The 56143-nt window shown below is 67.7% G+C and carries 61 protein-coding genes and 1 pseudogene (2 of these 62 running past the window's edge); 44 read left to right on the top strand and 18 right to left on the bottom strand.

Going from position 1 to position 56143, the window contains the following annotated elements; genetic code table 11:
- Window positions 1-346: the start of a S1C family serine protease gene (locus tag QX204_RS29765; protein ID WP_301903789.1), read on the bottom strand. It extends 725 nt beyond the left edge of the window; the window shows 346 of its 1071 coding nt (coding positions 1-346); it begins with the start codon at window positions 344-346; its stop codon lies off the left edge, out of view.
- Between the two features lie 130 nt (window positions 347-476).
- Here QX204_RS29765 and QX204_RS29760 point away from each other — a divergent pair, with 130 nt between their 5' ends.
- From QX204_RS29760 to QX204_RS29730, 7 genes are all read left to right on the top strand, one after another.
- Window positions 477-1529: an NAD(P)-dependent alcohol dehydrogenase gene (locus QX204_RS29760; RefSeq protein ID WP_301903788.1), complete on the top strand. Its 1053-nt coding sequence runs from the start codon at window positions 477-479 to the stop codon at window positions 1527-1529.
- A gap of 114 nt (window positions 1530-1643) precedes the next feature.
- The gene (locus tag QX204_RS29755) at window positions 1644-2783 is read left to right on the top strand and encodes an AI-2E family transporter (RefSeq protein ID WP_301903787.1); all 1140 of its coding nucleotides are present in this window, start codon (window positions 1644-1646) and stop codon (window positions 2781-2783) included.
- A gap of 7 nt (window positions 2784-2790) precedes the next feature.
- Window positions 2791-3522, top strand: a complete 732-nt coding sequence (locus tag QX204_RS29750; RefSeq protein WP_301903786.1) for a ZIP family metal transporter — start codon at window positions 2791-2793, stop codon at window positions 3520-3522.
- Between the two features lie 57 nt (window positions 3523-3579).
- A complete protein-coding gene (locus QX204_RS29745) occupies window positions 3580-5037 on the top strand; it encodes an alanine/glycine:cation symporter family protein (protein ID WP_301903785.1) in 1458 nt (485 codons plus the stop codon).
- 15 nt (window positions 5038-5052) lie between these two features.
- Window positions 5053-5898: a PPK2 family polyphosphate kinase gene (locus tag QX204_RS29740; protein WP_301903784.1), complete on the top strand. Its 846-nt coding sequence runs from the start codon at window positions 5053-5055 to the stop codon at window positions 5896-5898.
- Between the two features lie 82 nt (window positions 5899-5980).
- Window positions 5981-6742, top strand: a complete 762-nt coding sequence (locus tag QX204_RS29735; RefSeq protein WP_301903783.1) for a DsbA family protein — start codon at window positions 5981-5983, stop codon at window positions 6740-6742.
- A complete protein-coding gene (locus QX204_RS29730; protein WP_301903782.1) occupies window positions 6739-7305 on the top strand; it encodes a vitamin K epoxide reductase family protein in 567 nt (188 codons plus the stop codon). The genes QX204_RS29735 and QX204_RS29730 overlap by 4 nt, the downstream gene beginning before the upstream one ends.
- Here the strand turns inward: QX204_RS29730 and QX204_RS29725 are convergent.
- The 4 genes from QX204_RS29725 to QX204_RS29710 form a co-directional block, all read right to left on the bottom strand.
- Complete coding sequence (locus QX204_RS29725; protein WP_301903781.1) at window positions 7291-7935, bottom strand: class I SAM-dependent methyltransferase; 645 nt, start codon at window positions 7933-7935, stop codon at window positions 7291-7293. The genes QX204_RS29730 and QX204_RS29725 overlap by 15 nt on opposite strands.
- Complete coding sequence (locus QX204_RS29720; protein WP_301903780.1) at window positions 7932-9176, bottom strand: saccharopine dehydrogenase family protein; 1245 nt, start codon at window positions 9174-9176, stop codon at window positions 7932-7934. Before QX204_RS29720 ends, QX204_RS29725 begins: the two co-directional genes overlap by 4 nt.
- A 22-nt stretch (window positions 9177-9198) precedes the next feature.
- The gene (locus tag QX204_RS29715) at window positions 9199-10629 is read right to left on the bottom strand and encodes an ABC1 kinase family protein (RefSeq protein WP_301908152.1); all 1431 of its coding nucleotides are present in this window, start codon (window positions 10627-10629) and stop codon (window positions 9199-9201) included.
- A gap of 158 nt (window positions 10630-10787) precedes the next feature.
- Window positions 10788-11474, bottom strand: coding sequence for a TetR/AcrR family transcriptional regulator (locus QX204_RS29710; RefSeq protein ID WP_301908151.1), 687 nt, complete (start codon window positions 11472-11474; stop codon window positions 10788-10790).
- Between the two features lie 339 nt (window positions 11475-11813).
- On the opposite strand from QX204_RS29710, the gene QX204_RS29705 reads away from it, so the two are divergent.
- The 6 genes from QX204_RS29705 (at window position 11814) to purU (ending at window position 16706) form a co-directional block, all read left to right on the top strand.
- A complete protein-coding gene (locus tag QX204_RS29705) occupies window positions 11814-13067 on the top strand; it encodes a DUF445 domain-containing protein (RefSeq protein ID WP_301908150.1) in 1254 nt (417 codons plus the stop codon).
- Window positions 13068-13180: 113 nt separating this feature from the next.
- The gene (locus QX204_RS29700; protein WP_056814574.1) at window positions 13181-13627 is read left to right on the top strand and encodes a helix-turn-helix domain-containing protein; all 447 of its coding nucleotides are present in this window, start codon (window positions 13181-13183) and stop codon (window positions 13625-13627) included.
- Window positions 13627-14292: a heparin-binding hemagglutinin gene (locus tag QX204_RS29695; RefSeq protein WP_301903779.1), complete on the top strand. Its 666-nt coding sequence runs from the start codon at window positions 13627-13629 to the stop codon at window positions 14290-14292. The genes QX204_RS29700 and QX204_RS29695 overlap by 1 nt, the downstream gene beginning before the upstream one ends.
- 81 nt (window positions 14293-14373) lie before the next feature.
- Window positions 14374-14664 (top strand): DUF2516 family protein, encoded by a 291-nt coding sequence (locus QX204_RS29690; protein ID WP_056814570.1) that lies wholly within the window; start codon window positions 14374-14376, stop codon window positions 14662-14664.
- A 78-nt stretch (window positions 14665-14742) separates the two neighbouring features.
- Complete coding sequence (locus QX204_RS29685) at window positions 14743-15795, top strand: alpha/beta fold hydrolase (RefSeq protein ID WP_301903778.1); 1053 nt, start codon at window positions 14743-14745, stop codon at window positions 15793-15795.
- A 20-nt stretch (window positions 15796-15815) separates the two neighbouring features.
- Window positions 15816-16706 (top strand): formyltetrahydrofolate deformylase, encoded by an 891-nt coding sequence (purU, locus tag QX204_RS29680; protein ID WP_301903777.1) that lies wholly within the window; start codon window positions 15816-15818, stop codon window positions 16704-16706.
- A gap of 1 nt (window position 16707) precedes the next feature.
- Here the strand turns inward: purU and QX204_RS29675 are convergent, their stop codons facing one another.
- Window positions 16708-17235, bottom strand: coding sequence for a GNAT family N-acetyltransferase (locus QX204_RS29675; RefSeq protein WP_301903776.1), 528 nt, complete (start codon window positions 17233-17235; stop codon window positions 16708-16710).
- Window positions 17236-17350: 115 nt separating this feature from the next.
- On the opposite strand from QX204_RS29675, the gene deoC reads away from it, so the two are divergent.
- Window positions 17351-18016, top strand: a complete 666-nt coding sequence (deoC, locus tag QX204_RS29670) for a deoxyribose-phosphate aldolase (RefSeq protein ID WP_301903775.1) — start codon at window positions 17351-17353, stop codon at window positions 18014-18016.
- Window positions 18017-18032: 16 nt separating this feature from the next.
- Here the strand turns inward: deoC and QX204_RS29665 are convergent, their stop codons facing one another.
- Entirely contained in the window at window positions 18033-18767 is a 735-nt protein-coding gene (locus tag QX204_RS29665) for an LmeA family phospholipid-binding protein (protein WP_301903774.1), read from the bottom strand.
- 105 nt (window positions 18768-18872) lie between these two features.
- Here QX204_RS29665 and QX204_RS29660 point away from each other — a divergent pair, with 105 nt between their 5' ends.
- Window positions 18873-19481, top strand: a complete 609-nt coding sequence (locus QX204_RS29660; protein WP_301903773.1) for a type IV toxin-antitoxin system AbiEi family antitoxin — start codon at window positions 18873-18875, stop codon at window positions 19479-19481.
- Here QX204_RS29660 and QX204_RS29655 read toward each other — a convergent pair.
- The 3 genes from QX204_RS29655 to QX204_RS29645 all read right to left on the bottom strand — a co-directional run bounded on the left by QX204_RS29655 (window position 19467) and on the right by QX204_RS29645 (window position 21958).
- Complete coding sequence (locus QX204_RS29655; protein ID WP_301903772.1) at window positions 19467-20264, bottom strand: class I SAM-dependent methyltransferase; 798 nt, start codon at window positions 20262-20264, stop codon at window positions 19467-19469. The genes QX204_RS29660 and QX204_RS29655 overlap by 15 nt on opposite strands.
- 7 nt (window positions 20265-20271) lie before the next feature.
- Window positions 20272-20799, bottom strand: coding sequence for a DUF2505 domain-containing protein (locus tag QX204_RS29650; RefSeq protein WP_301903771.1), 528 nt, complete (start codon window positions 20797-20799; stop codon window positions 20272-20274).
- Window positions 20800-20863: 64 nt separating this feature from the next.
- On the bottom strand, window positions 20864-21958 hold the full coding sequence (locus tag QX204_RS29645; RefSeq protein WP_301908149.1) for a UDP-N-acetylmuramate dehydrogenase: 1095 nt from the start codon (window positions 21956-21958) through the stop codon (window positions 20864-20866).
- Between the two features lie 40 nt (window positions 21959-21998).
- Between QX204_RS29645 and QX204_RS29640 the strand changes: the two genes are divergently transcribed.
- Both QX204_RS29640 and QX204_RS29635 read left to right on the top strand, forming a co-directional pair.
- The gene (locus QX204_RS29640) at window positions 21999-22487 is read left to right on the top strand and encodes a DUF2505 domain-containing protein (RefSeq protein ID WP_301903770.1); all 489 of its coding nucleotides are present in this window, start codon (window positions 21999-22001) and stop codon (window positions 22485-22487) included.
- Between the two features lie 162 nt (window positions 22488-22649).
- A complete protein-coding gene (locus tag QX204_RS29635) occupies window positions 22650-23795 on the top strand; it encodes a L,D-transpeptidase (RefSeq protein ID WP_301908148.1) in 1146 nt (381 codons plus the stop codon).
- A gap of 55 nt (window positions 23796-23850) precedes the next feature.
- Here the strand turns inward: QX204_RS29635 and QX204_RS29630 are convergent, their stop codons facing one another.
- Complete coding sequence (locus tag QX204_RS29630) at window positions 23851-25284, bottom strand: DHA2 family efflux MFS transporter permease subunit (RefSeq protein ID WP_301903769.1); 1434 nt, start codon at window positions 25282-25284, stop codon at window positions 23851-23853.
- Window positions 25285-25289: 5 nt separating this feature from the next.
- Window positions 25290-25892: an NADPH-dependent FMN reductase gene (locus tag QX204_RS29625; protein WP_301903768.1), complete on the bottom strand. Its 603-nt coding sequence runs from the start codon at window positions 25890-25892 to the stop codon at window positions 25290-25292.
- Between the two features lie 167 nt (window positions 25893-26059).
- Between QX204_RS29625 and QX204_RS29620 the strand changes: the two genes are divergently transcribed.
- Window positions 26060-27418, top strand: coding sequence for an MFS transporter (locus tag QX204_RS29620; protein WP_301903767.1), 1359 nt, complete (start codon window positions 26060-26062; stop codon window positions 27416-27418).
- 4 nt (window positions 27419-27422) lie between these two features.
- Here QX204_RS29620 and mscL read toward each other — a convergent pair whose 3' ends face one another.
- Both mscL and QX204_RS29610 read right to left on the bottom strand, forming a co-directional pair.
- Window positions 27423-27884 (bottom strand): large conductance mechanosensitive channel protein MscL, encoded by a 462-nt coding sequence (gene mscL / locus QX204_RS29615; RefSeq protein ID WP_301903766.1) that lies wholly within the window; start codon window positions 27882-27884, stop codon window positions 27423-27425.
- A 291-nt stretch (window positions 27885-28175) separates the two neighbouring features.
- Window positions 28176-28910 (bottom strand): SDR family NAD(P)-dependent oxidoreductase, encoded by a 735-nt coding sequence (locus tag QX204_RS29610; protein WP_301903765.1) that lies wholly within the window; start codon window positions 28908-28910, stop codon window positions 28176-28178.
- A 104-nt stretch (window positions 28911-29014) separates the two neighbouring features.
- Here QX204_RS29610 and QX204_RS29605 point away from each other — a divergent pair, with 104 nt between their 5' ends.
- The 5 genes from QX204_RS29605 (at window position 29015) to QX204_RS29585 (ending at window position 34359) form a co-directional block, all read left to right on the top strand.
- Complete coding sequence (locus QX204_RS29605; RefSeq protein ID WP_301903764.1) at window positions 29015-29833, top strand: alpha/beta fold hydrolase; 819 nt, start codon at window positions 29015-29017, stop codon at window positions 29831-29833.
- A gap of 119 nt (window positions 29834-29952) precedes the next feature.
- Window positions 29953-30966 (top strand): alpha/beta hydrolase, encoded by a 1014-nt coding sequence (locus tag QX204_RS29600; RefSeq protein ID WP_301903763.1) that lies wholly within the window; start codon window positions 29953-29955, stop codon window positions 30964-30966.
- A gap of 399 nt (window positions 30967-31365) precedes the next feature.
- A complete protein-coding gene (locus QX204_RS29595) occupies window positions 31366-32358 on the top strand; it encodes an alpha/beta hydrolase (RefSeq protein ID WP_301903762.1) in 993 nt (330 codons plus the stop codon).
- A 151-nt stretch (window positions 32359-32509) separates the two neighbouring features.
- Window positions 32510-33868, top strand: a complete 1359-nt coding sequence (mshA, locus tag QX204_RS29590) for a D-inositol-3-phosphate glycosyltransferase (RefSeq protein WP_301908147.1) — start codon at window positions 32510-32512, stop codon at window positions 33866-33868.
- Window positions 33865-34359: a type III secretion system chaperone family protein gene (locus tag QX204_RS29585; RefSeq protein WP_301903761.1), complete on the top strand. Its 495-nt coding sequence runs from the start codon at window positions 33865-33867 to the stop codon at window positions 34357-34359. The genes mshA and QX204_RS29585 overlap by 4 nt, the downstream gene beginning before the upstream one ends.
- Before the next feature lie 51 nt (window positions 34360-34410).
- Here the strand turns inward: QX204_RS29585 and QX204_RS29580 are convergent, their stop codons facing one another.
- A complete protein-coding gene (locus tag QX204_RS29580; RefSeq protein ID WP_301903760.1) occupies window positions 34411-35586 on the bottom strand; it encodes a lipase family protein in 1176 nt (391 codons plus the stop codon).
- 187 nt (window positions 35587-35773) lie between these two features.
- Here QX204_RS29580 and QX204_RS29575 point away from each other — a divergent pair, with 187 nt between their 5' ends.
- The 7 genes from QX204_RS29575 to QX204_RS29545 all read left to right on the top strand — a co-directional run bounded on the left by QX204_RS29575 (window position 35774) and on the right by QX204_RS29545 (window position 40554).
- Window positions 35774-36667 carry an ROK family protein gene (locus QX204_RS29575; RefSeq protein ID WP_301903759.1) on the top strand — a complete coding sequence of 298 codons (894 nt, stop codon included), beginning with the start codon at window positions 35774-35776 and terminating at the stop codon, window positions 36665-36667.
- 86 nt (window positions 36668-36753) lie between these two features.
- Window positions 36754-36930: a KOW domain-containing RNA-binding protein gene (locus tag QX204_RS29570; RefSeq protein WP_301903758.1), complete on the top strand. Its 177-nt coding sequence runs from the start codon at window positions 36754-36756 to the stop codon at window positions 36928-36930.
- 27 nt (window positions 36931-36957) lie between these two features.
- Window positions 36958-37695: a phosphoglyceromutase gene (locus tag QX204_RS29565; protein ID WP_301903757.1), complete on the top strand. Its 738-nt coding sequence runs from the start codon at window positions 36958-36960 to the stop codon at window positions 37693-37695.
- Between the two features lie 132 nt (window positions 37696-37827).
- The gene (locus QX204_RS29560) at window positions 37828-38175 is read left to right on the top strand and encodes a DoxX family protein (protein ID WP_301903756.1); all 348 of its coding nucleotides are present in this window, start codon (window positions 37828-37830) and stop codon (window positions 38173-38175) included.
- Between the two features lie 15 nt (window positions 38176-38190).
- Window positions 38191-38499: a winged helix-turn-helix transcriptional regulator gene (locus QX204_RS29555; protein ID WP_301903755.1), complete on the top strand. Its 309-nt coding sequence runs from the start codon at window positions 38191-38193 to the stop codon at window positions 38497-38499.
- Window positions 38500-38629: 130 nt separating this feature from the next.
- Complete coding sequence (locus QX204_RS29550) at window positions 38630-39868, top strand: sensor histidine kinase (protein ID WP_056816211.1); 1239 nt, start codon at window positions 38630-38632, stop codon at window positions 39866-39868.
- Window positions 39865-40554, top strand: a complete 690-nt coding sequence (locus QX204_RS29545) for a response regulator (RefSeq protein ID WP_101465521.1) — start codon at window positions 39865-39867, stop codon at window positions 40552-40554. The genes QX204_RS29550 and QX204_RS29545 overlap by 4 nt, the downstream gene beginning before the upstream one ends.
- Window positions 40555-40634: 80 nt before the next feature.
- Here the strand turns inward: QX204_RS29545 and QX204_RS29540 are convergent, their stop codons facing one another.
- Together QX204_RS29540 and QX204_RS29535 are read right to left on the bottom strand one after the other, a co-directional pair.
- A complete protein-coding gene (locus QX204_RS29540) occupies window positions 40635-40964 on the bottom strand; it encodes a hypothetical protein (RefSeq protein WP_301903754.1) in 330 nt (109 codons plus the stop codon).
- A gap of 70 nt (window positions 40965-41034) precedes the next feature.
- Window positions 41035-41859, bottom strand: coding sequence for a DUF3109 family protein (locus tag QX204_RS29535; protein WP_301908146.1), 825 nt, complete (start codon window positions 41857-41859; stop codon window positions 41035-41037).
- Between the two features lie 119 nt (window positions 41860-41978).
- Here QX204_RS29535 and QX204_RS29530 point away from each other — a divergent pair, with 119 nt between their 5' ends.
- The 9 genes and pseudogenes from QX204_RS29530 (at window position 41979) to QX204_RS29490 (ending at window position 50803) form a co-directional block, all read left to right on the top strand.
- Entirely contained in the window at window positions 41979-42965 is a 987-nt protein-coding gene (locus QX204_RS29530) for a Ppx/GppA family phosphatase (protein WP_301903753.1), read from the top strand.
- A 1787-nt stretch (window positions 42966-44752) separates the two neighbouring features.
- Window positions 44753-45019: pseudogene (locus tag QX204_RS29525) on the top strand (hypothetical protein); the annotation flags it as partial.
- A gap of 16 nt (window positions 45020-45035) precedes the next feature.
- Window positions 45036-45920 carry a sugar phosphate isomerase/epimerase family protein gene (locus QX204_RS29520; protein WP_301903752.1) on the top strand — a complete coding sequence of 295 codons (885 nt, stop codon included), beginning with the start codon at window positions 45036-45038 and terminating at the stop codon, window positions 45918-45920.
- A gap of 168 nt (window positions 45921-46088) precedes the next feature.
- Window positions 46089-46955: a thioesterase family protein gene (locus QX204_RS29515; protein WP_301903751.1), complete on the top strand. Its 867-nt coding sequence runs from the start codon at window positions 46089-46091 to the stop codon at window positions 46953-46955.
- A gap of 28 nt (window positions 46956-46983) precedes the next feature.
- The gene (proC, locus tag QX204_RS29510) at window positions 46984-47802 is read left to right on the top strand and encodes a pyrroline-5-carboxylate reductase (protein ID WP_301903750.1); all 819 of its coding nucleotides are present in this window, start codon (window positions 46984-46986) and stop codon (window positions 47800-47802) included.
- A gap of 144 nt (window positions 47803-47946) precedes the next feature.
- Window positions 47947-48228 carry a helix-turn-helix domain-containing protein gene (locus QX204_RS29505; RefSeq protein WP_228537168.1) on the top strand — a complete coding sequence of 94 codons (282 nt, stop codon included), beginning with the start codon at window positions 47947-47949 and terminating at the stop codon, window positions 48226-48228.
- 188 nt (window positions 48229-48416) lie between these two features.
- Window positions 48417-48518: a 30S ribosomal protein bS22 gene (locus tag QX204_RS29500; RefSeq protein ID WP_003402602.1), complete on the top strand. Its 102-nt coding sequence runs from the start codon at window positions 48417-48419 to the stop codon at window positions 48516-48518.
- A 237-nt stretch (window positions 48519-48755) separates the two neighbouring features.
- Window positions 48756-49790, top strand: a complete 1035-nt coding sequence (locus QX204_RS29495; RefSeq protein ID WP_301903749.1) for an NAD-dependent epimerase/dehydratase family protein — start codon at window positions 48756-48758, stop codon at window positions 49788-49790.
- Entirely contained in the window at window positions 49787-50803 is a 1017-nt protein-coding gene (locus tag QX204_RS29490; RefSeq protein ID WP_056814491.1) for a lysophospholipid acyltransferase family protein, read from the top strand. The genes QX204_RS29495 and QX204_RS29490 overlap by 4 nt, the downstream gene beginning before the upstream one ends.
- Here the strand turns inward: QX204_RS29490 and QX204_RS29485 are convergent.
- On the bottom strand, window positions 50800-51708 hold the full coding sequence (locus QX204_RS29485; RefSeq protein ID WP_301908145.1) for an HAD family hydrolase: 909 nt from the start codon (window positions 51706-51708) through the stop codon (window positions 50800-50802). The genes QX204_RS29490 and QX204_RS29485 overlap by 4 nt on opposite strands.
- Before the next feature lie 205 nt (window positions 51709-51913).
- Between QX204_RS29485 and QX204_RS29480 the strand changes: the two genes are divergently transcribed.
- The 5 genes from QX204_RS29480 to QX204_RS29460 all read left to right on the top strand — a co-directional run.
- Window positions 51914-52195 carry a glutaredoxin family protein gene (locus tag QX204_RS29480; protein WP_301903748.1) on the top strand — a complete coding sequence of 94 codons (282 nt, stop codon included), beginning with the start codon at window positions 51914-51916 and terminating at the stop codon, window positions 52193-52195.
- 207 nt (window positions 52196-52402) lie between these two features.
- A complete protein-coding gene (locus QX204_RS29475) occupies window positions 52403-53266 on the top strand; it encodes a redox-sensing transcriptional repressor Rex (RefSeq protein ID WP_301903747.1) in 864 nt (287 codons plus the stop codon).
- 76 nt (window positions 53267-53342) lie between these two features.
- Window positions 53343-54815, top strand: coding sequence for a glutamyl-tRNA reductase (locus tag QX204_RS29470; RefSeq protein WP_301903746.1), 1473 nt, complete (start codon window positions 53343-53345; stop codon window positions 54813-54815).
- Entirely contained in the window at window positions 54812-55843 is a 1032-nt protein-coding gene (gene hemC / locus QX204_RS29465) for a hydroxymethylbilane synthase (protein WP_301903745.1), read from the top strand. The genes QX204_RS29470 and hemC overlap by 4 nt, the downstream gene beginning before the upstream one ends.
- Window positions 55840-56143: the 5' portion of a bifunctional uroporphyrinogen-III C-methyltransferase/uroporphyrinogen-III synthase gene (locus tag QX204_RS29460; protein WP_301903744.1), read on the top strand. It continues 1271 nt past the right edge of the window; only the first 304 of its 1575 coding nucleotides appear in the window; the start codon lies at window positions 55840-55842; the stop codon falls past the right edge of the window. The genes hemC and QX204_RS29460 overlap by 4 nt, the downstream gene beginning before the upstream one ends.

Here is a 56143-nt window from a genome sequence, read left to right as displayed (position 1 = left end):
GCACGGTCGCCTCGTAGACGAGTCCGTTGGCGATATCGGTGACGCTCAGCGCCTCAGCGCCCTTGATCACATGATGACTGGTCAGAATCTGTCCGTCGGAGGTGAGCACGATCCCCGATCCGGCCGCCCCGATGCCGAAACCGGCCGCGTCGACATCGATATTGACCAGAACCGATTCCATCTGCCCCGCGACCAGCGCGGGGTCCAGCGGCACCAGTACGGGCGCCTGCGCCTGCGCCACGAACTCCGGCTCGACCAGGGCGAACTCTCCGCGATACCCGAGGAACGCGCACACCCCGACCAGCGCGACCAGCATGGTCGCCAGCACTCGTCCGACACGCTTCACAGCACATGTCCTCTCTCGCGAGCCGACCAATCCATTGTGACCGGTTTTCGGCGCCCGCCGGTCTCGATACGGACGCGGTCGGAGCGCGGCCTACTTGGCAAAGCACGCATGCGGCTGTAGGCATGTAGCCATGAGCACCGCTGCCGCCTACGCCAAGCCCTCTGCTGACGGGGCCTTCGAAAAGGTCACGATCGAACGTCGCGAGGTCGGTCCCGACGATGTGCTGATCGATATCAAGTACGCCGGTATCTGCCATTCCGATATCCACACCGCGCGCGACGAGTGGGGTGGCGCGCAGTACCCGTGCGTGCCGGGTCACGAGATCGCGGGCATCGTCGCCGCGGTCGGCTCGTCGGTGCGCAAGTACCAGGTCGGTGACCGGGTCGGCGTCGGCTGCCTGGTGAACTCGTGCGGGAAGTGTGTGCCGTGCCTGGCGGGCGAGGAGCAGTACTGCTCCAACGGTCCCACCTGGACCTATAACTCGCGCGTCCCCGAAACCGCGCAGCCGGGCGGGTACACGATGGGCGGCTACTCCACCCAGATCGTGGTGGACGAGAGCTTCGTCGTCGCGATCCCCGAGGGCATCGGCCTCGACGTCGCCGCGCCGCTGCTGTGCGCGGGCATCACGCTGTTCTCGCCGCTGAAGCACTGGAACGCGGGACCGGGCAAGAAGGTCGCGATCATCGGGATGGGCGGGCTCGGGCACGTCGGCGTGAAGATCGCGGCGGCGCTGGGCGCGGAGGTGACGGTGCTGAGCCAGTCGCTGCGCAAGCGCGACGACGGCCTGCGCATGGGGGCCCACCACTACTACGCCACCAGCGACAAGGAAACCTTCCGTCAGCTGCGCGGCCAGTTCGACCTGATCATCAACACCGTCTCGGCCGACCTGCCCATCGACAGCTACCTGCGCCTGCTCGCCCTCGACGGCACCCTGGTGATCCTCGGCCTGCCGGAGAACCCGATGAGCGTCACCGGGCGCAACCTCGCCGGTTTCCGCCGGTCACTGGCCGGTTCGATGATCGGTGGCGTCGCGCAGACCCAGGAGATGCTGAACTTCTGCGCCTCGCACGGGATCGGCGCGGAGATCGAACTGATCTCCGCCGACGAGATCGACTCCGCCTACGACCGCGTGGTCGCCAGCGATGTCCAGTACCGGTTCGTGATCGACACCGCCACGGTGTAGCTGTTCGAGTCGGCGGTACGCGCGCCGACGGGCTGGTGGGCGCTCGTCCTGGGTACCGTGACATTCGTGGTTGCCCAGGACGAATCAGCTGAACCTGCCGCACGGTCCGGCGACATGAGGACCCTGCCCGCCTTCTGGTCGGTGCGAACACCACCGCGCTGGCTGCCGAGGGCGCTGCTGTACATCGTGCTCGCGGTGGCCGGGTTGATCGCGGCGTTCTGGGTGCTCGGCAAGATGCAGGGCCTGCTGACCGTACTGCTGGTGTCGATCTTCCTCGCCTTCGCGATCGAACCGGCGGTGAATTGGCTTGCCGCGCGCGGTGTTCGGCGTGGGGCGGGCACCGGCGCGGTGTTCTTGGCCCTGCTGGTGGTGATCGTCGCGTTCGTGTGGACGCTGGGCGCGCTGCTGGTCAACCAGGTGACCATGCTGGTGGCGAACGCCCCCGACTACGTCCAGGATCTGGTGAACTGGGTCAATTCGACCTTCCACCAGGATATTTCGGGTGACGACCTGACCAAGTACGCCTCGGAGTGGAGTTCCACGATCGAGAAGTATCTGGTGGGTCTGGCCGGAAACGTCTGGGGCATCGGCACTGTCGCGATCGGCGCGCTGTTCCAGCTGCTCGGGGTGCTGCTGTTCACCTTCTACTTCGCCGCCGACGGCCCGCGTTTCCGCACCTGGGTGTGTTCGCTGCTGCCGCCGAGAAAGCAGAAGCATGTGCTGCGGGCCTGGGACATCGCGGTCGAGAAAACCGGCGGCTACATCTACTCGCGGGCCCTGCTCGCGCTGTGCTCGGCGATCGCGCACTATGTCGCGCTGCGGGTGCTCGATGTGCCGTCGGCGTTCGCCTTGGCGCTGTGGGTCGGCGTCGTCTCCCAGTTCATCCCGACCGTCGGCACGTATATGGCCGGTGCGCTCCCGGTGCTGGTCGCCCTGGTGCACGACCCGATCAGCGCCCTGTGGATCCTGCTGTTCATCGTCGCCTATCAGCAGTTCGAGAACTACGTTCTGCAGCCGCGCATCACCGCGACCACCCTGGACATGCACCCGGCGGTGGCCTTCGGGGCGGTGATCGCGGGTGCCGCGTTACTCGGGCCGACCGGCGCTCTGCTCGCGATTCCAGTCACCGCCACGCTGCAAGGTTTCGCGGGCGCGTATGTGCGCCGCTACGAGGTCACCGAAGAGGTCGACGCGCCGCCGTCGAAGAAGAAGCGCAAGAAGGCCGAGTCCGAAGCCGCATCCACCGACGAATAGGCAGCTCATGGCGATCCTGTTGTCCCTGGTGTCGATGTTGTCGACGCTGTTCGGCGGTTTCGTCGCCATGCGGATCGGGGACCGCAAGCACCTGGTTCTCGGCTTGGCCGCCGGGGTGATGTTCGGCGTGGTCGCGTTCGACCTGATTCCGGAGGCGCTCGAACAGACCGACGGCATGTTCCGCGGTATCCCGTATGTGTTGATCGCCGCGGTCCTCGGCTTCCTCAGCCTGCACGTGATCGAGCGGGCGGTCGCCATCCATCGTGGCCACGAGCAGGAATTCGGTACGCACAAGCACGGTTTCGAGTCCGTCGGTCTCCTGGCCGCGGGCGGCCTGATCTTTCACAGCACCCTGGACGGTTTCGGTATCGGCCTCGGGTACCAGGCGGGCGCGGCCGTCGGTATGTCCGTCGCGATCGCCGTGATCTGCCACGACTTCGCCGACGGCTTCAACACTTTCACCATTCCCACCGTCTACGGCAGTGCCCGCAAACGCGCCCTCACCCTGTTGGCTCTCGACGCCGTCGCCCCCGTAGTAGGCGCCGTTCTCGGCACCGTGATCCACGTGCCGGAGAACTGGATCGGCCTCTACATGGGCTACTTCGCCGGGTTCCTCCTCTACCTCGCCACCGCCGACATCCTCCCCGAAGCCCACGCGGGCCACCCCTCCCGACTGACCCTGTTGTGCACCCTGTTCGGCGTGGCCGCCATGTTCGTCGTCTCCGCCCTCAGCCACTGAGCAACATGAGGCGCGGCCTGACCGGTCACGGCGCGCGACGGCGGTAGCGTTCGCCGGATGGACACCCTGAACTCGGTGATCGTCGATGTCAACGATGTGTTCTGGAATTGGCTGCTGATTCCGCTGGTCATCGTGGCCGGGGTGTACTTCACGGTGCGCACCGGCGTGGTGCAGGTGCGGATGCTGCCCGAGATGTTCCGGGTGGTCACGGAGAAGGGGCCGACGGCCGCCGACGGGAAGAAATCGGTGTCGGCGTTCGGGGCCTTCAGCATCTCCGCGGCGGCGCGGGTGGGGACCGGCAACATCGCGGGGGTCGCGACCGCGATCAGCGTCGGCGGGCCGGGGGCGGTGTTCTGGATGTGGGCGATGGCCACGGTCGGCGCCGCGTCGGCGTTCGTGGAATCCACGCTCGCCCAGCTCTACAAACGTCGCGAGAACGAGCCGGGGACCTTTCGCGGCGGCCCCGCGTACTACATGGAATACGGACTGCGGCGTCGGTGGCAGGGCTTGGCGTTCGCGGTGATCATCACGGTGACCTTCGGGTTCGTGTTCAACGCGGTGCAGTCCAACACCATCGTGGCGACCGGGCGGGCGTCGCTGTCGGCGCTGGACGGTGACTGGTTCGCCCCGCTGGTGGGGCTGTGTCTGATCACGCTGCTCGGGCTGGTGATCTTCGGTGGCGTGCGCCGGATCAGCCACATCACCGAGGTGCTGGTTCCGGTGATGGCGATCGTGTACCTGCTGCTCGGTATCGCGGTGGTGGCACTCAATATCACCGACCTGCCGCGGGTATTGGCCGATATCGTCGGCGGGGCGTTCGGATTGCGTGAGGTGGTCGGCGGCGGGATCGGCACCGCGCTCGCGCAGGGAATTCGGCGCGGGATGTTCTCCAATGAGGCGGGGCTCGGTTCCTCGCCCAATGCGGCTGCGGCAGCGGATGTCTCGCATCCGGTGAAGCAGGGTCTCGTCCAATCGCTCGGCGTCTACTTCGACACCCTGCTGATCTGCTCGATCACCGCCTTCATCATTCTCACCACCGACCCCGACCTGTCCGAGCGGCGCAGCGCCGACCTCACCCAGAGCGCGCTGCAGGCGTCGCTGGGTGATTGGGCCGGGCACGTGCTCACCGCGGTGGTGTTCTTGCTCGCGTTCAGCTCGATGATCGGCAACTTCTACTACGGTCGCGCCAATATCGAATTCATCACCACGCGTCCACAGGTGCTCACCGCGTTCCGAATCCTGGTGCTGGTGGCCGTCTTCGGTGGCGCGCTCGGCTCGGTGAGCCTGATCTGGAACCTCGCCGATGTGTTCATGGGCGCGATGGCGCTGGTCAACCTGGCCGCGATCATTCCTCTCGGCGCCGTCGCTTTCCGTCTGCTCGCCGACTACCGCGCCCGGCGTGGCGCCGGCGAAGACCCCGTATACGTGCACAGCGCCGACATCGCCGACCCGGCGGGCGTGCAGTGCTGGCAGGCAACGATTGCGTCGAGCTTGCCCGGTAAACCCACCCAGTAGTGGTAGGCATGGGAAATGGCGAAAAACTGGACCGAACCGGCTGATATCGCGCTGCGCGCCGACGGTCAGCGCGTCGCTGATCTCGACACCGCGAGCACGCCGGGCTTCACCGGCGGCAAGCGGCTCGGCAAGGAACTGCTGGCCGAGCGGGCGACGGTGTTGTCGGTCTTGCAGGAGAAGCTGTTCGCGCACGGTCGTACCGGTGGACAGCACAGCGTGCTGCTGATCCTGCAGGGCATGGATACCGCCGGTAAGGGCGGCATCGTGCGCCACGTGATCGGTTCGGTCGACCCGCAGGGCGTCGATCACGCGTCTTTCGGCGTGCCGACCGAGGAGGAGTCCCAGCACGACTTCCTGTGGCGCATCCGCAACAAGCTGCCCGCGCACGGTCAGATCGGCGTCTTCGACCGCTCCCAGTACGAGGACGTCCTGGTGGTGCGGGTCCACGAGCTCGTGCCGCAGGCGGAGTGGGAGCAGCGCTACGACCAGATCAACACCTTCGAGAAGGCGGTCGCCGACGCGGGCACCACCATCGTGAAGGTGGCCATGTTCGTCTCCCTCGACGAACAGAAGCGTCGGCTGCGCGAACGGCTCGAGCGCCCGGACAAGTACTGGAAATTCAACCCCTCCGACATCACCGAGCGCGCCCACTGGCCCGAATACCAGAAGGCCTACCAGGCTGTTCTCGATCGCACCAACACCGATTACGCGCCCTGGTACGTGCTGCCCTCCGACAACAAGTGGTACGCGCGCCTCGCGGTCACCGAGTTGCTGATCGCCGCGCTGTCGCGGTTGGACCTCGATTGGCCGCCCGCCGACTTCGATATCGCCGAGCAGTTGCGCCGACTCGACGAATCCTGAAACGAGCTTTGCGGAAACTCTCAGGTTCGGCCCGCATGATGTTCCCGGTGGGGAGCCAACGAGCGAAAGGCGTGTGACGACGGTGAGCACGGGCAAGAGTCCCTCGGGCAGGAATCCGCTGGCGGCGGCCGAGGCGGCCGACAAGAAGCGCAAGATCGCGATCCAGGTCGGCGTCGCCGCGGTCCTGGTGGCGCTGGTGGCGGCCATCGGCATCGGTATCGCCGTGAACAAGTCCGATTCCGACACGGAATCGTCGACTACTTCGGCGGCGCAATTGCCCGCGACGGGCGGGGCGGTCACCGAGACCGGCACGGTCGTGATCGGCAATCCCGATGCCAAGGTCAAGGTGCGCGTGGTCGCCGACCTGCAGTGCCCGGCCTGCAAGCAGTTCGAGGCAGCCAACGGGGAGACACTCGCCAAGGCCGCCGCCGACGGTACCGCCTCCGTGGAATACCAGATCATCTCCTTCCTCGACAAGGCCTCGACCAACCAGTACTCCTCGCGGGCGGCCAACGCGTCGTTCTGCGTGGCGAAGTCCGATACCACCAAGTACCAGTCCTGGTTGCAGACGATGTTCGAGAAGCAGCCCGCCGAGGGCGGCGCGGGCCTGAGCAACGACGAGCTCATCCAGATCGCCACCGATGTCGGCTACACCGATCCCGCCGTGGCGACCTGCATCAATGACAAGCCGTACAACGACTACATCCAGCAGGTCACCCAGACCACGCTGCAGAGCGGCGTGAAGTCGACGCCGTCGGTGTACATCAACGGCCAGCTGAACCAGTCCGACGCGATCTTCACCGAGAACGGCTTGGCACCCGTGATCGCTGACGCGGCGAAGTGATCACCGCCCCCGCCCGCTCGGCCTGGTTGCTGCTGATCGCCGGGCTGGCGGGCTGGCTGGCGTCGTTCACGCTCACCGTCGAACGGTTCAAGCTGTTCGTCGACCCGAACTACGTCACCTCGTGCAGCATCAACTCGGTGCTGTCGTGCGGGTCGATCATGAAGACCGACCAGGCCGCGGTCTTCGGCTTCCCCAACCCGCTGATCGGCGTCGTCGGGTTCTCGGTGGTGGTGACCCTGGCGGTGCTGGCGGTGGTCGGTATCGGTTTCCCACGCTGGGTCTGGGGCGGGCTGTGGATCGGGACCGTCCTCGGCATCGCCGGACTGTGCTGGCTGATCTTCCAGAGCCTGTACCGGATCAACGCGCTGTGCCCGTACTGCATGGTGGTGTGGGTAGCCGTGCCGGTGTTGTTCGCGGTGACCACCCAGGAGCTGTGGGGTCGCTCGCGTGGGGCGATGGGGATCCTCGCCGAGTGGCGCTGGACCCTGGTGGTGGTGTTCTACGCGGTGGTGCTGCTGCTGGTGTTCCTGAAGTTCCAGGACTACTGGCTAAGCCTGGTCTGACAAGGGCTTGGTGGCGTCCACGTACTGCATGAAACGGTGGACGCGCTGGTCGATTTCGGTCAGGCCCGCCCTGGCGAACAGCTTCGGGAAGATGTCTCGGTCGAACAGGCGAAGGCCGCTCAGGCTCGCGGCCAGGCTGCTCGCCGACCCGAAGAGGTTGTCCTCGGCGTAGCTGGTGCTGATCGCGATGCGGCCGCCGGGGGCGAGGACGCGGATCATCTCGCGGGTAGCGACCAGCGGGTCGGGGATCAGGTACAGGGCGCCGAAACAGCAGACGGCGTCGAAGGTTCCGTCGGCGAACGGCAGCGTGCGGGCGTCGCCGCGAACGTAGCCGACGCGGGGGCTCGCGTTGTCGACGGCGGCCTTGGCCAGCATCGGCGCGGAGTAGTCGAGACCGGTGACGAAACCGTCGCGGGTGAGATATTCGCTCAGGTATTTCGTGAAATTGCCTGGGCCGCAGGCAAGGTCGAGCACCCTCATGGGACCGCTCAGGCGCAGCCGGTCGACCGCGTCGCGGCGGTCGGTACCGGTGGTCCGGCCGCTGGCGAGGTAGAACAGCGTGGGTCGCCACGCGTGCTCGTACACCGCCGCCAGCGCCGGGGCGTTCATCGTCTTGCGAGCGAGATTCACTGTCGTGCGACCTCGATGGTCATGCCCGCCTCGCGCAGGCGCGCGGAGAGCGCCTCGCCCATCGCGGACGCGGGGGTGAGCACGCCCGCGCGCTCGGGCAGGGTGTCGAAGGCCAGGCTCAGGCCGCTCTGGCCGAGCAGCACGGCGGTGGCCTGGTAGCCGGGATCGCCGGTGCCGGAGAAGGTGGCCTGGTACTTGGCGCCGGAGCTGGTGCGGGCAAAGGTCTTCATGGTGAACCAGCCACTGCGGCGGGCCTTTTCGTTGGGGCCGGTGCCGGGCTTGGGCAGGATCCGGTCGAGCAGCTTGCGGCCGACCGACACCCGCGACAGTGCCGCCTGCGATGCCATCACGGCCACCATGCCGCCCGCGATACCCGCGGCGATCAGCGGCGCGGCGGGCGAGGCGCCCGCGTTCATCACCTCGCGGTAGCGGAACTGCTTGCCGTAGACCCAGCCGAGCAGGCCGTTGGTGCGGCGCACGACCTTGGTGTTGTGCGAGGCCATCACGAACGTGGTGACCCAGCCGTTCAGGCTGGGGTCGATGCTGTCGGCACGGGCCAGCGCCTGGTCGGACTGGCGGCCGACATCGGGTTCCATGCTGCGGTCCGGGCTCAGCGAGTACGGGTGCGCCAGGATCTTGCCGCGCGCGGAATCGGCTGCGACATCCTCCATCATGGCGCGCCCGGAATCGATGGTGCCGCCACTCATGCCGCCCTTGAGATAGGCGACCAGGGTGGTGTCCTCGAGCTCGCCGGTGTTGTCGGCGAGGGTGGCGCGGTAGATCTCGTACACGCTCAGATCCGACGGAATCGAGTCGTAGCCACAGGAATTCACGATCTTGGCGCCCGAGTCGACCGCGGTCTGCTCGTACTTCTCGATGGCGTCGTGGATGAACAGCGGCTCACCGGTGAGGTCGGCGTAGTGGGTGCCCGCCGCGGCGCACGCGCCCACCAGCGGCATGCCGTAGCGCAGGTACGGGCCGACGGTGGTGACCACGACCTTGGTGCGCTCGGCCATCGCCGCCAGCGAGGCCGGATCGCTGGAATCGGCGACGACGAGTTCCCAGGTCGCGGCGGCCGGGCCGAGCTCGTCGCGGGTGGCGGCGAGCTTGGCCGTCGAGCGGCCCGCCAGGGCGATCTTGGCGTCGGCCGGGGCTGCGGTGAGCAGGTATTCGGCGGTGAGCTTGCCGACGAAACCCGTTGCGCCGAACAGGATCAGGTCGAACTCGCGGTGCTGCGGCATTGCGCGCCTTTCGAAAAGGTGATCAGGGCTTGGTGGCTGGTGCGCTCGCCTTGCGGGCGCGGGTCTTCTTCACCGGCTTCGGTGGATGGGTGGAGAGCCAATCGTGGTGGGCCAGACCGAGTTCGGTGATCGGCGGATCGCCGTAGAGCCATTCCCTGGCGATCAGATGCCAGTTGTTGGTGCTGTCGAGCTGGCCGAGCATGCCGAAGGTGAGGAAGTCGGCGCGGCGGGAGAACAGGTGCTCCGGCGGCAGATTCTGCTGCTTCATGCCGGTGAACTCGCTGGCCCTCGGATCGACGGCGAGCAGGAACGCGCCGCTGGCCAGTTCGGGGGTGATGGTGAGCTCCTCGTCGACCAGACACCATTCCGAGGCGGCGAGCACGTATTCGAGGCATTCCTCGGCGCCGATCTCCTCGGGCGAATCGATCACGCCGCGGTCGATCATCAACTGCCGCAGGTCTTCGGCGCGATCCTCGGCGGCCGCGCGCAGGCACTGGATCTCGAAGCCGACCAGCTTGGGATCCATCCGGTTGAACAGCCCGAAGTCGAGGAAGGCGACCCGGCCGTCGCGGGCGAGCAGCACATTGCCCGGATGCGGGTCGCCACAGAACTCGTTGAAGCTGAACAGCGAGCCGACGTAGAAGCGGTAGATGATCTCGCCGACCCGGTTACGTTGCGCTGCGGGCATTTTCCGGATCTCGTCGAATCCGTCGCCGTCGATGAACTCGCTGACCAGCACACGGGTGGTCGACAGCTCGGGCACCGAGGACGGAACCACGATGAACGGGTGGTCGCGGTACAGGTGCGCGATCTCGGCCTGGGTGGCGGCCTCGGCCTGGTAGTCGAGCTCGCTCTCCATGTTCAGTTTCAGCTCGTCGAGCACCGCGGGGGTGATCCACGGCATCGCCGAGGCCAGCACCCGGCGGAACATGGTGAGGTTCTTGAGGTCCGCGCGCACGGCGGCGTCGACCCCGGGGTACTGGACCTTCACCGCGACGGCGCGACCGTCGTGCAGGGTGGCCCGATACACCTGGCCGATCGAAGCGGCGGCGATCGGCTCCGCGTCGAATTCGGCGAAGATCTCCGCCAGCGGAGCACCGAAATCCTGCTCGATCACCGTGCGCATGGACTCGAACGAGACCGTCGGCGCCGCGTTGCGCAGCACGGCGAGGCGTTGCTGGAAACGCTCCCGATGGTTGTCCGGCACCAGATCCAGATCCAGCACCGACATCATCTGGCCGAGTTTCATGGCCACGCCCTTCATGGTGCCGAGCACCATGACCACCTGTTCGGTGGTGCGGATCATCGACTCCTCGGCCATCCGTGCGCGCACCGCCTCCGAGCGGCCACGCATCGAGAGCCTGGTCTTCTTCGAGCGGATGACCGAACCCGCCGCGACCGCCCCCAGTTTCGTCCCGCGGGCAAGCCGGGAAGTCGGCACGTTCTTCGCCATCGAGGTACCTCCGTTGGTGCCGACGTGCGCGGCGGTGTAGACGCGCAGCGTCACACGACCACCCGCGGTGACGCAAGCCACAGCGCCCCGCTCGGTTCAGCGTAGCCAACCGCGCCGCGTTGTCGAGCCCGGCTCCCTCGAAGGGAGGAAAAGCCTGGTCAGGGTGTCTGCGGCGGCATCTCGGGGAGCGGATGCGGCTGCGCGGTGAAGATCTCGGGCGAGCCGCCGGCACGGGCCATGCCCTCGATCGCGCTCCAGGCCATCATCGTGAGGTAGTCGATCACGTCCTGGCGAGGCATGGCCTTGTCGGTGGTGGTCCACCAGTGGGTGGCCAGCTGGATGCCGCCGACCAGCACGTACGACCACAGCATCGCGCCGTCGGTGCGAATGCCCTTGGCGCCCGCCCGGTCGACGAGCACGGTGGTGACCACCTCGGCGAAGAGCCGCTCGAACTCCGCCAGCGAGGACTTGTCGCCCGCGGCGTTGCTCATGATGAACCGGTAGACCTCGGGGTCGTCGTCGACGGTGCCCACGTATTCGGTCATCGCGGCCCGCACCAGCTGGTATTCGTCGGCGTCGAGGCTGATCGCGCCGTACACCCGGGGCAGCAGGGTGGTTTCGATGAAGCGCTGCATGGTGGCGTGGACCAGGTCGTTCTTGTCCGCGAAGTAGCGGTACAGCACGGTCTTGGACACGCCGATCTCGGTGGCGATCTCGTCCATGCCCGCCTGGCTGCCCCGCGCGCGGATGGCGTTGAGGGTGCCGTCGACCAGCTCCTCGCGGCGGTCGATCTTGTGCTGCCGCCACCGACGTTTGCGGCCGTCGGCTTGGCCGCCGCCGCGCACACCGGCTCGGCTCGACTGCTCGCCGATCTCGACAAGGTCTTCGGTGGACAGAACAGCCCCCTCGTGATCGATGTTGGCGTCTTTAGTCAACAGCTTAGGCGCGCCGGTGTGGGGTGGCGCTCCTTTGGGCCACGTTGGGGCATTTACCACACTCCGGTGCTTACGCGCGCGTACGAAAACCAGGCGGTTCGCCGTGTTGTGGGAGCCGCAACGCGGGGTTGGCGGCGGCGCACTCGCCGCGCGCACAGCAGAATGGGGGCTATGGAGAAATCTCCCGGCAACACGGCGGTTCTCACGCCGCGCACCGAACCCGCCGCGCAGCCCGCCGGCTTCGCGCTGATGACCGACGAGGCGGGCAAGAAACGCGACCTGTTCAAGATGAAGGCGCTGGCGACCGGTTTCCTGGTCGTGGCCAGCGTGATCTACCTGTTGTGCCGCTGGCTCGAATCGCGGGGCGGCGGTGGCGAGTGGGTGGGCTATGTCCGCGCGGCCTCGGAGGCGGGCATGGTCGGCGCACTGGCCGACTGGTTCGCGGTCACCGCGCTGTTCAAACACCCGCTGGGTCTGCCGATTCCGCACACCGCGATCATCCGCAAGAAGAAAGACCAGCTCGGCGAGAGCCTCGGCGCTTTCGTCGGTACCAACTTCCTCGCTCCCGACGTGGTCTCCGCCCGGCTGGACTCGGCGCAGATCTCGCTGCGCGTCGGTCGGTGGATGGCCGATCCGGCGCACGCGGTGAGGGTGGCGAAGGAGAGCGCGACGATCCTGACCGCGGTGGTCAACACGCTGCGCGACGAGGACGTCGAACAGATCATCGACAACACCATCGTCAAGCGGATCGCCGAACCGCTGTGGGGGCCGCCGCTGGGTCGGGTGCTCTCGGAGATGATCGCCGACAACCGGCAGCGGCCGCTGATCGATCTGCTGGCCGAGCGCGCACATCAGTGGGCACTGGGCTCACAGGACACGATCGACCGGATCGTGATGCGCGATGCGCCGCAGTGGGCGCCGAAATTTGTCAATACATTGTTGTCGGAGCGAATTTATCGGGAACTCGTCGAGTTCACCTGGAAGGTGCGCTCCGATCCCGATCATGAATTGCGCAAGGCCGCCGATCGCTTTCTCCAGGATTTCGCCGAGGATTTGCAACACGACGACGCGATGATCGCCAAGGCGGAGAAGGTCAAGGCCGAGATCATGGGCCGCGAGCAGATCACCGGAATGGCCGAGGCCACGTGGCGAGCGGCGAAGCGGTTGATCTTGGAGTCGGCCGACGATCCGGATTCCACACTTCGGCGCAAGGTGGCCGAAAATGTGCAGCAGCTCGGCGAGCGCTTCCGTGACGACCCGGAGATGCGTGGCAAAGTGGACGGGTGGATCGACCGCGGTGCTCGCTATCTGGTCGGCAACTACTCCGCGGAGATCACGACACTGGTGACCGATACGGTCGCACGCTGGGATGCCGACGAGGCGAGTAGGAAGATCGAATTGCAGGTCGGTCGGGATCTGCAATTCATCAGAATCAACGGCACGGTGGTCGGCTCACTCGCCGGCCTGACGATCTACACCGTCTCGCAGCTGCTGTTCCACTGATCGACCTGGTAGCCGGAGCTGCGTACGTGTCAGCCGACCGGGTGCTAACTGTAGTGCTTGCAATAGCTAGCACCCTGTTCTACTATTGGCCTTACAACGCCAGAAGGTGAGCGATGACAGACCAACCCGAGAGTCGTGTAGCGCACGCGGCTCAAGATATCGGAGGTTTCATCAGGGCACAGCGCGAAGGTGCGCAGGTGTCCCTGCGTCAGCTCGCCGCTCTGGCGGGGGTAAGTAATCCGTACCTGAGCCAAATCGAACGCGGATTACGTAATCCCTCCGCCGAAGTACTCGGGCAGATCGCCAAGGCGCTGCGAGTTTCCTCGGAGGTGTTGTATGTGCGGGCAGGATTTCTGGAACAGCGTCCGCACAGCCCGGTCCGTGACGCCCTGCTGGCCGACACTTCGGTGTCCGAGCGGCAGAAGCAGGTGTTGCTGGAAATCTATGAGTCGTTTCGCCGGGAAAACGGGGAAGAAACCGGCTCAGGGGGGAACGAACGAGACAGTGACGTTTCGTTCACGACAACTGACACTCCGCCACACCAGGAGAATGAAGACTGATGACCGAAAAGACCGCCACTGTCGCCAAGCCGCTGTTCGCCACCGTCGGCGCCGGTGACGCCATCTACGCCGCCGTGAACGACGTCGTCGCCGACGTCCGCGGCCGCGTCGGCGCCGCCGATGCCAAGGCCCGCGTCGAAGAGGCCCGCGAGCGCATCGCGAACGTGCCCGCCGACGTGCAGGCCCAGTTCGACACCCTGCGCGACCGCATCTCCGGCCTGCCGTCGGAGCTGCCGGAGGATCTCGCCGAGCTGCGCGAGAAGTTCACCCCCGAAGAGCTGCGCAAGCTGGCCGAGCAGTACTACCGCCAGGCGCTCGACATCTACGCCGATCTCGCCGTTCGCGGTGAGGAGACCGTCGACCGGTTGCGTGCCAACCAGGCCGTCGACGAGCAGATCGGTCGCGTCGAGACCCTCTACAAGGATGCGTCGGCTCGCGCCGAGGACGCCCTGACCAAGGTCAACGACCTGCTGGGCCGCACCAAGGCCGAGGCCGAGGCAGTGGCCGACAAGGTCGAGGCCGTCGTCGATGCCGAGGTCGTCGCCGTCACCACCGAGCCCGCTCCGGCCAAGCCCGCCGCTGCTCCGGCTCCGAAGAAGGCTCCGGCCGCCAAGAAGGCCGCTCCGGCCAAGAAGGCCGCCTCGCCCGCGCCGAAGAAGGTCTAGCCTTCGCGCATCACCGCTGACAGCGGCCCCGTACACACCAGGTGTGTGCGGGGCCGCTGTTCGTATGATGGGGGTGTGAACATGGTGAATGGGATGACCTCGCTGATTCTGCTGATCCTGTGGATCGGCGCCTTCGGCGCGACGGTGTTCGCGCTCATTCACGCTGTGCGCCAGCGTTCGGATGCCTTCACCGCCGTGGACAAGATGACCAAGCCCATCTGGCTGGCCATTCTCGGCGGTGCGCTGGTGTTTCTGCTGATCGGCATCGGCGGGCTGGGGATGCTGTCGTTCATCGCGATCATCGCGACCGGTGTGTACCTGGCCGACGTGCGTCCGAAGGTCGATGAGGTGCAGCGCGGCCCGCGCTGGTAGAAAAGTCGGCCCGAAGGGCTCGCGGGTGAGTGGTACGCGGTGTTACTGTATCTGGCAGTAACACAAAGGAGTGTGCCGATGCGCGCAAAGTTGCCGACGGCCTTGGTGAACCTGGTCGGCCGGGTATCCACCGTGGTCGAGACCACCCTCGCGGCCCATCGTGCCGACCTGCGGACGCGGAAGCACGGGCTCGCCGCCTTCGATCCGCCGCAGATGCCCTACGACGTGATTCCGGTGGTCACCGCGGACGGCGCCCGCCTGCGGGTGCACGCCTACGGACCGGTCGACGCGCCCGTGATCGTGTTCGCCCACGGCTGGACGTGCTCGCTCGAATACTGGAACGCCCAGATCAACGCCTTCGCCGGCGAATACCGCGTGGTCGCCTACGACCAGCGCGGCCACGGCGAGAGCACCAACGGGTACGCCCGCCCGAGCACGAACCTGCTCGCCGACGACCTGTGCGATGTGCTCGACGCGGTGTTGCTGCCGGGTCAGCGCGCGGTGCTGGCCGGGCACAGCATGGGCGGGATGACGCTCATCGCCTGGGCGGGCCGCTACCCCGAGCGCGTCGCCGAACAGGCCGCTGCGGTGATCCTCACCAATACCGGCGCGCACTCGCTGGTCGAGGTGTCGACCATGGTTCCCGGTCTCAACGTGCCGCTGCGGATTCTGCGCGGCCGGTCGATGCCGACGCCGGACTGGGTCGGCAGGCTGATCCTCGGCACCCCGGTGGTGTTCCCGCCGATCAAGCCGGTGCGCTGGATCTTCGCCCGTCAGGTGATGACCCTCGATGCCTCGCGCGAGACGCTGGACTACGCGCTGTCGGTGGTGCGCGGCTGTCCGATGATGACGCGTTCGCGCTACGGGTTCCTGCTCACCGCGCTGCACCTGGGCGACGACGCGAAGAACTTCTCGGTCCCGACCACCGTGCTTGCGGGCGATCGCGACGACATGACCCCCGCGATCCACGCCGAGCGCCTGGCCGCGCTGCTCGAGGAAGCAGGCACGCTCGCCGGGTTCAAGGTGTTGCCGACCGGGCATCTGGGTAATGTCGAACGCTTCGACCTGTTCAATGCCGAAGTGGCCCAGGTACTCTCCGCCGTCCGCGAGCCCGTGCGCGCCCTGGCCTGATCGCCTGCGAGAATCGGCGGATGAGTTCTACCGCTGTGACCTCGGACGACCGTCGGTTCGTGCTGACCCTCGGGTGCCCGGACCGGCCGGGCGTCATCGCCCGGATCTCCTCGTTCATCGCCGAGTTCGGCGGCTCGATCGTGGAGGCCGGGTACCACTCCGACGGTGACATCGGGTGGTTCTTCACCCGGCAGGCCGTGAAGGCCTCGACGGTGCCGTTCTCCATCGACGAGCTCCGGGAACGCTTCGCCGAGGTGGCCGCCGAGTTCGGTCCCGAGACCGATTGGCAGCTCCACGATTCCGGTGCGCCGCGGCGGGCGGTGCTGCTGGTGAGCAAGGACGGGCACTGCCTGCACGACCTGCTCGGGCGCGCGCAGGCCGGTGAGCTGCCCGCGACCGTCGAGGCCGTGATCGGCAACCATCCCGACCTCGCGGGGATGACCGAGGCGCACGGGGTGAAGTTCCACTACGTGCCGTTCCCGAAGGACCCGGCCGAGCGCGGTCCGGCCTTCGAGCAGGTGCGCGAACTCGTCGACTCCCACGATCCGCACGCGGTGGTGCTCGCCCGGTTCATGCAGGTGCTACCCGCCGAGCTGTGCGCGCACTGGGCCGGGCGGGCGCTCAATATCCACCACAGCTTCCTGCCCTCGTTCGTCGGCGCGCGGCCCTATCACCAGGCGTACGCGCGCGGGGTGAAGCTCATCGGGGCGACCTGCCACTACGTCACCGCCGAGCTGGACGCCGGGCCCATCATCGAGCAGGACGTGATCCGGGTCGATCACGCCGACGACGCGCGCGACATGGTGCGCCAGGGCCGTGACATCGAGCGGGTCGTGCTCGCGCGCGGGCTGCGCTGGCACCTCGAGGGCCGGGTGCTCGTGCACGGTCGGCGCACGGTGGTGTTCGAGTGATCTACAGGTCGTAGAACGGTGCGGCGTAACGGAATTCGCCGGTGACAGCGGAGTCGTAGGCGGTGAGCGGGCGGACCTGGAAGTGCGGCCCCCATTCGGCCTCGTCGGGCACGATGCCCAGGCGCGCGCCGGGGACGAAACCGAAGCGGGCGTAGTAGTCGGGATCGCCGACCAGGCCGACGACCGATTCGTCGAGGGCATCGGCGGCGCCGAGGGCGGCGTGGACCAGCGCCGAGCCGACGCCGGACTTCTGGTTCTCCGGATCGACGCCGAGCGGGCCGAGCGCGAGCACGGGGAACGGGCCGATACCGGCCCTGGTGAGACAGATATGTCCCACGACGGAGTCGTATTCGAGCGCGACCAGTGACAGCGTCGGCATCCACGACTCGTCGGTGCGTAGCGTTTCGACGAGGGCGGGTTCGGGTGGTTCGGTGACGGCCGGATCGCCCGCGTAATGCGGGGCGAAGGCGGCGCGGTGTATCGCGGCGATCGCCACCGCGTCCGCTGGGGTCTCGCGACGGATCAGCACAGGCTTAAGTCTCCAGGATTTGGGTAGGGGAGCGCAATGATGTGCGGTCGCCGATGTCCGGATACGTCGATGCCCTCTGCGCCGGCCGGTGCCGCGCGTATGCCATGCTCGGCAAATGACTTCCGCGCCGCTGACCCGGGCCGCTGTGGCCGACATGATCGACCACACCCTGCTCGCTCCGGAAGCCACGCCGGCCGAGGTCGACGCGTTGATCGCCGAAGCGCGCAAGCTCGGCGTGTACGCGATCTGTCTGTCGCCCTCGATGCTGCCGGTGCGCGCGCCGGGACTGGTGGTGGCCACCGTCGCGGGCTTCCCGTCCGGCAAACACCACTCGCTGGTGAAGGGCGCCGAGGCGCGGCTGGCCGTGGATCAGGGCGCCGCCGAGGTCGACATGGTGATCGACGTGGGCGCCGCGCTGGCCGGTGACTTCAACGCCGTCCTCGCCGACATCATCACCGTGCGCGAGGCGACCAGGGAACGGGCCGTGCTCAAGGTGATCATCGAATCGGCCGCACTCACCGACGAGGCGATCGTCGGCGCGTGCCGGGCGGCCGAGCAGGCGGGCGCCGATTTCGTGAAGACCTCCACCGGTTTTCATCCGGCGGGCGGTGCGAGCCTGCACGCGGTGCGGTTGATGGCAGAGACCGTCGGCGGGCGACTCGGGGTGAAGGCCAGCGGCGGAATCCGCACCGCCGAGGACGCCGCCGCGATGATCGAAGCCGGGGCTACGCGGCTCGGGTTGTCGAAATCGGCCGCCGTCCTCGCCGGATTTCCCGAGTAGCCACCGCCTCGGATGATCAGCAGGTGAACTCGGACTGCCGGCCGGACGGGGCGCTCTCGAGTGCGGTCTTGCCACCTGAAAGGTGCACGTTCACACCGTCATCGGTGACCTCGACCTCCTGCGCGCGCAGGCCGAGCGGATAGCTCTGCAAGCTCTCGGTGAAGGTCTCGATGATGCCCTGCACGAGGTCGGTGGGCAGGCCGATGCCGAGTAGCTGCGCCGACTTCGTCTCTACGACGATGTTGCCGTCGCGGACCAGCGGCTGCACCTCCAGTTGGGCGAGGCCGCCGAGCACATCGAGAGTCAGCACTCCGGTGCTCGCCGAAGAGCTCACGCCGCTGACCATGGTGCCGAGGGTCTGGCGGATGCCGTCGTTGTTCCAGGTCACATCGGCCGTGGAGCTGTCGATGGTGCCGCCGCCTCGGCCGCGGTCGACGAGTTCGATGTCGTTGAATTTCGCGTGGACGACCATCCCGACAGCGGGGCCGAACTGGTTGTCCTCGCTGTCGACGGTGATCGTGCCGACCTTGCCGTCGGCATACGACAGCAGGATCGGGCGCAGGCCGAAGCCCACGTCGATGCTCGAGCCCATCTGCTGCTCGAACGCGCCGCTGATGCAGCTCGATATCTTGTGCCGGGCATAGGCTTCGGTTCCGGCGATGGCCGCGACGAGTAGGGCTGCGACCACGGCCAACGCGATCACCAGAGAGCGCCGACCGATCCTGGGGCGTGGGGAGTTCTGTGTGGTCATGGCATCGGATTCTTCCCGATCTTTCTGTGTCCGCTCTGAGGACGTGGTGAAAGCCTTCACAGCAAAATGTGACCTGGCGCACTGGACCGGGCGTAACCTGGACCCATGACTGGCGAGGACGCGCGCCGGGTGGCGGGGACAGCGGATCATCGGTGGCGGGTGCTGCGGCGCCTCGCCGGGCGGCACGCGGGCTTCTTCACCACGCGTCAGGTGTTGCGTACCGGCTGCGAATCGCAGGTCAGGGCCGCTTTGGGGGACGGGTCGGTGACCAGGGCCGGGGTCGGGATGATGCGGTTGGGGCAGTGGCGGGAGGGGCCGCTGGACGAGTACGCGATGTGGGCGGCGTGGTTCGACGGCGCGGCGGCGGTGTCGTATCAGAGTGCGGCCGAACTCCACGGGCTCGGCAGGTTGCAACCGCGGTTTCTGCACCTGTCGGTGTCGGCGGGTCGCCCGCCCGTGACGCCGCGGCTGGTGCTGACCCGGCGCAAGCTCTGCGGGGCCGACGTGGAGTCGGCCGGGCCGTTCCTCGTGACGACGCCGGTGCGGACGGTACTCGATCTGGCCGAGACCGAGATCTCGCAGTCGGCGTTGGACGAGGTGGTGGCCGACGCGGTGGCGATACACCGGTGCGATACCGACGAGATCTGGTGGGGTGGGCAGCAATTGGCGCCGCGCGCGTCGACGCGGGTACGGCGGGCGTTAAGCCGGGTGTGACGGGGCGACGACGTCCCAGGGGACCGACAGCACGCAGTCGCGCATTCGCCGGTGATACGGGCGCAGTGGGAAACCGTTGGCGCGCAACATCTGTGCCGCTTCTCGCCAGCGGACCCGGGGGCCGTACGGCGCCATGGCCGCGGATCGCTCCCAGGCTTGGTCGGCCGCGGTGAGCAGGGTGTGGATGCGTTCACCGGCAATGTTGCGGTGGATCAACGCTTTCGGCAGGCGCTCGGCGATGTCGGAGGGTCGGTCGACGGTGAAGGGGTCCCAGGCCAGCGTCAGCGACAGCGGGCGGTGGCGGTCGAGCAGCACCCAGGCGCACCGGCGGCCGAGTTCATCGCAGGTGCCGTCGACGAGCAGGCCGTCGGGAGCCAGATTGGACTGGATTCGGGACCACGCGTCGGGGACCGCGTCCTCGGGGTATTGACGCAGGACGTTGAACGCGCGGACAAGGGTCGGTCGCAGACCGGCCAGTTCGAAGCCGCCACGGGCGAAGCGGACGCCGTCGCGGGGTTCGACGACGCGGGCCGGGTCGATTTCGAGACCGACCACCTCGAGGTCGGGGCGCACGGTGCGCAGGCGAGCGGCCAGCTCGAAGGTGGTCCAGGGGGCGGCGCCGTAGCCGAGGTCGACAACCAGGGGCGTGGTGGCCGCACGCAGTGTCGTGCCGACGAGTTCGTCGTTGACGAGCCAGCGATCGCTGCGGCGGAGGCGGTTGACGCCCGTGGTGCCGCGGGTGATGGTGCCGATCGGCGGGACGGCCTTGCGGCTCGGGGCCACGGGTGGGTCAGACGGTCTTCTCGGCGGATTCCCGATCCAGGTAGCGCAGGGTTTCCTCCTGCTCGGCGCGGAACAGGTCGACGAGATTCACCAGCATCAACTGCTCCAGGCGTGGGCCGACCATGGGAATGAAGACCTTGGCGGTGGGGGAGAAGCGCATGGTGGCGCCGGTGTCGGTGGGGAAGAGGCGGATGGTGCCGTTGAGGCTGCCGGGGCCGGCGGGGATCGAGGCGGAGAACTTGCCCTCGGTCTCGTCGTGGTCGAAGGGACCCCAGCTCTCCTTGCGGGTGATCACCATGTCCTTGCGCATGACGGTCTGGGCGATCTCGGGGAGCATCTCGCGGGGCAGGGTGTGGTGCAGGACCACGTCGATGCCGTCCTCGGAGACGTCGAGGCTGACCACTTCGTTGTTGGGCGCGTACTTGCGCATTTCGGCGACGCGGGCTTCCCAGTAGTCCCTGCTCTGGAGGGCTGCGTACAGCTCTTCGGTGGTGTGCAGGGGGTAGCGAGCGGAGTAGTCCAGTCTGCGTGCCATGGCAGGACACGTTACGTGGTTGGGGTGCGGGCGGCGGGAAGTGGTGGGTTGTCTGTGCTCGGTCCTATAAAACGAGGCCGACGGTTACCGGTTCCGGCTCCAGCGTCACGCCGAACCTTTCCTGAACGCCCGCGCGGACGGTGCGGGCCAGGGCGACGATGTCGGCGGCGGTCGCGGCGCCGCGATTGGTCAGGGCAAGGGTGTGCTTGGTCGACAGGCGCGCCGCGGCGGCGTCGCCGGGGAAGCCCTTCGCGAAACCGGCTCGTTCGATGAGCCAGCCCGCCGACAGCTTGGTGCCGTCGGGCGCGGGATAGGTGGGCACGGTGACGTCGTCGCCGACGTGCGCGGCGATCGCGGCCAGTACGCGCGGCAACCGCTCCTCGGTGACGACCGGGTTGGTGAAGAACGAACCGGCACTCCAGGTGTCGTGATCGGCCGGGTCGAGGACCATGCCCTTGCCTGCCCGCAGGCGCAGCACCTGCGCGCGCACCTGCTCGACGGGCCGGGTCTCGCCGTCGCCCGCGTCGAGCGCCTTGGCCAGTTCGCCGTAGCGCAGCGGCGCGCTCATCCCGCTCGGGTCCAACGCGAACTCGACCGCGAGGACCACGGCGTCGTCGCTGTGCTTGAGCACACTGGTCCGGTAGCCGAAGCCGAGTTCGGTGGGCTCGACCCAGCGCACGTCCCCGGTCTTGCGATCGAGCAGACGCACCCGGCGCAACAGCGACGCGACCTCGACGCCGTAGGCGCCCACGTTCTGCACCGGCGTCGCACCGGCCGAACCCGGAATCCCGGACAGGCACTCCAACCCGCCGAGCCCGGCCGCGACGGTCGCCGCGACGACCTCGTCCCAGTTCGCGCCCGCCTCGGCCACCACGCCGTCGGCGCCCAGCTCGACGCCGGTCGTGCCGACCCGGACGACCACGCCGTCGAAGCCCGCGTCGTCGATGAGCAGGTTCGACCCGCCCGCTACCAACAGGACCGCGATACCGGCCGCGTCCAGGGTCTTCACCGTGGCCACCAGGGCCTCGGTGGTCGCGCATTCGGCCAGCAGCGCCGGCCCGCCGACCCGCAGGGTCGTCAATTCGGACAAACGCACCGAATCGGTGACTTTCGCGCCGGTATCGGCAAGCAGGTCACGCAGCTGATCGGAGGACACCACCCGTGTTGTACGCACGTCCGCAGACGGTACCGTGTCGAGCATGGCTACACCTCTGGCGTTCACTGCCGGCTATACGCATTCCGTCGATGCGGTGCGCGCCGCGTACTCCGACGAGCAGTACTGGAAGGCCCGGATCGCCGAGGTCGGCGGCCCCGGTGCCCGGCTCGACGCCTTCGCCGTCGACGGCGACCAGGTCCGCGTCCAGATGGTGCAGTCCATCCCCGCCGACCAGCTCCCGCCCGCCATCACCGCCGTGCGCCCCGGTGACCTGATCATTCCGCGCACCGAGACCTACACCGGCACCGGCGGCATCTTCGAAGCCCACGTGGACGGCGCCCCCGCGGTGGTCCGCGGCACGGTCACCATGGCCCCCGACGACGGCACCGGCTCCACCACCGCCATCAACGGCACCATCGAGGTGAAGATCCCGCTGTTCGGCGGCAAGATCGAGGCGGCCATCTCGGAGCACCTGATCGAACTCCTCGCCAATGAGGCCACGTTCACGGAGGAATGGCTCAACCGCCGGTAGCGGTTGCGGTGAGACCGCGCTCACGGGGTGCGGGCCGATAGCTCGGCGTACATTCGATGCGTGAGCAAACATTCGGTAACCGGTCTGTTGCGCGCGCGGGAAAACGCGCGTCGTAGTTCGTCGGCACAGCGCCGTGACGGCGGCGTTCGTGGTGGTCGATCCGTGGTTGCGGTGATATTGCTGGCGGTGCTCGTCGTGCTCACCGGGTGCACGATCGACCGGCCCGGCAAGGACGCCGAGGCGGCCGCGCCGGTCGCGCAGGTGACCATCGCGCCGACGCCGGGAGCCACCGATGTCGATCCGGTCGCGCCCGTTTCGGTGACGGTCGCCCATGGCACGATCGACCAGATCGCCCTCACCAACGCCGCCGGCAAGCAGATCACCGGTCAGCTCAGCCCCGACCGCACGACCTACAAGGTCTCCGAACCGCTCGGCTACGGCGCGTCCTACACCTGGGCGGGAACGGCCATCGGGGTCGACGGCGAACCGGTCCGGATCGACGGCACCTTCACCACGATCAGCCCCCAGTCGACCATCCCGGCCACGATCAATATCGGCGACGGCCAGGAAGTCGGGATCGGGGCGCCGATCATCCTGAAGTTCGCGGGGCCGGTCACGAACAAAGCGGCCGTGGAGAAGGCGCTCACCGTCACCACCGACCGGGGCACCGAGGGGTCGTGGGCCTGGCTGCCCGACGACGACGGCTCGCGGGTGCACTGGCGTCCGAAGAACTACTGGACCCCCGGCACCACCGTGCACGTCGCCGCGAAGCTCTACGGCGTCGACCTCGGCGGCGGCGCCTACGGCGACTCCGATGTCACCTCCGACTTCACCATCGGCCGCAGCCAGATCGTCGTCGCCAACGCACCCAGCCACCGCATGCAGGTGGTGCGCGACGGCGCCACGATCTTCGACTTCGCGGTCTCCTACGGCGAAGGCAACGAGCCGCGCAATGTGACCCGCTCCGGCGTGCACGTCGTCACCGAGAAGTACGAGGACTTCATGATGTCGAATCCGCCGTACTACACCAACGTTCGCGAACGCTGGGCCGTGCGTATCTCCAACAACGGCGAATTCATCCACGCCAATCCCGAATCGCTCTCGGCCCAGGGTTCCTCGAACGTCACCAACGGCTGCATCAACCTCTCGCCCGGCGATGCTCAGGCCTACTTCCCGACCGCGCTCTACGGCGATCCGGTGGAGGTGACCGGCACCTCGATCGAGTTGTCCCAGGCCGACGGCGACATCTACGACTGGGCCATCGACTGGCCGACGTGGACGTCGATGTCCGCCTTGTCCGCCGGATAGATCCGACCCCTGCCGTCGTGCCGCGACGCGATGTCCACGGCACGACGGTTCGGCTCTAGCGGCGGGGCAGGAGCAGTGCCGGGACGAGCGCCAGCGCGATCATGACGGGCGCGATCAGATAGGTGTGCTGGAACGCGTCGGCCAGAGCGGGGGCGAGTTCGGCCCGCTGATCCGCCGTCATGGCGTGCAGCGCCTGGAGTCCACCCGCCACCGGGAGCAGCGCGCCCAGCGTCACCGAGGCCACCGCCGTGCCGATCGCCATCGACGTGGTGCTGATCATGTTCAGCACCGTCGACCCGGCAGGCTGCTGTTCGCGGCTCAGCGGCCGGGTGGCCGTGGTCATTACCGGCATCATGGTTCCGCCGCCGCCCGCGCCCATCAGCACCATCGTCAGGCACAGCGCCCAGTACGGCGCGTCCGCGTCGAGTTGGACCACGAACAGCACGAACCCGGTGAGCGCCACCGTGATCGACACGGGCAGGTACCGGCCGGGCGGGATCCGATCGATCAATCTGCCCGCCACCTGCATCGTCGCGCCCGATGCCAGGGCGAACGGAATCCCCAAAGCGCCTGCCACCAGCGCTGACTCGTCGCGCACCACCTGGAAGTACAACGGCAGCAGCAACATCGAACCGAAGTAGCCGCTCGCGAACACCGCGAGCAGCACCGCGGAGGTGCCGGTGATCCGGTTGCCGAGCACGCGCAGATCCAGCAGCGGCACCGAGACGGTCAGCGAACGACGCACGAACGCGGCGATCAGGCCGATCCCCACCAGCAGCGGCACGAGCACCGCGGGCGTGGCGAACCCGGCACTCTCGCCCGCGGCGGTGACGCCGTAGATGACCAGCGCCAACCCGGGCGACATCAACAGCAGACCGCGGATGTCGAGCGCTCGCGGCGGCTCCGGCGTGTCGTCGGGGACCACCCGCACCGCCAGCAGGAGCACCAGCGCGCCCAGCGGCAGATTGATGAAGAACATCCACCGCCACGACACCTCGTCGATCAGGTATCCGCCGATCACCGGGCCGAGCAGCGGGCCGACCAGAATGGCCAACCCGAGCGTGCTCATCAACTGCCCCAGCCGCTCGGGTCCGGCCGCGCGCAGCAGGATCGTCATGGCGACCGGCATCAACAGGCCGCCACTGGCACCCTGAACCAATCGAAAAGCGATGAGCGACTCGATGTTCCACGACAGTCCGGCCAGCACCGAGCCGACCACGAACGCGCTGATCGCCGTCAGATACAGCCGCTTGGCGCCGAATCGGCCGACCAGCCACGCCGAGGTCGGCACCACGGCGCCGAGGGCGAGCGAGTAGCCGGTGGCGACCCACTGGATCGTGCTCAGGCCCGCGTGGAATTCCATCGACAACTTGTTGATGGCGACATTCACGATGGTCTGATCGAGCGTCGCCATGATCATGCCGACCACCAGAACCAGGGCGACCCGCATCGGATCGCGGCTGGTGGTCGGTTCGACGGTGGTGATCACGGCGGTCACTTCCCGTACGGCTGGGCCAGGCGGGCGGCGCGCAGTGCTTCGCCCCACCAGGTCAGCTGATCGAGCATGGTCGCGGCAGCGGCGTCGGCGTCGTTCGGGGCGGTGAGCTCGCCCGCCTCGTCGAATCGGCCCCACGGATTCGGGAAGCAGACCGAGTCGCGGACGGTGACGGCGTGGAGTTCGGCGAAGACCGGGCGCAGGTGTTCCACGGCGCGCAGCCCGCCGGAGATGCCGCCGTAGGAGACGAAGCCCACCGGCTTGGCCTGCCATTCGGCGTGGTGGGTGTCGATCAGGTTCTTCAGCGAGCCCGGGTAGCTGTGGTTGTACTCGGGTGTCACCACCACGAACGCATCGGCGCGCGCGAGCTTCTCGGTGGCTTCCGCGACAGAGGGATGGTCGGTGGCGGCGCCGAACGCGTGCGGCAACTCGATGCTCGCGGTGTCGACGATGTCGACGGTGACGGCGTCGCGCAGCGCCGCCTGTCGGACGAACCAGTTCGCGATCGTCGGGCCGAAACGCCCCTGCCTGGTACTGCCGATGACGACCGCGAGCCGCAGTGGGGTGATATCGGTTCGGACGTGGTCAACCGTGGCGCTCATGACGTTCCTCTTCGTCGGTGACGACCCTCGGCCGCCGCTGCGCTCTACGGTCCTACCTCAACTGTCCTCGAGGTCAAGCGGAAGATTTCGGTGGACCGGGAATATTCGCGGTAATAAACTACTTATTGCATTCATACGCAGATAAGCAGTCTTGAAGGGTAGACGCCATGACCACCTCGCTGTTCGCGCACCGCGACTACCGACTGCTGTTCACCGCCCAGGTCGCGGCTCTGTTCGGCACCGGACTCACCACCGTCGCGCTCGGTCTGCTCGCCTACGAGCTGGCAGGCGGCAACGCGGCCATCGTGCTCGGTACCGCGTTGACGCTGAAGATGGTCGCCTATGTGACCGTCGCGCCGATCGCGGGCGCGTACGCGGGTCGACTGCCGCGCAGGCAGTTCCTGATGGCGCTCAACGTCATTCGTGGCGCGATCGTGCTGGCGCTGCCCTTCGTGGACCAGATCTGGCAGATCTACGTGCTCATCACGCTGCTACAGATCGCCTCGGCCGCCTACACGCCCACCTACCAGGCGGTGCTGCCCGACATCCTGCCCGACGAGCGCGACTACACGAAGGCGCTGTCGGCGGCCCAGCTCGCGGCGACCATGGAAACACTGCTCAGCCCGATGCTGGCGGCGCTGGCGCTGAGTCTGATCAGCTTCCACTGGTTGTTCGTCGGCACCGGTTTCGGCTTCGCGGTGTCGGTCGCGCTGGTGCTGGCCGCGCGCATCCCGAACGCGGTGGTCGGCGAGGGTGCGATCACCGAACGACTGGCCGCCGGGCTGCGACTGTTCGCGGCGACTCCGCGATTGCGTGGACTGCTCGGGTTGAACCTGGTGGTCGCCGCCGCGGGCTCGGTGGTGATGGTCAACACCGTGAACTACGCCCGGGACGTGCTGGGCGGCAATCAGTCCGGCGTCGCGCTGCTGCTGGCGGCGAACGGCCTCGGCACCATGGTCATCGCCCTCACCCTGCCCCGGATCCTGGACCGTCGCGGCGAGCGTCCGGTCATGCTCGCCGGCGCCGCTGTTCTGCTCGTCGGCCTCGCCGCCGCGCTAGCGCTGTCGACCCTGCCGATCGGCGAGTGGCACTGGCCCACGGCGCTCGCCACCTGGGCCACCATCGGTGCGGGCACCGCGCTGATCCTCACCCCCACCGGCCGTGTCCTGCGTCGTTCCGCTCGCGCGCAGGACCGCCCCGCCCTGTTCGCGGCCCAGTTCTCCCTGTCCCACCTCGCCTGGCTGATCACCTACCCGATCACCGGCTGGCTGGCCACCACCGCGGGTTTCACCGCCACCTGGGCGACCCTGGCGGTCATCGCCGGGCTCGGCGCCACCGCGGCGATCCGGCTGTGGCCACGGCACGACCCGGCCGAGATCACGCACGTCCACGAACTCGGTTCGGTCGACCCGGCGATCCTGGCCGACGCGATCCAGGTCGGGCCCCGGCACTTCCGGCACACCCACGCCTACGTCATCGACCCCGACCACCCGCGCTGGCCGAGCAGGACTCCGGCCTACGTCTGAACGGCTACGCCTCGACGGACTCGCTGGCGCGATCCTTGCTCAGCGCGACGGTCTCGTCGGTGGTCAGCCCCTGCTGCTTGGCCAGCAGATCGCGGATCTCGATGAGCAGTTCGGTCTCGGTGGGCTCGGCGTCCTTGGGGGTGCCGAACTTGTTCTTCAGCGACTTCATCGGCAGCATCAGCACGAAGTACAGGACCGCGGCGACCATGAAGAAGTCGATGAACGCGGTGATGATCGGGCCGAACGCGATGAAGGTCGCCGGCTTGTCGGCGATCAGCTGAACGCCGAGGCCCAGTTCATTGGTCGAACCGAACACCGCGAGCAGCGGATTGATGAGCCCCTTGCTGAACGAGGTGACCACCGCGGTGAACGCGGTACCCATCACGACCGCGACCGCGAGGTCGATGACGTTCCCGCGCATCAGGAAATCTTTGAACCCACCGAAAACGGACTTGATACCGAGCATCGAACATCTACTCCTCAGACTGGCTATCGACAAACGGCCATGTTAAAGATCAGTCGCCGGGCATGGCGAATTCGTAGCAACGCCCCAGTGATCCGCTCCCAGTATCAATTCCCGCCGTCCGCCCCGCTACCCGAACGGCCACCGATGCTGGATTCGCCTACCCCGCCCTGGAATTGAGGTACCCGATGGGATGGCGCGCGAAGCAGATCGACCGAGAAGCTCGGCGCCAAGGCGTGGCGAGCGTCACGTTTAACGGTCGAGGAGTGTGTCCAACGTGGGTATCCGCCGTTCTCAGGAGCGGCGGGCGAAGGAGCCGGGGCCTGCCTGATCGCGGGGTTTGACGACGATGGTGTCGAGGTTGACGTGCGGCGGGCGAGTGGCCACGAAGCCGACGATCTCGGCGATGTCCTTGGCGTAGAGGGGGTCGATGCCCTCGTAGACCTTGGCGGCGCGGTCGGCGTCGCCGTCGAAGCGGACCAGCGAGAACTCGGTTTCCACGGCGCCGGGAGCGATCTCGGTGAGGCGGACCGGCTGGCCGAGGAGTTCGCCGCGCAGGGTGCGGTGGGCGACCGCCTGGGCGTGCTTGGCGGAGGTGTAGCCGGAGCCGTTGTCGTAGGTCTGCAGGGCGGCGATGGAGGTGATGGTGACGATCAGGCCGTCGCCGGAGGCGATCAGTTTCGGCAGCAGGGCCTTGGTCACGCGCAGCGTGCCCACGACGTTGGTCTCCCACATCCAGCGCCAGTCGTCGAGGTCGGCGTCGAGGACCGTGGCCATGCCCTTCGCGCCGCCCGCGTTGTTGACCAGCACGTCGACGTGGTCGATCGCGTCGGTGAACGCGCGCACCGATTCCTCGGAGGTGACGTCGAGTTCGAGCGCGGTGCCGCCGATCTCGGCGGCGAGGCTTTTCACCCGGTCGAACCGACGGGCGCCCACATAGACGTGATAGCCCTGTTCGGCCAGTTCCCGGGCGGTGGCTTCACCGATTCCCGAGCTGGCTCCGGTGACGACGGCGGTGCGAATGCTCATGTTGGTCGATCTTATTCGCCCCGAATTAGCGGGCGCCATGGCTCCGATCACCGTGATGTCAGTCATGGGGGTCGCCGCGAGACTGCGCCGATTAGCCTGTCGGTATGGCTATTCGCGATGCTGTCAGTGCCGATGGAACGAGGATCGTCTACCAGGTGAGCGGTACCGGTAGACCGCTGGTGCTGTTGCACGGGTGGGCGGGCAATCTGCGCTGCTGGGGTGCTGCCGCGGCTGATCTGGCCGAGCGACACCGGGTGATCGCGGTCGACCTGCGCGGGCACGGGTACTCCGACGATCCCGGCGCCGGCTACGACGATCCGAAGGCGTGGGCAGGCGATGTGGCCGCGGTGCTGGCCGCCGAGGGCATCGACTCCGATGCGGTGCTGCTCGGCTGGTCCTACGGCGGGATCGTCGCCACCGACTACCTGGCCACCTATGGCACCTCGGCTGTCGCGGGTGTCGTCTACTGCGGTGCGCCCGCCCATATCGGCCGCGATGTGCCCGGTGCGGCTCCCGGGCCCGCGATGGAGAAGGCGATTCCGGGGGTGTTCGACGAGGCCGCCGGGCGTGCGGTGCGTGCGTTCTCGGTGTTCGGCAATGCCAATACCGGGCCGGGCGCGGACAAGGGCGTCGACGCGCAGCGATTGTTCGGCGGCAGTCTCGCGACCCCGCCCTCGGTTCGGAAGGCGCTGTTCTATCGCACGATCGACAACACCGAAACGCTACGCGCCCTGGATGTTCCGGTGCTGGTGCTGCATGGCACCGACGACCCGGTGGTCCCCGCGGCCAACGGCCAGTACATCCTCGACAATGCCCCTGACGCCCGTGGTTCCTTCTGGGAAGGGGCCCAGCACGGGCTCTTCATCGAGGACCGGCCGCGCTTCTTCGCCGAGGTCAGCGCGTTTATCGACGCGCTGGAGTGAGTTCGGCGCACCCCGCCCGCTGTGAATCGGAAATGTTTCAGAAACATGTCCGGGGCAGGTGAGGGCGACTTACTCTGAGCCCGACGGCCTTGTCCCGTGGCCGGGCATGGAGGTGGCGCATGAGCGTCTTGACGCGTTGTGTGCTGGTTCTCGCGGCGGCCTTGACGTGCGCCGCCCCGGTGGCCGGAGCGAGCCCGGCCGCCGACGCCACGCGGCTGATCTCCGTCGCGCCCGGTCCCGGCCGGGTCGTCGAGCTGGTGGTGCACTCCGCCGCCATGGCGAAATCGGTGACCGTGGCGGTGTTGCCCGCGCGCGACGGTACGGCGAAGGCGCCGGTGCTGTATCTGCTCAACGGCGTCGACGGCGGCGTCGGCCCCACCGGTGCTTGGCGCGACGGCGGCAACTGGCTCACCCGCACCGACGCCGAGGCCTTCTTCGCCGACAAACAGGTCACCGTCGTGATGCCGATCGGCGGCGCGGGCAGCTACTACGCCGACTGGCGGGCCGATGATCCCGTCCTCGGTCGTCAGCGCTGGACGACCTTCCTCACCAGCGAATTGCCCCGCGTCATCGACGCCGAGTTCCGCGGCGACGGCGTCAATGCCGTCGCGGGGGTGTCGATGGCGGGCACTGCGGCCTTCCAGCTGGCGCTCGCGGCGCCCCAGCTCTACCGGGCCGTCGGGTCCTACAGCGGCTGCGTCTCCACCAGCGGTCCGCAGGGCCACGCCATCGTCAATACCGTCGTCTCCGGTCAGAACGGCGACCCTGTGAACATGTGGGGACAACCCGGCGACCCTCTCTGGGCTGCCAACGATCCCTTTCTGCACGCCGAGCGCCTACGCGGCCTTGCCATCTACGTCTCGTCCGGGACCGGCCTTCCCGGCGGGCTCGACACCGTCGACGGACCTGGGCTACACGGTGATTCGATGAAGCTGGTTGACCAGTTGATCGTCGGCGGCGCCCTCGACGCGGTCACCGGCATGTGCACACAGCAGCTCGCCACCCGCTTTCACGACCTGGCCATCCCCGCCACAATCGACTTGCGCCCCAACGGAACTCACTCCTGGGGCTATTGGCGCGACGACCTCCGTCGCTCCTGGCCGCTGTTCGCCGCGGCCCTGCGGGTCGGCTGAACCTGCCTTCTGCTCGCAGGTCGCGTCGGCTGCTGATTCATGAGATGCGAATAACTTTGCATGCATGTTGTGTCATATTTCGCAATTCGCGAAATCGGTCGAATGGGTCCGACCGGTCTATTTCCGCCGAGGAAATCGGGCAACGGTCTGTGTGGAAGAGGCCACACCGCGACCTGCGGGTTGGCGTAACCGCGCAGGTCGGATCGATGATGTGATCGGTCTGCGGCGACGATGTGATCGGCCCGTGATTGTCGCGGGAAACCAAGAAGAACGAACGTACAGATTTCGGGTAAATCTTCTAGGAATCGTCACAGACTTCCGCTGAGATCGTGTGTAGCGTTCTGGAATGTCGTTGGATCGTATGTGGAGAAGAGGATTCGGCGTCGAGAACGGAGTTCGATGATGTTCGGTCGAGCAGTGGGCGCACGGGTCGTAGTGGCCGTGTCGGTCGTGTTGGCCGGTCTTGTGGTCGGGGCGCCCGCGGGCGCGGAGCCGACAGCGCGGATCGAGGATCAGCGGGTCGAGCCGGATCGCACCATCGATGTGGGCGTGTACTCACCGGCGATGGACATCGTCACCAGGGTGCGGGTGTTGCGGGCCGCGGATCCGAACGCGCCCGCGCCGACGCTGTATCTGCTCAACGGGGTCGGTGGTGGCAGCGACGGCAACTGGCTGGATCGAACCGATGTCGTCGAGTTCTTCAAGGACAAACAGGTCAATGTGGTGATCCCGTTCGGTGGGGCGGGTAGCTACTTCGCGGACTGGAAAACCGACGATCCGGTGCTGGGCAAGCAGCGGTGGACCACGTTCCTCACCAAGGAACTGCCGCCCGTGATCGACAAGGAGTTCGACGGTACCGGGGCCAATGCCATTGCCGGACTGTCGATGGCGGGGACTTCGGTGTTCCAGCTCGCCCTCTCCGAGCCGGGGCTGTACCGGGCGATCGGCTCCTACAGCGGGTGCGTGCGCACGAGTGATCCACGCGGACAAGCGATCGTGCGAACGGTGGTGGGCAGCAGGCTCGGCAACGCGGCCAATATGTGGGGCCCACCCACCGATCCCGAGTGGTCCGACAACGACCCCTACTTGCACGCGGAAGCGTTGCGCGGCACCGACGTCTACATCTCCTCCGGTACCGGCATCCCCGGTCCGTACGACAGCATCGCCACCACCCAGGGCGACCCGGTGCAGCTGACCATGCAGTTGCTGTTCGGCGCCGGGCTGGAGGCCGTCACGAATCTGTGCACCCAGCAGCTGCGCGATCGACTGCAAACGCTCGGCATCCCCGCCACGGTGGACATGCGCCCCAACGGCACCCACTCGTGGGGCTACTGGGAGCAGGACATGCACAAATCGTGGCCCGTGTTCGAGGCAGCGCTGCACCGGGCGTGACCGCCACCGCGCTGTCCGAAATCCGCTCGCGCTCCGGCGCCGGATCGGGCAGGCTCGACCGCGACAAGTCCGTGAACTCACTCACGAATACGCTGTGACAGCCGTCACCGAACCCGGTAGGGGTAACGGTGGTGGCGTCGCGGCGTGCACACTGGAAGGTGTGAGCCAGCGTCATCCCGAACTCTTGCCCCATCGCATCGCGGTGCTATCGGTGCATACCTCGCCGCTGGCGCAGCCCGGCACCGGGGACGCGGGCGGGATGAATGTCTACGTGCTGCAAACCGCGCTCGAGCTGGCCAAACGGGGCACCGAGGTGGAGATCTTCACCCGCGCGACCTCGTCTGAGCTGCCGCCGGTCGCCGAGGCCGGACCCGGCGTGATCGTGCGCCACGTGGTCGCGGGCCCGTTCGAGGGACTCGACAAGCACGAGCTGCCCACCCAGCTGTGTCCGTTCACCGCCGAGGTGCTGCGCCAAGAGGCGCGCCACCTGCCCGGCCACTACGACCTCGTGCACTCGCACTACTGGCTCTCCGGCCAGGTCGGGTGGCTCGCGCGCGATCGCTGGCGGGTGCCGCTGGTGCACACCGCCCACACACTCGCCGCGGTGAAGAACGCCGCGCTGGCCGAGGGCGATACCCCCGAACCCGAAACCAGGGTGATCGGCGAGAAGCAGGTGATCGCCGAGTCCGACCGGCTCGTCGCCAACACCGGTGACGAAGCCCGTCAGCTCGTCGACCTCTACGGCGCCGCACCCGACCGCATCGACGTGGTGCCGCCCGGCGCCGACCTGACCCGCTACCGCCCCGGCGACAAGCTCGCCGCGCGCACCGAACTCGGTCTGCGCGCCGACGAGCAGATCGTCGCGTTCGTCGGCCGGATCCAGCCGCTCAAGGCCCCCGATGTGCTCGTGCGGGCCGCGGCCGAGCTCCTGAGTCGGGATCCGAGCCGCAAGCTGCGTGTGTTGATCGTGGGCGGGCCGTCCGGGACCGGACTGGCCAAGCCGCACGCGCTGATCGAACTGGCCGCCGATCTCGGCATCGCCGATCGGGTCACGTTCCTGCCGCCGCAGCCCGCCGACAAGCTCGTGCAGGTATATCGCGCGGCCGACGTGGTCGCCGTGCCCAGCTACAACGAATCCTTCGGCCTGGTCGCCATCGAGGCACAGGCCAGCGGCACTCCGGTGCTCGCCGCCGACGTCGGCGGTCTCGGCACCGCGGTTCGCAACCACGAGTCCGGCCTGCTGGTGCCGGGGCATCGCACGCCCGACTGGGCCGACGCGCTGGCCGCCCTGCTCGACGATGCCGATCGGCTGACCCGCATGGGCGCGACCGCGGTCGAGCACGCGAGCCGGTTCTCCTGGGCGCACACCGCCGACGGGCTGCTCGACAGCTACGCTGCCGCGATGGCCGGATTCCGCGCCGAACGCGGACCGATCGCCCTGTACGCGGGCGAGACAGGTCAGGCCAGATCACGGGCGCTGTGGCGGCGCCGGACGGGAGCGCACAGGTGAGCGCCGTTGCACAGATCATCGACGACACGCTGCGCGATCGTGAGATCGAATACACCCGCCACGGTGACGACACCTTCATCGTCGTGCTGCCGGGTGAGCGCAAGCTGAAGACCACGGTGATGCTGACCGTCGGCAAGCACGGGGTCCGCATCGAATCCTTCGTCTGCCGCAAGCCCGACGAGAACTTCGAAGGCGTCTACAAATACCTGCTGCGGCGCAACCGCCGCCTCTACGGGGTGGCCTACACCCTCGACAACGTCGGCGACATCTACCTGGTCGGCCGGATGTCGGCCGAGTCGGTCACCGCCGACGAACTCGACCGCATCTTCGGTCAGATCCTCGAAGCCGTCGACAACGACTTCAACATCCTGCTCGAGCTCGGTTTCGCCGAATCCATTCGCAAGGAATGGAAGTGGCGGGTCTCGCGGGGTGAGTCGCTGAAGAATCTGCGCGCCTTCGAGCACATCATCGACGACGCCGACAAGGTCTGAGAACACGACGATGCCGGACAGGAGAGTTCCTGTCCGGCATCGTTTCTCAGCTCAGCAGTTGGTCGGGACCGGTTCGTTGCGGAAGCGGGCCTCGACGTAGTTCCAGGCGTCGGGGAAACCCGCCACGGCGGCGGTCATGTGCTCGGAGATCTCGACGGTGTTCAACTGCACCGGCGCACCCGCACCGCACCAACGGGCGATGGTGTCGGCCACCGGCGCGTACGGGGTGAGGATGTCGTACTTGCCTTGCCAGATGTAGGTGGGTGCGGTCGGCGCGCCCTGGAAGTGCACGAGGCTGTTCTCGCGCAGCACGCCACGGGCCACCTGGCTGCCCAACAGCTCCTTGGATGCCGCCATCTGGTCGGCGTTGCGCAGGGCGCCGTGGAACAGCAGGAAGCGGCGGCACGCGTCCTTGGTGAATTCCCGGAACCACAGGCCGTTCTCGTTGAGCTGGTCCGACACCGGCACCTGATCGGGGTACTCGCGCTCGATGCCCATCGCGGCGGCGAAGGCGAGGCCGAAGCCGGGGTGCGGCGCGAAACCGAGTGCGTCGGCCATCAATTCGAGGTCGGCGGGGATGCCGCCGGACACCACGGCCGCGAGCTTCAGCTCCGGCGCGTAGGTGGGCTGCAGTGCGCCCGCCCACGCGGTGGCCATGCCGCCGCCGGAGTAGCCGGCGATCGCGACCGGCGAGTTGCCGACACCCAGTTCGGCGACCTTCTGCACGGCGCGCACGCTGTCGAGGGTGACCATGCCGCTGAGCTTGGCCGCACCGTAGGCCACGGTCGGGCCGAGGTAGTCGGGCACCGAGATCGCCCAGCCGCGCGCCAACGGCAGCATGGCGCCGGGCGCGTCCTGCAGTTCGCCGTTGAACAGCGACTGCGAGGGGTTGCAGCGGGTGCCGATGGAGTTGATCAGCGCCTGGTAGGACACCAGCGGCGGGTTCTTCACCCCGACCGGCATGAGCACGGTGGTGACGCCCATGATCGCGTCGCCCGCCGAGTTGGTGGACCGGAAAGCGACCTGGTGGCCTTCGGTGCCCGGGTACATCCAGGTGTCGATGTGGCGGGTCCGCACGACATCGCCGGGTGCCAGCGCGCTGATGTCAGCCGGTGCGGTGAAGAACGGATCCGGATCCGGCGTCGGATAGAGCGGGTTCGCACCCGCGGGAGCGGCGAACAAGCCCACTGAGAGCAGACTCAACACCAATACAGCGATTTTCGACACAGCTTTCCTTCATCAACAGTAGTGCTGCCCAACGAAACGACCCGACCCGTGCAGAAGTATCTAACGAAAACCGGTGATCTGTACCGACCAGTAGTCAAAGTGTCGCGTGCCACACCTTGTGACGCTTCACATCAGCGAGGGGCAGAACCGGTGCTGGTCAGGCCCGATGCGGTAGGTAGGAGTGGTGATGGCGGTACTTGCGCTCGATATCGGGGCGACGAAATTTGCCGCGGGAGTTGTGGACCCGCACTACGGGCTGCACGGAGTGCGCCGGGCGGCCGCCGCGTCGGACGACCCGTGGGCGACATGTCGGCAGCTTCTGGTCGCTGTGGCAGGTGACAACGAAGTGCGCGCGGTAGGGATCGGGTCGGCCGGACCGGTCGACGTACCGGCCGGGGTGATCCGGCCGTTGAACCTCGCGGCGTGGCGGGACGGATTCGCGATCGTCGAGCAGGTGCGAGCGCTGTTCCCGAATGCGGTGGTGCGGTTGGCGATCGACGGCGCGTGTCTGGTGCTGGCCGAGCATCGAGTCGGTGGGTTGCGTGGGGTGGACAACGGGTTGGCCTTGACGGTGTCGTCAGGGGTCGGTGGGGGGATCATCGCCGACGGGCGAGTCGTGGTGGGGCGCACGGGCAATGCCGGTCACCTCGGGCACATCGTGGTGCCCGGCGACGACACCGCTTGTCCCTGTGGAGGAGTCGGGTGCGTGGAGGCGGTGGCGAGCGGGATGTCGTCGGTGCGATGGGCGCGTGCGCGCGGCTGGGCGGGCGAGAGCGGCGTCGAGCTCGCCGAGGCCGCGCATGGTGGTGACCCGATCGCGCTAGCCGCCCTGGCTCGTGCGGGAACCGCCTTGGGGCAGGCGATCTCGTCGGCGGCCGCGCTGCTGGATGTGGACCGGGTGGTGATCAGCGGTGGGTTCGCGCAGTCGGGGGAGCCGTTGTGGGGGCCGTTGCGGGCTGCCGTCGCCAGGCACTCGGGGCTCGAATTCATTCAGGATCTGTCGGTGCGACTGTCGACGCTGAGCGAGGGCGCCACGCTCGTCGGTGCCGGAGTGCTCGCGGTCGAGGCGGCCGCCGGCTGAGGCGGTGTGAGGACTCTTCGGTCCGACTGCGGATGCGCTCGGCGCGTTCGTTATGCCTGGTCGTCGGCGCGCGTAGCCTCGACGAGGTGGCTGCCGACTACGTGCCGGGCGATGTCGTCCATATTCCGGAGGGTCCGTTCCAGGGGGTGTGCGCCGTAGTGCGCGAGGTCGACCCGGTGGCGTCACGATTACAGGTCGACGCGCTGGTCAAAGGCGGACCCTACGAGCTGAGCATCGGCTTCGACGAGGTGGAGTGGGCCTGACATCGTCGAAATGTCAGAATGACCCCTATGACCTACACCCTCGTGCTGCTGCGCCACGGCGAGAGCGAATGGAACGCCCTCAACCTGTTCACCGGCTGGGTGGACGTGCAACTCACCGACAAGGGCATCGCCGAGGGTAAACGGGCCGGAGAGCTGCTCAAAGAGGCAGGCATCCTGCCCGACATCGTCTACACCTCGCTGCTGCGCCGCGCGATCAGCACCGCCGACAACGCCCTCGGCACCGCCGACCGGCTGTGGATCCCGGTCGTGCGCGACTGGCGCCTCAACGAGCGCCACTACGGCGACCTGCAGGGCAAGAACAAGGAGCAGGTCCGCGAGCAGTACGGCCAGGAGCAGTTCATGCTGTGGCGTCGCAGCTACGACACCCCGCCGCCGCCGATCCAGCCCGACAACGAGTACAGCCAGGAAGGCGACCCGCGCTACGCGGGCATCGAGGTCCCCGAGACCGAGTGCCTGCTCGATGTGGTCAAGCGGATGGTCCCGTACTGGGAGGACACCATCTCCGCGGAACTGCGCACCGGCAAGACCGTACTGGTCGCCGCGCACGGCAACTCGCTGCGCGCGCTGGTGAAACACCTCGACGGCATTTCGGACGAGGACATCTCCGGCCTGAACATCCCCACCGGTATCCCGCTGGTCTACGAACTGGACGAGAACATGCGTCCGGTGAAGGCCGCCGAGTACCTCGACCCGGCCGCCGCTGCCGCCGGTGCCGCCGCCGTCGCCAACCAGGGCGGCAAGTAACTCCAACGCCTCGGCCCCACATCGTTCGACGGTGTGGGGCCGTTGTGCTGTCCAGGCGATGTCACACTCTCGTCGGCTGCGTCGTCACCTCGGTAGATCCGCGAAACGCGCGGTTGCCGAAGGAGTTACGCCATGTTCACCGCCTACGTCATCGTCACCGTCGTCGCCGCACTGTGGGTGGGGTTCTCGGCGTTCTCCCTGCTGCGCCGGGCGCCGTTCGTGGTGGAGCCGCTGGTGGAATACGGCGTCCCGCAGACCTGGTGGACGCCGCTGGGAATCGCCAAGGCCCTCGGTGCGGCGGGTCTGCTGGTGGGGTTGTTCGTGCCGGTGATCGGGGTACTGGCCGCGATCGGGCTGATCCTGTATTTCGCCGGTGCGGTCGTGACGGTGCTGCGGGCGCGCTCGTACAAGACGGTGGCGTTCCCGGTGCTGTACCTGGCGCCGGTCGCGGTGGCTTTGGGTCTCGGGATCGCGGCGTAATCGACGACTCGGTCGGTGGATCAGTTCGCCGATGCGTGGCTGCCGGTAGTGGGGTACCCGCTGGGCGATGGTCCGCAACGTCACAGCCAACTCTCCGTGGGCGCTGGTGGGATCAGTCGGAAGGCGTTCACCCGAACGTTGCGGCGGATGGAGCGGATGACGCTCGTACGCAGGCGGCGGTATGCCGAAGCGCCGCCGCGAGTCGAATCCGAACTCACCGAAGCGGGCCACGAACTGCTCGTTCCGATATATGCGCTCGGCGCATGGATCGAAGGGCGCGGGCCCGCGATGGCCGCCGCGACGCAGGGCGAATCGCCGAACTGACACGCCCGGCGGAGCTTCAGGTGCCCGCCGGGTGAACGGCAAAAGAACGCCATACCAAGTGCCTGTGACCTGCGTGAAACTTCGCCGACCCGCCGACGTTATGTCGCTCCGCACTCGTACGATCAATCTTGTGAGTGTTCCGCAGGCAGTGCTGTTGGCAGTCCTCGCGGCTGTCGTCGGGCTGGCAGTCGGGGGCCTGCTGATCCCGTTCGTCAATGCCAGGCAAGCCGCCCGTACCCAGGAAGACACCGGGCTGACCATGTCGCAGGTGCTCGACCTGATCGTGCTCGCGTCCGAATCCGGCATCGCCGTCGTCGACGAATACCGCGATGTGGTGCTGGTGAATCCGCGCGCCGAGGAACTCGGGTTGGTCCGCAACCGGTTGCTCGACGAACGCGCGTGGGCGGCGGTGGAGAAGGTTCTGGCGACCGGTGAGTCCGCCGAATACGACCTCACCGCCAAGAACCCGCTACCCGGTCGCGGCCGGATCGCCGTGCGTGGCGTGGCCCGCAAGCTCTCCCGCGAGGAAACCAGCTTCGTCGTGCTGTTCGCCGACGACGATTCCGAGCAGGCCCGCATGGAGGCCACCCGCCGCGATTTCGTCGCCAATGTGAGCCATGAACTCAAGACCCCCGTCGGCGCGATGAGCCTGCTGGCCGAGGCCATGCTGGAATCGGCCGACGATCCCGAAGCCGTGCGCCACTTCGGTTCCCGTGTGCTCGGGGAATCGCGACGCCTCGGCAAGATGGTGACCGAGCTGATCGCGCTGTCGCGCTTGCAGGGCGCCGAGAAACTGCCCGATCTGGCCGTGGTCGACGTCGACACGGTGGTGCAGCAGGCGGTCGACCGCTCGCGCACCGCCGCCGAGGCCGCCGGAATCACCGTCAGCACCGACCGGCCGAGTGGGCTGGAAGTGCTCGGCGACGAGACGTTGCTGGTGACCGCGCTGTCGAATCTGGTGGAGAACGCGATCGCGTATTCGCCACAGGGTTCGCATGTGTCGGTGAGCCGGTCGCTGCGCGGCGATCATGTCGCGATGGCGGTCACCGATCGCGGTATCGGGATCGCCAAGGAAGACCAGGAACGGGTGTTCGAGCGGTTCTTCCGTTCCGACAAGGCCCGTTCCCGATCGACCGGCGGCACCGGGCTCGGCCTGGCCATCGTGAAGCACGTGGCGGCCAATCACAACGGTGAAATCACCCTGTGGAGCAAACTGGGCACCGGCTCGACGTTCACGCTGCGCATCCCCGCCCATCTGGAAACCGATGGTGACGAGGACGCGGAACAGACGCCGGAGTCCACCACGAGAGAAACCACCGTCCCGCGCACTCTCGCGGGACGAACGAACGGTGTGGAGGCACGCAGATGACGAGTGTGTTGATCGTCGAAGACGAGGATTCGCTGGCCGAGCCGCTGGCGTTTCTGCTTCGCAAGGAAGGCTTCGACGTCACCGTCGTCGGCGACGGTCCGTCCGCGCTGGCCGAATTCGACCGCTCCGGCGCCGATATCGTGCTGCTCGACCTGATGCTGCCGGGCATGAGCGGCACCGACGTGTGCAAGCAGTTGCGCACGCGCAGCGGCGTGCCGGTGATCATGGTGACCGCGCGCGACAGCGAGATCGACAAGGTCGTCGGACTGGAACTGGGCGCCGACGACTACGTCACCAAGCCGTACTCGGCGCGCGAGCTGATCGCGCGGATCCGGGCCGTGCTGCGCCGCGGCGCCGGTGACGAGCTGGACTCCGGCAGCGAGAACAGCGTGCTGGAGGCCGGACCGGTGCGGATGGATGTGGACCGGCACACCGTGCACGTCAACGGTGGTCAGGTCACGTTGCCGCTCAAGGAGTTCGACCTGCTCGAGTACCTGCTGCGCAACTCCGGTCGTGTGCTCACCCGTGGCCAGCTGATCGACCGGGTGTGGGGCGCCGACTACGTGGGCGACACCAAGACCCTCGACGTGCACGTCAAGCGCCTGCGCTCGAAGATCGAAGCAGACCCGGCCAAGCCGGAACACCTGGTGACTGTGCGAGGACTGGGTTACAAGCTCGAAGCTTGATCTCGACCCCCCAGCGAAAAGGTCCCGTCGGAAATCCGACGGGACCTTTTCGTTCATGGTCGAGATGCCACAGGGGGCGGTTACAGCACGCTCCAGGCGGTGCCGAGGGGGGTTTCGATCTTCTTCAGGGAGACCACCTCGACGCCGTCGAACTGCTTGCAGTCGTAGATCGGCACGTCGGCGCCGTTGCCACGGCAGCCGATGGGCGAGGACGTGCCCTGCGTGCTGATGATGATGTATTTGCCGTTCTTGGCGGCGTCGATCGCCGCGGGGTCGTTGTAGTTCACGAAGTCGGCCGTGAAGTCCGCGTACGCGGCCGGATCACCGTTCGGTTCGGCATGGGCCAGGCCGGTCATGGAGAGGGTCGCGCCGATCGCGAGGGTCGCTGCGTAGATCGCTTTCTTGGACATGAACAGCTATACAACCCGAGTTCGGTGACAGATGCACGACCTACAGATGAACCGAATGGTTACGAGGTTTTCACTCCGAGTGATTCGATCCGTGAGATTCGGGGTTCATCCGCTCGGCTTCCACCGTGGCCGGATGCACCGCGACCAGCCCGAGGCCCTCGCGTCGGCGGCAGTGCCGGGAGAGTTCGTCGTAGGCGGGCGCACCGAGCAACTCGCGCAGCTCCGGGCCGTAGGACTGCCAAACCGGCTTCGCGCCGACGTGGGCGTCGGGGGAGCCGGTGCAGTACCAATCCAGATCCAGGCCGCCTGCGCCCCAGCCGCGCCGGTCGTATTCGGTGACCACCGTGCGCAGGATCTGTACGCCATCGGGGCGTTCCACCCAATCCTGGGTCCGCCGGATCGGCAGCTGCCAGCACACGTCCGGCTTCACTTCCAGGGGTTCGATGCCCTTGCGCACCGCCATGATGTGCAGTGCGCAACCGGGGCCCGCGGCGAAACCGGGGCGATTGAGGAAGATGCAGGCGCCGTCGAAGCGGCGGGTGCGCAAGGCCGGCTCGTCCTCGAGTTCGTCGAGCTCGAGGTAACCCTTCTTGACGACTTTGCCGTGCTCGGTGGCCTCGCCCATCAGCTGCCAGTCCTCGGGTGTGAGCATCTTCACAGCACCGTTGAGGCGTTTGCGGTCGTCCTTGTCGGCGAGGAACGCGCCGTGCGAGCAGCAGCCGTCGTCGGGGCGTTCGGCGATGATGCCCTGGCAGGCGGGCGTGCCGAACACGCACGTCCAGCGCGACAGCAGCCACGTCAGATCTGCGACGATCTGGTGCTCGTCGTTTGCTGGGTCGGTGAACTCGATCCACTCCCGTGGGAAATCGAGCTCGACCTCCGGGGCAGGATCGATCTTTCGCCCAGGTCGGAGCCCGGTCTCCGCGGTGCCAGATGCGCCTTCGGTCACAGCTGCTGACGCTAACAGCTCAGTCGCCTGGCCTGTGGTACCGGATCACCAAGTACCGTATTCGTGTGCGGCTTGGTGTTCTCGATGTCGGAAGCAATACCGTCCACCTGCTCGTGGTGGACGCCCATCGTGGTGGCCACCCGATGCCGATGAGCTCGTCGAAGTCGGCTTTGCGCCTGTCGGAGAGCATGGATTCGATGGGCCGGATCACCGAGGAGGGCGAGGCCCGACTGGTCGCGACCATCCTCGAGTTCGCCGATCTGGCACGCAATTCCAGATGTGTCGAGCTGATGCCGTTCGCCACCTCCGCCCTACGTGAGGCGACCAATTCCGAGGAAGTGCTCGCTCGCGTGCGGTCCTTGACCGGGGTGGATCTGCAGGTGCTCACCGGTGAGGACGAGGCCCGCCTGACGTTCCTCGCGGTGCGCCGCTGGTTCGGCTGGAGCGCGGGCCGGATCATCAATCTCGACATCGGCGGCGGCTCGCTCGAGCTGTCCAACGGCGGCGACGAAGAACCCGATGTGGCGCTGTCGCTGCAACTCGGTGCGGGCAGGCTCACCAGGGAGTGGCTGCGCGACGACCCGCCGGGCAAGCGCAAGATCGCGGTCCTGCGCGACTGGCTCGACGCCGAACTGGTGGTTCCGTCCAAGACTCTTGTCGAGGCAGGCAAACCCGACCTGGCGGTCGGTACCTCGAAGACGTTCCGTTCGCTGGCCCGGTTGACCGGCGCGGCACCCTCGGCCGCGGGCCCCAGGGTGCGACGTACACTGACCAGCTCCGGTCTGCGCCAGCTGATCGCGTTCATCTCTCGGATGACCGCCTCGGACCGCGCGGAACTGGAGGGCGTGAGTTCGGACCGGTCCCAGCAATTGGTGGCCGGAGCATTGGTCGCGGAGGCGAGTATGCGGGCGTTATCGCTCGACAGCATCGAAATCTGCCCATGGGCGCTGCGCGAAGGCCTTATCTTGCGCAAACTGGACTCCGAGCCCAACGGAGGTGGACCGGCCGCGGTGCCGCCGGTCACCCCGGTCGCGGAAGTGGAGTCGGCATGAGCAGTGAGGATTCGAAGCAGCTATCGGTCGCCGAGCTGCTGGCTCGCAATGCCGCGCAGGGGGCAGCGCCCGCTGCCTCCGGCGGCGGTGGACGGCGGCGGCGCAGCGGTCGCGGGCTCTCGGTCAACGATCTGACCGGTGAGAACGCGGCGGTGAAGCCGAATTCGCACGCCGCGCCCGCGCCGCCCGCGCCGGAACCCCCGCCCGCCTATGTCCCCGCGCCGACCTACGCACCCGAACCCGCGGCCTACGAGCCGCCCGCGAGTTATCAGCCCGCGCCCTACCCGCCGCCCGGCCCGGCCGAACCGGCCTTCTCCCCGATGTCGGGCCCGATCGCCCGATTCGACCCCGACGCGGGGTACTCCGCCCCCGATCCACTCGGTCTCGGCGAACAGCGACCGTCGTCGGATCCGTTCGGTCCGTTCCGCGCCGAAGCCCGCGACACCGGCTCCCGTGCGAGCCGTGGTCCGGGTCGGCTCGGCGTGCCGGGCGTGCCCTCGCAGCCGGTCGATCCCGGTATCGCCGAATTGTTCGGCTCCGGTGCGCTGCCCGCTGTCGGTGGCGGCAGACGGCACCGGCCGGAGGAGCCCGACGCCGCCCCGTATCCCGAGCCGCCGAAGCCGCCTCCGGTGACCGGCGGGCGGGCAGCGCGCAGGCGAGCCGCCGAAGCCGCGGAGGAGGCCAACGAGCCGAGCCCGCCCCCCGGCCGCCCGTCGTTCGACGCGCCGCTGTACGAGGCCGGCATCGATGCGCCCCAGGCCTTCATGGGTCGTCCGGGGCAATCCCGCGGCTTGGACGATCTCGCCGATCTCGGCCCTGGTTTCGACAGCTTCTCCGGATCCGGCTTCGACGAGCGTCGGGGCGCCGGATCCTTCGACAGCCGACCCGCCTCGGGGTTCAACGGCCGACCGGGCGAGTCGTTCGACGGCCGACCCGCGTCGGGGTTCAACGCTGGACCGGGCGATGCTTTCGATCCGCAGCCGGGCGCCATCAGTCGGCCGGGCCCCGAGCCCGCCCGAGGTTTCCCCGGGCCGGGCCGCAACGACCCGACGCCAGGCTTCGCCGGACAGCCCCCGGCGCCGGGGTTCAACGGATATCCGCCGCCGAATGTCGAGGCCACGCAGGCCTTCAACCTGGCGCCGGGCGTCGAGGCCCCACCGGCCCGCGGTGCGGATCAGCGCCCGTCGCTGGATCGCAGGCGGGGGGAGCCGAAGTCCGGCGGGCTGCCGTCGTGGTCGGCGCGCAGGCATCGTCCGGACAAGGCGGCGCCCGCCCCCGAGAGCGGTGGTTTCCCGACGGCCGCGTGGTCGCCGGTCAGCCAGGAGCAGCCGCTGGTATCCGGGCAGTCGGTGGCCGGTGACCTGCTGCGACAGCGGGCCGATCGCGGCGGCGTCGACGCGCACACCGAGATCGTGTATCGCGTCGGCGCGGACCAGGCCGACGACGAGGACACCGACGACTACGCCGAGTCCGATTACGTCGATCGCGATTACGTCGACAACGACTACTCCGAATCCGATTACGACGACGCCGCTTTCGACGATGACGACGACTACGACGACGACTACGAACCGAAGCCGACCAGGGCGAGCAGGCGCGCCGCGACCAAAGCGGCCGCGGCGAAGGTGGCGGACCGCGCCAGGTCGAAGGTGGCGAGCCGCGCCAAGTCGAAGACGTCGGGCCGTTCCGACTCGCGGGCTGCGGGCCGGACGGCGGGCAATCGCGCCGGCGGTGCGGTAGCCAGCCGAGCCGCCCGCGTCTCGGCGATGGCGCGCGGCAACGGCGACGACACCAACCGTCGCCAGTGGATGATCCTCGGCGCGCAGAGCGCGGGCGCGGCGGTCGCCGGAATGTTGCTGTTCAAGGGTTTCGAGACGATGTGGGAAACGCTGCCGTGGGTGGCGCTGGCCCTGGCGATGGTGGTGATCCTGGGTCTCGTGGCGCTGGTTCGCGTTCTGCGCCGTACCGACGACATCTTCAGCACGGTGATCGCCGTCGTCGTTGGCGTCTTCGTGACGCTGGGACCGCTAGCCTTTCTCCTCAGTACCAGCTGAATACAGGGAGTGGGCTGTGGGGAACGCACGAGCGGACATCGCGATCGGCCTGTCGACGGCCTCGGTGTATCCGGAGAACACGCAGGCGGCGTTCCGGTACGCCGCCGAATTGGGTTACGACGGTGTGGAATTGATGGTGTGGGCCGAGCCGGCCAGCCAGGACATCGCCACCGTGCAGTCCTACGCCAAGCGCTACGGCGTTCCGGTGCTCGCCGTGCACGCACCGTGTCTGCTGATCTCCCAACGGGTGTGGGGCGCCGACCCGGTAGCCAAGCTGGAACGCAGCGTGCGCACCGCGGAAGCGCTCGGTGCCGACACCGTGGTGGTGCATCCGCCGTTTCGCTGGCAGCGTCGCTACGCCAAGGGATTCGCCGATCAGGTCGGTGAGCTGGAGGCGCATCACCCGGTCAAGGTCGCGGTGGAGAACATGTTCCCGATGCGGGCCGACACCCTGTTCCGCGAGGGCGCGGTGCGCAGGCTGGAACGGCGCGCGGGCCCCGGACGCGCGGTGAGCGCGTTCAGCCCCTCCTACGATCCGACCGACACCGGCTTCGACCACTACACCCTCGACCTCTCGCACACCGCGACCGCGGGCACCGACGCGCTCGAGTTGGCGCGCCGGATGGGCGAGGGCCTGATCCACCTGCACCTGGCCGACGGGCGCGGCGCCGCGCACGACGAACACCTGGTGCCCGGCGACGGCACCCAACCGTGCGCGCAACTGTGTGAACACCTGATACACACCGGTTTCCGTGGCCACGCGGTCGCCGAGATCAACACCCAGAACGCGCGAACCACCGCCGAGCGCTCCGTGCAACTGGCGCGCACTCTCGAATTCGCACGCCGCCATCTCACCGGCGCGACGCCGGACCCTCAGCCGCGCCACGCCGACTTGCCGTGACCGTGCTGCGGCGGGGACATCGTCTCACCGCCGGGGCGCGGCCGTGACCGCGCGGAGCGGCCCGCCTGTGCTGACCTGGCCGTGCCCGCGTATGCAGCGCGGAATACTCGCGGCCCCAGTGTGCTTGTACGCTGTACGAATTGTAGTGCCCCCCGACCAGGAGTGACGATGACGCGAGAACTCGCGACCGACGCGCCGTTCAGCCAGGTTCTCGACCTGACCGAGCTCACCACCACCGATGCCGAGACCGGCCGCTACGCCGGCGTCATCGCGCCCACCTGGACCATCGGCCCCAAGGTGCACGGTGGCACCATGGTCGCGGCCACCGCCGCCGCGGCGACCCGCTGGCTCACCGAGGCCGACGAATCGCTCGCCCGGATGGCTCCGATCGCGGCCAGCACCGACTTCCTCGGCGCGCCCGATCCCGGCGAGGTCGAATACGCGGTACACATCCGGAAGAAGGGTCGCCAGATCTGCCTGGCCGACGTCGACCTGATCCAGAACGGTCGCACCCTCGTCCGAACCGCGTTCACCTTCGGCCATCTCGACTCCGCGCAGACTCGCTGGACCGGCCCCGACACCGACATGCCCGCCGAGCCGGGCGAACAAGCCTTCCAGTACACCCCCGATTCGCCGATGGGCAAGATCGTGCACGTCAGCCGGGGCGCCCACATGGTGATCGATCCGACCTGGGGCGAATTCCTGCGCGGCGAGACCGGCCCGCCCCGGTTGCGGCTGTGGATCCGCCCGTTCGACGGCGACGAAGCCGATCCGCGGGCGCGCGCCGCCTTCGCGATGATGGCCGCCGACATCAGCCCGCCCGTCCCGATGAACCTGGGCCACTTCGGTTGGTCGCCGACCGTCCAGATGACCACCTATCTGCGCCGCGTCCCCGCGCCCGGTTGGCTGCGCGTCGTCGCGACCGCCCGTGAGGTCGGTGAGCGGATGTTCGACGAGGACCACCTGGTCATCGACTCCACCGGTGCCGTTGTCGCCCAGAGTCGTCAGCTGGCCCTGATCCCGGCGGCACGCTGAGGCCACCGGGCCAACTAACCTTGTTCTCATGACGAGAATTGCGGTGGTCGGTGGCGGTCGGATCGGTGAGGCGCTGGTGGCCGGATTGTTGGAATCCGGCCGGGCGATCAAGGATTTGGTCGTTGTCGAGCCGGTCGCCGCGCGGGCCGCGCAGCTGGCCGAGCGGTTCAAGGTGCGGGTGAGCGGTTCGGTCGCCGACGCTGTCGAGGGCGCCGACATCGTGGTCATCGCGGTGAAGCCCGGTGTGGTCGACTCGGTGCTCACCGACCTGTCCAAGGCCGATCTGGAAAACGGTCGCGATCAGGTGCTCGTCTCGCTGGCCGCCGGTATCTCCACCGCCCGGCTCGAGTCGAAACTGCCCGCCGGTTTCCCGGTGGTGCGGGTGATGTCGAACACCCCGATGCTGGTCGGGCAGGGGATGAGTGTGCAATCGCCCGGTCGCTACGCCAAGCCCGAACAGCTGGAGCAGGTCGGCGAGATGCTCGAAGCCGTCGGCAAAGTGGTGACGGTGCCCGAGGCGCAGATGGACGCGGTCACCGCGGTATCGGGTTCGGGACCGGCGTATTTCTTCCTTGTCGTCGAGGCGATGATCGATGCCGGTGTCGGCCTGGGTCTCACCCGCGAGGTGGCCAGCGAACTGGTCGTGCAGACCATGATCGGCGCGGCGGCGTTGCTGGACGAAACCGGGCAGAGCGCGGCCGAACTGCGCGCCGCGGTCACCTCGCCCGGCGGCACCACCGCCGCGGCGCTGCGCGAGCTGGAGCGTGGTGCGCTGCGCTCGACCTTCACCGAAGCACTACACGCGGCGAAGCGGCGGTCGGCAGAACAGGGCGCAACGAACGAGTGACGATCGGGTACCCGGTTCGAGAACCGATTTCTCACACCCGTCGCAGTAATCCCACTGGTCCCGCTAAGCTCGTAGAAGCACGTGCGTGTCTGTTCCGCTGGTGGGGAAGCCGGCGGCGCGGGCGTGCCGGAGGTCAATGGTGCCATGATGTCTGCGAACAGAATGTCAAGTAATCCATCGGCGTCGGGCGGTGGTTCGGGTTCGCCCGCTCCACGGGTCGGCGCCACCCCGCAAACGGTGATCGGCGGTGGCACTCAGTTTCTCACCGTCGCCGAAGTCGCCGATCTCATGCGGGTGTCGAAAATGACGGTGTATCGGCTCGTGCACTCGGGTGAACTGCCCGCGGTGCGTGTCGGACGCTCGTTCCGAGTGCACGCGAAGGCGGTGCACGACTACCTGGAGACGTCGTACTTCGACGCCGGATGACGTAGTTAGGCCAGGTACAAGGGCGGTTTCGTTGCTGCTCGGGTGCCCCGGTAGCATGGACAACTGGTTCGTGTCCGCCTGCCGGTGGCACCGTTCGTGGTGTCCGGTTGCCCCGGCGGCGCGGACGCCAAACGACGCACGTGAACACCGCGTGTGTATGCCGAGTAGAGAGAACGCGAGGAAACCCTATGGGTTCTGTGATCAAGAAGCGCCGCAAGCGTATGTCGAAGAAGAAGCACCGCAAGCTGCTTCGCCGCACGCGTGTTCAGCGGCGCAAACTCGGCAAGTAAGCCTGCGTGCCCGCGACGAGCCCGTCACCCTTCGAAGGTGGCGGGCTCTCGCTGTGAAAAGCCCGGGTTTGTGAATCTCGCTATGCGGGGACGGGTCGTCCTCGTTAAATGCTTGTAGATCGTGACGGCGAGTGGCGCGAATGCGGCTACTCTGGTACGCGAAACACGATGAGCAGGGGGCTTTGAGTGGGGTCAGGTACGAGTTCCGATACACGGGAACGACACGCGCCGAAGGTTGTGCTGGTCACTGGTGCCAGCCGCTTCTTCGGTGGCAATGTCGCGGCACGCATAGCTGCCGAACCCGGCGTCGAACGTGTCATCGCCGTGGATACCGTCACTCCCAGCCGTGAGCTTCGTCGAAAAATGGGTAGTGCCGAGTTCGTGCGCGCCGATATCAGGAATCCGCTTATTCGCAAGGTCGTCGAGGGCAACGACGTCGACACTGTCGTGCACGCGGCCGTGCTCACTCGTCCGCCCGCCGGTGGCGGTCGTGCGGTGATGAAGGATCTCAATGTCCTCGGCGCGATGCAATTGCTCGCGGTGTGTCAGAAAGCGCCGTCGGTGCGGCGCGTGGTCGTGCGATCGTCCTCGGCGGTATACGGATCCAGTGCCAGGGATCCGGCGAAATTCACCGAGGAAATGGGCGCGCGCACTCCACCTGCGGGGTGGTTCGCACGCGATATGATCGATATCGAGGCGCTGGTGCGTGGAATGGCGCGGCGCAGGCCCGATATTTCCGCATCGATTCTGCGTTTCGCGCCGATCGTCGGGCCGCGCCTGGCCGATCGAGGCGTGCAATATCTGCGTTCGCCGATCACGCCGACCGTTCTCGGTCGTGAAGCCCGACTGCAATTGCTGCACGAGGAAGACGCGGTCGCGGTGCTCGTGCACGCGGCGCAGCGTGCACACGGTGGCACGGTCAATATCGCCGGTGACGGCGCGTTGGCCATGTCGCAGGCGATCCGACGGGCTGGGCGCATTGTCGCGCCCGTGCCGTTCTTCGTCTTCCGCACGGTCGGTCGCTCGCTGATGGGACCGATCATGCGCGGATTCAGTGGCGAACAACCCGACTATTTCTATTTCGGTTGCGGGCTCGACACCACCCGTATGCGAACCGAGCTCGGCTTCACCCCACGCTGGACCACGGTCCAGGCGTTCGATGACTTCATCGCGGGCGCAGCGTTGCGGCCCGTCTTCGATCCGGCATGGATCGACGCCGCGGAACACAAACTGCTCGGCCTCATCGGGGCCGGTTCAGGAGCGCATACATGAACGAGGGAGCAAAAGTCATTCGTCTCGACGTGAATGTCGAGGCCCGACAGCGACCGCAGACCCGGCGATGGCCGGATCAGCCGATGCAGGCGATGCCGGTCACCTCTCTCAGCGAGCGTCGGCCGGGAATGCCCGCGCTGCCGCCGAAGTCACTCACCGACATCGTGCGCGATGCCGTCGGCGAGCAGATCGAGCGGACCGCGGAATTCGCGCGCCGCAGGCTCACCGGGGACTACCAGGTCGACGAGTTCGGCTACGACCGGCACCTGCTCGAATCGGTCATCCTGCCCACCCTGCGACCGTTGTCGGAGTACTGGTTCCGCGCCGAGGTCACGGGCATCGAGAACGTTCCCGCCGTCGGTGGCGCGCTGCTGGTCGCCAATCACGCGGGCACCGTGCCGCTCGACGGTCTGATGCTGCAGCTGGCCGTGCACGACAAGCACCCGAATCAGCGGGCCCTGCGGCTGCTGGCCGCCGACCTCATCTTCGAGATGCCGCTGCTGGGTGCGCTCGCGCGCAAGGCCGGGCACACGATGGCCTGCCACCCCGATGCCGAGCGGCTGCTGCGCTCCGGGCACATCGCCGGGGTGTTCCCCGAAGGATTCAAGGGCGTCGGCAAGAACTACGCCGACCGGTACAAGCTGCAGCGGTTCGGGCGCGGTGGTTTCGTGTCGGCGGCGGTGCGGGCCGGGGTGCCGATCATCCCCGTATCGATCGTCGGCTCCGAGGAGATCTACCCGAAGCTCGCCGATATCAAGCCGCTGGCCCGTCTGCTCGGGCTGCCGTACTTCCCGGTGACGCCGCTGTTCCCGCACCTGGGGCTGCTCGGCGCGGTGCCGATGCCGTCGAAGTGGTACATCGAGTTCGGGGAGCCGATCGCGACCACGGCGTTCGAGCCGGAAGAGGCCGATGACCCGATGACGATGTTCGAGGTCACCGACCAGGTCCGCGAGACCATCCAGCAGACCCTCTACAAGCTGCTGGCCAAGCGTCGGAACGTGGTGCTGGGTTAGTTGTCGCGGTGGCGGGCTACGACAGCCGCTACCGCTCCGCCCGCCGCGCCGAGCGCCAGCGCGGTGGGCACACCGATCTTCGCCGCCTTGCGACCGGTGCGGAAGTCGCGGATTTCCCAGCCCCGGTTCTTCGCGACCTCGCGCAGGTCGGAGTCGGGGTTGATGGCCACCGCGGTGCCGACCAACGACAGCATGGGGACGTCGTTGTGGCTGTCGGAATAGGCGGTGCAGCGCTTGAGATTGAGACCTTCGCGAATGGCGAGGGTGCGCACCGCGTGAGCCTTGCCGAGGCCGTGCAGGATGTCGCCCACCAGGCGGCCGGTGAATTTGCCGTCGACGCTCTCGGCGACCGTGCCGAGGGCGCCGGTCAGGCCGAGACGTTTGGCGATCACATTCGCCAGCTCGACCGGAGTGGCCGTGACCAGCCAGACCTGCTGGCCCGCGTCGAGGTGCATCTGGGCGAGGGCGCGGGTGCCGGGCCAGATCTTGTCGGCGATGATCTCGTCGTAGATCTCCTCGCCGAGCGCCGCGAGTTCGGCGGTGGGGCGGCCCGCGATGAAGCTGAGCGCCTTCTCCCGGCCCGAGACCATGTCGGAGGAGTTCTCCTTGCCGGTGACCCGGAACTTCACCTGTTTCCAGGCGACGTCGACCAGGTCGGAGGTCTTGAAGTACTTGCGCGCGGCCAACCCTCGGGCGAAATGGACGATCGAGGCACCCTGGACCAGAGTGTTGTCGACGTCGAAGAACGCCGCGGCGGTGAGGTCGCGAGGGACCTCGGGGCCCGCGTCGGCGCCCTGTTCGGCGAGATCGGCAACGTGCAGCTCGATCGCCGCGTCGGCGCTTGCCTCACCGGCGAGGTTGGCGCGTAGCTCTTCCTCGCTCGGCCCGAACGGGCTGCGAGGCAGCCGTGCGAACTGTTCCTGTAGTTCCTGACCGAGGCGGCTGGGCTGCCACCGCGCAGGGAACTCCCCGAATCGCCCTGCGACGAATCCGGCCCTAGTCACCTTCGAACGTTCCGGCACCAGTACCCTCCGCTAGTCGCGCGAACCATGTCCACAGTAACCGGCTGCACCGACAACTCGCTGAGGGCTCGAGGATTAAATAGGGCTCATGACTAATCCCACACCGACGGTGACCCTGTTGACCCGCGCCGGCTGCGGCTTGTGCGGCACCGCGCTGGCGCAATTGCAGAAGATCTGTGGTGATTTCGGTCTCCCGGTAGTGACCCTGGACGTCGACGAAGCCGCGGTCGAGGACCCCGAGCTGCGTGCGGAATACGGAGATCGCCTGCCAGTGGTCCTGTTGAACGGCCGTGAACACAGCTATTTCGACGTCGACGAGCCCCGTTTGCGGGCCGACCTGAGCCGGATCGCTGGTCGCGACGGAAAATGAGGCCGAATTCACCGACTTTGTGAACGCCTGCACAAGCGGTTACGGTGGTGACACGCAATCCGCACCGCCCCTGGCACGCAGCGGCGGTGGCCGGGTTTGTACCGCCCCTATGGCACCGGTCGCGCTCTCGTAATCGCAGCGACCCACACCGGTGAACGAAACAGAGGAACCGGACCGCGATCAGGCCCGGAACGAGGAGCCGACGACGTGACAGAGCAGCACGAGACGCCGAGTGGCGTCTCCGGCAAGGCTCTTGTGCGGGACATTCCGCAAGCCACGGTGACTCGTCTCGCTACCTATCTCCGGGTTCTCGCCGGGTTGGCCGACGAGGGTGTAGTCATCGTATCGAGTGAGGAACTCGCTGTCGCGGCGGGTGTCAATTCGGCGAAGCTGCGCAAGGATCTTTCCTTCCTCGGACCCAACGGTGTGCGGGGTGTCGGCTATGACGTAGCCAAGTTGCGCACCAGGATCGAAGATGTGCTCGGACTGTCACAGGGACATCGGGTAGTGCTGATCGGCGCGGGCAATCTGGGCCGCGCGCTGGTCGGTTACGGCGGATTCGGGGTACGAGGCTTCACCGTGGTCGGGATCTTCGACAACGACCCTTCGGTGATCGGCCAGTCGTACGCCGGTCTCGTCGTGCGCGATGTCGAGCAGCTGACCGCCCAGATTCCGGCACTGACGCCGACGATCGCCGTGGTGGCCGTGCCCGACGAGGCCGCCCAGGACGTGTGTGACCGGCTCGTCGCCGCCGGACTGCCGTCGATACTGAGTTTCGCGCCGCTGGAACTGCGCGCGCCCGCCCATGTGCAGGTCCGCCGCGTCGACCTGGCGATGGAACTACAGATGCTGTCCTTCGATGCCGCGCGCAACGACGCGCCCGCGCTGCCCGAGATCGCCGAGGTCGGCTCCAGCCGCGTCGCGCGCCGGGTAGCGCCGCCGAACCACCTCACACATGCCGCGCCGGTCGAACCGGCTCGCGGCAGGCCGTCGCGTCGCACCGCGCCGCGTTCGGTCACGCCCCACTCGGCAACGGAGCCAAGCACCAAGGGATCGGTGATCACGCCATGAGCGAGCGCCAGCGAGCTAAACAGCGACACGGCGTGGGGACGCGCATGACACGCCACAGCGTCGGCGAGGTGTGGTCATGAGTGTTCTGCTGGTCGGGATTTCGCATCGGAGCGCCCCGGTATCGGTGCTGGAGAAAGTCGCCATCAGTGAGTCCGAACGGCCGAAACTGGTGGATCGGCTGCTGTCCTCGAGCCACGTGTCCGAGGCCATGATCGTCTCCACCTGCAACCGGGTCGAGGTCTACGCGGTCGTCGACGCCTTCCACGGCGGGCTCGGTGAGGTGAGCGAGCTGCTCACCAAGCATTCCGGACTGCCGCTGGGCGATCTCACCAAGCACGCCTATGTGCGCTACAGCGAGGCCGCGGCCGAGCATCTGTTCGCGGTCGCCAGCGGCCTCGATTCGATGGTTGTCGGCGAGCAGCAGGTGCTCAGCCAGATTCGCAGCGCCTACGCCAGCGCCGACGGTCAGCAGGCGGTCGGACGCACGCTGCACGAGTTGGCCCAGCACGGGTTGCGAGTCGGCAAGCGAGTGCATTCGGAGACCGGGATCGACCGGGCCGGCGCCTCGGTGGTGTCGGTGGCGCTGGACCGGGCGCGTGGGGTCGTCGGCGATCTCGCCGGGCGGACCGCGGTGGTCGTCGGTGCGGGCGCGATGGGCGGACTGGCCGTGGCGCATCTGTCGCGGGCCGGGATCGGGCGCATCATCGTCGTCAACCGGACCCTCGAACGCGCACAGCGTCTCGCCGAAACCGGGCGCACCATGCACGGTGTCGATGCCGAAGCGGTCGAGATGTCTCGGCTCACCGAGGCTATGGCGGGCACCGATGTCGTGGTCACCTGTACCGGCGCGGTCGGGTCCGTGGTCACCCTGGCCGACACCCACCGCGCACTCGCGGGCCGCCCCGGCACCGACGCCGCCGATCGGCCGCTGGTCTTCTGCGATCTCGGCCTGCCCCGCGATGTGGAGCACGCCGTGGCAGGACTGCCCGGCGTCGCCGTCATCGACATCGAATCGCTGCAGCGCGATCCGGCCGCGGGCGCCGCGGCCGACGACACCGCCGCCGCGCGCCTCATCGTCGCCGACGAACTCGCCAAATACCTTGCCGGGCAACGCATGGCGGAGGTCACCCCCACGGTGGCCGCACTCCGTCAGCGTGCCGCCGATGTGGTGGAGGCCGAACTGCTCCGCCTCGATTCGCGGCTGCCCGACCTGGCCGACCCGGCCCGCGACGAGGTGGCGCGCACGGTGCGTCGCGTCGTCGACAAGCTGCTGCACGCGCCGACCGTGCGGGTGAAGCAGTTGGCATCGACGCCGGGCGGTGACAGCTACGCCGAAGCGTTGCGAGAGCTGTTCGAACTCAAACCCGGTGCGGTACAGGCGGTTGCCGCTCCGATGGAGGTCGCCGCGGGCGAGTCCGCGCTGGCCGACGACTTCACCGCAGGCCACCTCGGCGATGGGCCGTCACGCTTGACCGAGTCAAGACCCGACACAGGCAGCATGCGAAACCACGCAGCGCCGCTCGGGCATGCGCAGGAGGAAACCGCATGACCACGACAGTGCAGGAAGAGGACACCGTGACCGCAGGCAGCGCCAGTGCGCCGTGGCGGATCGGCACGCGCGGCAGCCTGCTCGCGCTGACACAGGCGGGCACTATTCGTGATGCGCTGATCGCGGCGGGGCAGCCCGCCGAACTGGTGGTCATCAAGACGCCGGGCGATCTGTCGTCGGATCCGGTGCAGCAGATCGGTGTCGGGGTGTTCACCTCCGCGCTGCGCGACGAGCTCGCCGCGGGCGGCATCGACATCGCGGTGCATTCCTATAAAGACCTCCCCACCGCGCAGGACCCGCGCTTCACCATCGCCGCGATCCCGCCCCGCGAGGACCCGCGCGACGCGCTGGTGGCTCGCGACGGCATGGTCCTCGGCGAGTTGCCCGCCGGTGCCCGCGTGGGAACCTCGGCACCGCGCCGTGCCGCGCAGTTGCGCGCCCTCGGTCTGGGCCTCGACATCCTTCCGCTGCGCGGCAATATCGACTCCCGTCTGCGCAAGGTGAGCGAGGGCGAGCTCGATGCCATCGTCATCGCCCGCGCCGGCCTGTGCCGGATCGGGCGCACCGACGAGATCACCGAATCACTCGAACCGGTGCAGATGTTGCCCGCCCCCTCACAGGGCGCCCTCGCGGTCGAATGCCGCAGTGACGACCCGCAATTGATCGAGGTACTCGCCGGTCTGGACGATGCCGCGACCAGAGCCGCGGTGCTCGCCGAGCGTTCGCTGCTCGGTGAGCTCGAAGCAGGCTGCACCGCACCGATCGGAGCACTCGCCGAGATCGTCGAGTCGATCGACGAGGACGGCCGGATCTTCGACGAACTCTCGCTGCGCGCCTGTGCCGCCGCGATCGATGGCTCCGACGTCTTGCGCGCCTCGATCGTCGGCGCGCCGAAAGACGCGGCCGAACTCGGTCGCACGCTGGCGCGCGAACTGCTGGACCTGGGTGCTCGCGCATTGCTGAGCGTCACAGACGAACCGGCGCCCACCGACTTCACTAATTCCAGCCCGATGGAGAACAACCGATGAGCAGCAGCCGAGCTACCAAGAAGCAACCAGGGCGGATCCTTTTCGTCGGATCCGGCCCCGGCGACCCGGCCCTGCTGACCGTGCGCGCCCGTGAGGTGCTCGAGCGGGCGATGCTGGCCTTCACCGACCCCGATGTCGACAAGGGCGTACTCGCCCTGATCGGCATCGCGCACGAGGTGGACGAGAACGGCGAGAGCCCGGTCGACGTGCGGCCCGCTCTCGGCGAACCCGCCGAGGTGGCCAAAACGCTGATCGCCGAGGCGCGCAACGGTCACGACGTGGTCCGCATCGTCACCGGCG

Source organism: Nocardia sp. PE-7, assembly GCF_030486425.1.
Lineage (GTDB): Bacteria > Actinomycetota > Actinomycetes > Mycobacteriales > Mycobacteriaceae > Nocardia > Nocardia salmonicida_A.
Note: the sequence above shows the minus strand (reverse complement) of the source record. Positions and strands in the feature narration are given on the sequence as shown.

Coding starts and splice junctions, on each gene's coding strand:
- QX204_RS29595 (WP_301903762.1), top strand. CDS start 31,366: ATGATGTTCGGTCGAGCAGTGGGCGCACGGGTCGTAGTGGCCGTGTCG.
- QX204_RS29505 (WP_228537168.1), top strand. CDS start 47,947: ATGATGTCTGCGAACAGAATGTCAAGTAATCCATCGGCGTCGGGCGGT.
- QX204_RS29490 (WP_056814491.1), top strand. CDS start 49,787: ATGAACGAGGGAGCAAAAGTCATTCGTCTCGACGTGAATGTCGAGGCC.
- QX204_RS29700 (WP_056814574.1), top strand. CDS start 13,181: ATGACAGACCAACCCGAGAGTCGTGTAGCGCACGCGGCTCAAGATATC.
- deoC (WP_301903775.1), top strand. CDS start 17,351: ATGACTTCCGCGCCGCTGACCCGGGCCGCTGTGGCCGACATGATCGAC.
- proC (WP_301903750.1), top strand. CDS start 46,984: ATGACGAGAATTGCGGTGGTCGGTGGCGGTCGGATCGGTGAGGCGCTG.
- QX204_RS29625 (WP_301903768.1), bottom strand. CDS start 25,892: ATGAGCGCCACGGTTGACCACGTCCGAACCGATATCACCCCACTGCGG.
- QX204_RS29545 (WP_101465521.1), top strand. CDS start 39,865: ATGACGAGTGTGTTGATCGTCGAAGACGAGGATTCGCTGGCCGAGCCG.
- QX204_RS29715 (WP_301908152.1), bottom strand. CDS start 10,629: ATGGCGAAGAACGTGCCGACTTCCCGGCTTGCCCGCGGGACGAAACTG.
- QX204_RS29660 (WP_301903773.1), top strand. CDS start 18,873: ATGACTGGCGAGGACGCGCGCCGGGTGGCGGGGACAGCGGATCATCGG.
- QX204_RS29540 (WP_301903754.1), bottom strand. CDS start 40,964: ATGTCCAAGAAAGCGATCTACGCAGCGACCCTCGCGATCGGCGCGACC.
- QX204_RS29565 (WP_301903757.1), top strand. CDS start 36,958: ATGACCTACACCCTCGTGCTGCTGCGCCACGGCGAGAGCGAATGGAAC.
- QX204_RS29620 (WP_301903767.1), top strand. CDS start 26,060: ATGACCACCTCGCTGTTCGCGCACCGCGACTACCGACTGCTGTTCACC.
- QX204_RS29750 (WP_301903786.1), top strand. CDS start 2,791: ATGGCGATCCTGTTGTCCCTGGTGTCGATGTTGTCGACGCTGTTCGGC.
- QX204_RS29470 (WP_301903746.1), top strand. CDS start 53,343: ATGAGTGTTCTGCTGGTCGGGATTTCGCATCGGAGCGCCCCGGTATCG.
- QX204_RS29480 (WP_301903748.1), top strand. CDS start 51,914: ATGACTAATCCCACACCGACGGTGACCCTGTTGACCCGCGCCGGCTGC.
- QX204_RS29610 (WP_301903765.1), bottom strand. CDS start 28,910: ATGAGCATTCGCACCGCCGTCGTCACCGGAGCCAGCTCGGGAATCGGT.
- QX204_RS29685 (WP_301903778.1), top strand. CDS start 14,743: ATGCGCGCAAAGTTGCCGACGGCCTTGGTGAACCTGGTCGGCCGGGTA.
- QX204_RS29690 (WP_056814570.1), top strand. CDS start 14,374: ATGGTGAATGGGATGACCTCGCTGATTCTGCTGATCCTGTGGATCGGC.
- QX204_RS29500 (WP_003402602.1), top strand. CDS start 48,417: ATGGGTTCTGTGATCAAGAAGCGCCGCAAGCGTATGTCGAAGAAGAAG.
- QX204_RS29755 (WP_301903787.1), top strand. CDS start 1,644: ATGAGGACCCTGCCCGCCTTCTGGTCGGTGCGAACACCACCGCGCTGG.
- QX204_RS29515 (WP_301903751.1), top strand. CDS start 46,089: ATGACGCGAGAACTCGCGACCGACGCGCCGTTCAGCCAGGTTCTCGAC.
- purU (WP_301903777.1), top strand. CDS start 15,816: ATGAGTTCTACCGCTGTGACCTCGGACGACCGTCGGTTCGTGCTGACC.
- QX204_RS29575 (WP_301903759.1), top strand. CDS start 35,774: ATGGCGGTACTTGCGCTCGATATCGGGGCGACGAAATTTGCCGCGGGA.
- QX204_RS29600 (WP_301903763.1), top strand. CDS start 29,953: ATGAGCGTCTTGACGCGTTGTGTGCTGGTTCTCGCGGCGGCCTTGACG.
- QX204_RS29605 (WP_301903764.1), top strand. CDS start 29,015: ATGGCTATTCGCGATGCTGTCAGTGCCGATGGAACGAGGATCGTCTAC.
- QX204_RS29695 (WP_301903779.1), top strand. CDS start 13,627: ATGACCGAAAAGACCGCCACTGTCGCCAAGCCGCTGTTCGCCACCGTC.
- QX204_RS29760 (WP_301903788.1), top strand. CDS start 477: ATGAGCACCGCTGCCGCCTACGCCAAGCCCTCTGCTGACGGGGCCTTC.
- hemC (WP_301903745.1), top strand. CDS start 54,812: ATGACCACGACAGTGCAGGAAGAGGACACCGTGACCGCAGGCAGCGCC.
- QX204_RS29745 (WP_301903785.1), top strand. CDS start 3,580: ATGGACACCCTGAACTCGGTGATCGTCGATGTCAACGATGTGTTCTGG.
- QX204_RS29665 (WP_301903774.1), bottom strand. CDS start 18,767: ATGACCACACAGAACTCCCCACGCCCCAGGATCGGTCGGCGCTCTCTG.
- QX204_RS29705 (WP_301908150.1), top strand. CDS start 11,814: ATGACCGACGAGGCGGGCAAGAAACGCGACCTGTTCAAGATGAAGGCG.
- mscL (WP_301903766.1), bottom strand. CDS start 27,884: ATGCTCGGTATCAAGTCCGTTTTCGGTGGGTTCAAAGATTTCCTGATG.
- QX204_RS29740 (WP_301903784.1), top strand. CDS start 5,053: ATGGCGAAAAACTGGACCGAACCGGCTGATATCGCGCTGCGCGCCGAC.
- QX204_RS29560 (WP_301903756.1), top strand. CDS start 37,828: ATGTTCACCGCCTACGTCATCGTCACCGTCGTCGCCGCACTGTGGGTG.
- QX204_RS29720 (WP_301903780.1), bottom strand. CDS start 9,176: ATGCCGCAGCACCGCGAGTTCGACCTGATCCTGTTCGGCGCAACGGGT.
- QX204_RS29650 (WP_301903771.1), bottom strand. CDS start 20,799: ATGGCACGCAGACTGGACTACTCCGCTCGCTACCCCCTGCACACCACC.
- QX204_RS29640 (WP_301903770.1), top strand. CDS start 21,999: ATGGCTACACCTCTGGCGTTCACTGCCGGCTATACGCATTCCGTCGAT.